Source organism: Sinimarinibacterium thermocellulolyticum (assembly GCF_040327995.1).
GTDB lineage: Bacteria > Pseudomonadota > Gammaproteobacteria > Nevskiales > Nevskiaceae > Solimonas > Solimonas thermocellulolyticum.
The window spans coordinates 1-41,082 of record NZ_JBEPIJ010000020.1 but is presented as its reverse complement, the minus strand read 5'-3'; the positions used below and the strand labels follow the sequence as shown (position 1 = coordinate 41,082).

The following is a 41,082-nucleotide window of genomic DNA, read 5'->3' as shown; positions in this document are numbered from 1 at the left end:
TTCACCACGGTGCTCCAGCACCATGCGCACGGCGCGCTCACGCACCTCAGGGGAAAACTTCGGGGACTTCTTCATGGCTCCATTCTCCACAGTTGGAGCCTCCGCGAAACCCGGGGCGATTCAGTACCTGGAGTCGGCGCTGGTGGCGCTGGCCAAGAAGCATGACCGGGCCATCCTTCTGAACAAAAACAACCCGACGGCTCCGACGATGGCCCCGGCAGCCAAGGCCACGGCGCAAGCCTTCCTGGCCGACATGCTGCTGATCCTGCCGATGCTTGGCATCAACGCTTTCACCCAGCCGAAGCAGGAAGACCCGAGCGATCAGGTGCAGCCCGTTGGATCGGAGAATGATAAGTTCGACACCATCGTCGTTCCCGCGCGCGAGGAAGGATTCAAACAACGCTTCCTGAACGAGAACTGCTGGTTTGCCGTTCGGATCAATGCCAAGCACATCTCGAAGCTGAAGTTCATCGCGGCCTATCAGGTCGCCCCCGTCGCTGCGATCACCCACATTGCCGAGATCGAGGCCATCCTGCCATACAACGACACCGGGAAGTACATGATCAAGTTCAAAGGGCCAGCGACTGCGATTGTCCCGATCCCGCGGCCGGAGAACAGCGAAGTCAATATGCAGTCGTCCCGCTACGCGCTGCGGGAAAAGCTATTGGCGGCAAAGAATCTGGATGAAGTCTGGGCCTAAGCCCTGAAGTGATTCAGGCCGACAGCATTCGCGCTTCTGCTTCACGGCGAGCGACCAACCCAGGCAGCACCTTTCCGCCGCCGTAGACCCAGCGGCGTAGCTCCGTTGCGGCGGCAGCCCAGTCTCGCTGGTTGACCCGCCGCCGCAGCGTCGACGTCTGCAGCCGCCCGGCGCCGAGGTTGAAGGTGAAGTCCACGATGGCGGCGAGCCGCCCCTCCGGCTCGGTCGCCAGCACCGGGCAGTAGCGCAACGTCGCAGCCAGCGCGATCCTCAGATCTTCCGCCAGGTAGCCCTCCGCCTCGGCCTCCGTGATCGGCGGATGGCCCGGATCGCAGAGGTGGCCGTAGCCGATGGTCCAGTAGCCGGCCGGGCAGATGTAAGGATGCGCGCGGCCGGGGTCGTGCTTCGGCACGCGGTGGAAGCCCTCGAAGCGCTTGGCCAGGTCGATGGCTTGTGGAGGAATACGCATCTCTGGCTCTGAACTTGTAAGCAACACTTACCAGTTCGTGGGCCGCACCCGGTCGAAGACGCGGCCCAGGAACCAGAAGTTCAGGACACCGGCCCACAGCGCCTGATCGGCGTCGGTCCAGGCGTGCAGGACCGCGGCGCCCCAGCCGCTGCCGCCGTTGATCGCGCCCACGAAAGCTGCGGTCTTGGCGGCGCAGTACAGCGCCATGAACCAGTAGGTGATCACCGGACGGACGCTGACCGACAGCGCATCGGCCCAGCGCACGCGGGACCGCTGGCCTTGGGCGGCCACCGCCTCCCGCAAGGCCTCGATGGCGCCGCTGTTCCATGCTGCGTCGGCGCTGGCGCCGATCTCGGCCATGCGCTGGGCGCCACGCAGCTTCTCGAACTCCAGCGCCTTGTCCTGCATCGCGAGTTCATGACTGCGCTCGCCCTTGCGGTCCAGCCATTTCAGGACCTCGGGCGCCAAGCGGAAGGCTCCTCCCAGGAGGCCGCCGAGCAAGGTCTCGATCATTGGCCGCCTCCCATGAGCTTCAACTTGATGGCAGCCCCGACCAGCAGCGCGGCCAGGATGCCGGTGGTGATGACCTTGACGGCGGTCTGCCAGGCCGTGCGGCGGGCATCGCGCCAGGCTTCGAGCAGGTCGCGCAGCTCGCGGATGTCCTTGGCGGCACTGCCGTTTTCCAGGCCGAGATGGGACAGGACACGCTCGGCCCCACGTTCGGCGGCGCGGTCGAGCAGTTCGTCGAAGTCCTCGCGGCGCAAGAGGAGCATGTTCTCGACGAGGGCGGGCGGTTGTTGTTCGGATTCGGTCATGGCGGTCTCCCAAAAATGCGACCAATCCGCTAGGAGCGGATTGGCGCGTTAGCCCCGAAGGGGTGAGTTCCAGGGATGGAACGAACAAACCCGCCTGATGCTCGTCGCACCAAGGCGGGTCCAGGGGTGACGGATCGGTGTGAGGGTCAGATGGCGACGCCTGCGCTCCAGCCGGTGGGCTTGAAGACCGTGAGCTTGGCCTCGTCCTCGATGTAGCAAAGCCAGCCCACCTGCGGGGCGTAGTACTCCCAAGCGCCGTCGATCCGCACGGCGATCTGGTCGGCCTTGCCGGCCCAGTCGCCGGTGGCGCCGGCGGGGATGATGTAGCGGTCGCCTTCAGTCGGACTGGCGGGCGGCGCGGTCAGGTCTCGATCCTTCACGGACAGTCCGACGATGGCGCCCAGGCGCTTGAGGTTGGCGTCCATCTCGGTGTGCCAGCCGGATTCGCCCAGCGTCCAGCCGTAGGCAAGGCCAAGGTTCGGGTCGATGAATGCCATGACAGATCTCCTTGCGGTGCGTTCAAACGGGATTTCCGGCGGGTTCACACCCCGCCCCAGTGCTGCCCCCAGCGCAGGCCGTAGCCGGTGCGGTCGGTGGTGCGCGTCTGCGCCTGCCAGCTCGTGAGCCCGTCGCGCTCGGCCTCGATCTCGATGGTGACGGTATCCCCGGCGCTGCCCGCATCTGCCGCAGCGCTGGCCACGTCCCAGGTCCAGGTGGTGCCGGCGATGCCGCTTTGGGTGCGCACCAGCACGCCGTTGCGGTCGCGCAGGCGCACGGTGTAGGTGGTGCCGGGCTCGGGGCCGATGTCGCCCTCGTCCTGGCGCACGAGGTAGGCGGTCTGCTGGATGCGGTCGCGGTGCGCCCAGGTGAGGATCAGGTCGCCGGCGACCACGGCGGGCTCGCGCTGGCCGTTGAGCCGGATGCGCCCGGGGGGATAGGGCCGTGCTTGGCGGCCGGTCAGCACCAGCGGCTGGCCGTTGGCGGCGAGCACCGCGTCGCCCTGGTCGGTGGAAGTGCGCGGGATGGCGGCGACGAACACCGACTCGCCCGGGGCGCGTTCGGTGGTCTCGGCGGCCAGCCATTCGCCCACGCCTATGAGCCGCGTTCCGGCCGGATGGGCTTGCGGTGTGGTGTCGAGCACGCCTCTGGCGAGATCGACCGTGCCCGCGGTGGCATCGAAGGCGAGGATGGCCACCGCCTCGCGGATCTGGCCTGCGGCATCGACCAGATAGGCGTAGTCGCCCACGGCCAGGCGCTGCGGCTGGCTGAGTGCCGTCACCGGCACGGTGAGCGCATCGGCCTCGCTCGCCAGCAGCGCGGCATCGAGCGTCAGCAGCGGCGCATAGTCCTCGCCCGCCACGGGCGCGAGATCGCCGCTGGATGCGCCGGTGGCCAGTTGCCAGTTGAGCTGCCCTTGGTCGCCGGCGGCAGCCAGTGCGCCGACGTAGGTGTCCGTATCGGTCAGGTAGTCCAGCTCGGCACGGCTCAGGCGCCGGGCGAGTTCCCAATACGGCACCTCGACGGCCAGCACCAGGGCCGGCGGCAGCGGCTCAATGGTCGGTTCTTCGGCGTGTGGTGGCGGGGGCGACAGCACGGTGTTGCTCATCCCGAACACGTCTTCCACCGCCTCGATGCGCCATTCGGTGGCGCCCAGCGTGCCGGTGTCGATGCCGGTGACGCGCACGACCATGCGCTCGATGCCCAGCCGCGGCCAGTGCAGCAGGAACACATCGCCCGGCAGCAGCGCACGCTCCAGCGTGTCGGGTGCCACGGTCAGGCTCATCCGGGCCAGCGGCGAGCCTAGTGCGCGCAGGTCGCGCAGGGCCAGCCGCGCGGCCAGCGGCCCGTAGTTCACGCCTGGATAGTCGCGCCGCTGGTTGATGACGCCGCCTTGCAGTTGGATCGCGGCCAGGTTCTGCACCGAGACCGTGGCTTCTTTGCCGGTGGCCCAGTCGGTGTAGACCACGGTGATCTCGTTGGGCAGCTCCCCCCACTGCGCGCGCTCGAAGCGCTCCACGCGCACGATCTCGTCGGGGCCCAGGAGCGGCAGGCTATCGATCCAGTAGTCGTCGCGCAGCAGTTTCAGCTCGAACGTGCCTTGCTCCGGGTCGGTGTAGAGGATGCCGCCGATGTGGTCGAGCACCTGGGCGATGAAGCTCTCGATGGGCTGCTGGCGGGTCCAGAGGAGGTTCAGACCGAAGCCTTCGCTCGACAGGGCCCACGCCGCGTTCCAGAAACTCCAGCCGATGCTGCTCTGCGGATAGCCCATGCCCCAGTGCGGGTCGGTGAGGCACTGCACCAGGATGTGCGCCGGGTTCATACCGACGCTGATCTCGCGCGCCTCAATCTCATCCCAGGTGCGGACTTCAGCGTTCCACGCCATCCACGGCGCATCGAACCACCCCGCCGTGAAGCGCCGCACGCGCACGGCCCAGGGCTTGAGGTAGGGGTTGTTGGCCGCGAACAGGATCTTGCGCGCCACCAAGGACAGCACGCCCCGGAAGGCCGGAATGGCTGACCCCAGGCGGCTCATCAGGTAGTCGTTGCGCTCCTGACCGGCATGGCCCGGGAGCACATCGATGGTGCCGACCACGCCGCCTTCGCGCTCGTCGCCGCCAAACAGCGTGGGTTTGTCGATCGAGAGGCTGGCGAGCCCGTGGCCGCTTGCGAGCGGCGCGCGGTCGGCATCCCCCCACGCGGTACGCTCGCCCATCTGGATTTCCTGCACCGCATCGACCGGCCCCTGGCACAGCACCAGATGCAGGCCCATGCGGTAGCGGTAGCCGACGGTCTGCTTCTTGCTGCGGCCGCCCATCAGCGCGGCTCCTCATGACACTGCCGGGCGACCTCGACCACGCGCTGCGCCATCGCATCGCCCGTGGCGAGCAAGGTCGAAGCGGGAAGCCCCCGGGCGAGGAAGGCGCGGAAGTCCAGACCCTGGCGCGCGAACCAGGTGCGCGTGCCGTGCACGCACAGGCCCGCGGCGCGCACGTGGGCGATGGTGACGAGGACGTCGCTGCTCATTTCTTGCCGCCTTTCTTCTTGATCGGTTCGGCTTCCAGGTCGCCATACCAGACGACGTTGGCGCCGCGGATGAGCATCGCGCCGAACACGACGGGAATGGGCCGGCCTTCTTCTGCGGTGGGGGCATCGATGTCGGACAGCGACGCCGGCTTGGGCTCGGGCGGTTTCGGCGCGAGCGCTACCGAGACCAGCGCCGCCACCACGATGACGACGAGGTACCACATGGCGATCTCTCCAGGGATTCAGAACACGCCGGTCGAGAACGGGTTCTTGCTCGGGATGGCGGGAAAGCCGCCGTAGTTGTCGAGGTTGCCGAAGCGCGACGCGCACGTGGCCGTGCTGTGATCGCAGCCCGCCGTCAGCAGCACCTCGGTGCCGGGCTCGATGGTCGCGGGATAGAGCAACTCGACGCCGCTGCCCGTTTCACTCACGATCATGTGGCGCGCACCTTCCGGGGTTTGCAGCCAGCCACCGGCCAGGCCGCCGCTGACGCTGCCGGGCACGCCGCCGTCGAGATCGACGCTGCGCCCCGTGCTGCCGCTCACGATGGCGCTGGCAGAAATCGGTGAGGCCCCGCAGGCCGCCGAATACAGCACGTGCGAGCAGGTGCGGCTGTAGAGCCGACGCAGACCAATGCGCTTGAGGCTGACCTGCGCGGATTCGCAGCGCACGCGCGCCCCATCGTCGGCGACTTCGACGCCCAGCACCCGGCCCATCCACCGCGTGCCGGCGATCCACCAGGTGTCGCCCCAGGGGTCGCGTCGGGCAATGCGCAGGGTGATGGCCGTGGTGTCGCCGGTCAGCGCATTGGCGAGCAGATGCCGCACCAGATCGCAGGTCTGCGGCAGTTTCAGCTCCAGCGCCGATTTGGCGGCCTCGGCGCCCAGCGCGAGTTCGTTGCGCTCGATGGGCGTGCTCACGTACACCGTACCGCCCAGATCGACGTCGAACTCGTGCGGCGTCAGGTGGAACTGCGCGCTGTTGCTGGCAAAGGCGTAGAGCTCGATTTCCTGCAATGGGGTCTGGCTCATGGTCAGGAAGGTTCGTAAGTGATGCGGTCGTTGCCGCGCGGTTCGGGCAACCGACGCGCAGTTAGGGGTATCTCGACCAGCGTGGGGGTGTGCCAGTAAAGATCGACGGCGTCGTGGTCGAGGCGGCAGCGCGCAAGCCGCACCACGCGGCTGCCGGCGGGCACCGGCGCGTCCAGCCCGGAGCGCAGCACCAGCACGCCGCCGTCATCGAATTGCATGGGGCCGGTGAGCCCATACTGGCGGCTGCCATCGGGGTGCAGGATGAGCGCACCGGCGGGGCGATGCCACCAGGCCGACAGGTCTGTGCCATCTACGCGCAGGAAGCCATCTTCGGGATCGGCTTCGACGGTCACCCACAGGATCGGAGCCAAGCCATCGGGCAGCCAGAAGGCTTCCAGGCGACCTTGGGTGCGCCACAACCGCGCGCGCCAGATCTGGATCTCATCGAGTGAGGCGGCCAGATAGCGCCGCTGGAACGTCGTCGTCGGCCACGGATCATCGCGGCGCACCCAGGCATCGGCAGGCGAAACATCCATCCGGGTGACGATGCCCTGCGCGCTGGCGGCCGGATCGTCGCGCCAGTTGCCGTCGGGCCAGACCGGCAGATCGTCGAGCATGGGGTCATCGAGCAGACCCATGTCCGGCATCGCGGGCAGCGTGAGGCTCGCCACCACATGGCCGCCGGCCACGCCGGGCACCCACTGCGCCAGATCGGCCGCCTCGCTGGCCCGGCCCCACACCAGCGGCATGACTGCCGCGCCTGCCGGCACCGCGCGCGCCAGCGGGGCGGCCAGCCACAGCCGCTCGGTGTCCAGGTGCGCCAGCCGTGCGGTCTGCCAGCCATCGGCTGCGAGGATCAGGACCCAGCGCTCGTCCCCGTCCCAGCCTTGCACCCCGTCGAACCGCAGGCGCAGATCGGCCGTGGTCGGCCCGAAGCGGCGCTCGTCGGCCGCCGTCACGGCCAGCGCCATGGCGCCGCGCGGACAGGCTTCGGTCAGGTGCACCGCGTCCTGCGGCAGCGGCCACAGCGCCAGTTGCCCGAGATGGTCGGCCAGCCAGTCGGCGACCAGCGCATCGCTCGCGCGCCCGTGGCCCACGTGGTAGGTCAGCGCGCGGCGCGGCACCAGGCGCAGCGCCTGCCGCGCCTCGTTGCCGCTGGCCAGCCGCGCGACGGCCGTCTGCCACTGCAGGCGTTCGACCAGCGGCTCGGCCCAGTCGTGGCGGAAGGCGAACACGCCGCGCAGGGCATCGGGCCAGGGCGCATCGCCGAAGGCGTCCATGCCGGTGGCGACGATGGCGGCCGCGGCGGTGTCGCGGCGCAGCACCTCGACCACCAGCGCGGCCAGGGCGTTGCCGCTCTCCGGCGCGGCGAGCGCCTCGGCATGCAGGGCGCTGGCCGCCGCACCCGGCATCGGGGCCGCCATCGTCTCGGCGCGCAGCGCGGCCAGCGCCGCGCCCGGCGACGGCACGGTCGCAGACTCGGTCAGCCCGGTGGCGATGCGCCGCTGCGTCATCCCGCCTCCACCCCGAACTCGGCCGCATTCAATGCGGCTTCACTCCACGCCGAACCGGCATTCGGATCGGCTTCGAACAGCGCCGTGTGCCAGGCCAGCTGCTCTTGCAGGGGGATGTCCGCACTCACGGCGGTCTGCGACCCGCTGACCGCCAGACCCCGCACCTGGCCCGGCCCCGCATCGGTCTTGCGCGCGAGCAAGGTCACCTGCACGCCGTGGATGGCGGGCGTGGCCATCGCCGGCAGCGGCGCGATGTCGAAGCTCTGGCGCAGGCCGGCCGCATCCGCGCGGATGCCGCTGGCCTCATCGCCGTCGCTCACCGCAGCCCAAGCGCTGGATGCGCCTTCGACCGTCCACTCGGTCAGGCTGCCATCGGCCTGGGGCTGGAGCGCATCGACCCGCACATCACCCAGGAAGGTGGTGTTGAGCGTGCCGCTGGTGTCGGCGAGGTACAGGTCGTCCATATCGACGGTGACCGGGCACGACTCACCCGGCACCGCACCCACGAAGGCGGTGAGCAGTTGTCCGCCGTCTTGCAGCGTGTCCTGCCCGCTGAGCTGGATGGCAAGCATCCCGTTGACGCGCACATCGAGCGTGCCGCTGCCGGTTCCCTGCACGACTTTCAGCTCGATGTAATGCCAGCCGCGCGCAGGGGCGGTCGTGACCGAGGTCGAGAGCAGCTGGTCGTAGCCGGATTGCCAACGGTAGAGCTTGAGCCGCCCGTCCTCGCCGATCTTGACCAGATGCGCAACACCGGCCGTCGTATCGCGCACGCCGAGCAGCACCGGCTCCCCACCGGTGTTCTCGAACGGCGCCACCCGCAGGGCCGCGCCGACGATCAGGCTGGGCGTGCCGGCATCGAGGTTCTTCACATACCCGCCGCCGGAGCCTTCCGGCAGGCGCAGGGCGTAGGACGACGGCCGCCGGCCGGGGATGCGCATGGCCTGCGGCGAGAGATACGCCGCCTTGCCGCGTGCCAGCCACGGCTGGCCGAAGTCGTCCAGCTGCTGCGGGTCGTAGTGGTCGAAACCGTCGATGAAGAGCAGGGCCATGGGGTCATCCTTGCAAGGCGGCACGGACCGCGCGGGCGTTGCGGCCGATGATGTTGAGGATCACCCGCTCGCCGGCGGGCGTTTGCAGATGGTCGTACGTCACGCCCGGGGCGATGGCGTTGACGATGCGCACGGCCTGCTGCACCGGTGGCGGCGCGGGCGGTGCGCTCACCGGCGGCACCAGGCCGCCGGCGGCGAAGGCCAGGCGCTGCCCGTCCCAGGCCGGCGGGGTGCGCAGGCCGTTGATCGCATCCAGGAAGGCCACGCCCACGCGCTGCACGGCCGCCGCGCGCACCACGTACTCGCCGGCGGACAGCCGCGCGGGGATGGAATCGCTGGTCGCACTGCCGGGGCCGGTGACGTAGCCGCCCGCGGCGAACTTCTTGATGTTGCCCAGCAGCGCCATCACCGCGGCCACCATCGCCACCATCGCGGCAATCGCCAGCCCCGGGCCCACGATGGGAATCGCGGCCTGCGAGGCCGCCGCCCCGGATCCGGCTTCGGCGGCGTTGGCGCTGACCTTGGCCGCCGCCTCGGCCTGCTTGGTCGCCACCGACTGCGCCGCCGCGGCGGTCTCGGCGGCCTGTTCCTGCTGGAGCAAGCCCAGCTTGACGGCGAGCATGCGCGCCTGCATCGCCACCCACTGCTGGAAGGGCTTGAGCACCATCTCTTGCAGGAAGGCGTCCGCGATGCTGCGGAAGATGTTGGAAAGCGCCTCGCGCAGGGATTGCGCGCCGCTGACGATCCCCTGCACCGCCTGCCCGAACGCCTCGCCGATGCGGTTCCACACCGGGGCGAGTTCATCGGTGACCAGCCGCGTGCGCGTAAGCTCGTTGCGCCAGGCCGCCACGCGCAGCACGGCTTCCGGGCCGATGGGCTGCGCGGCCTGCTCCATCGCGGGCAAGAGCCGCTGCATCTCGGCCGCCGAGTCGCGCTGCAAGGCCACGATCTGCTGCCGCGCCTGGGCTTCGGTGAGCAGCCCGGCCTGCTGCTGGATCTGGATGCCCTCCTGCGCGTTGCGCAGCCGCTCGGTGACCTGCCGCCACTGCGCTTCGATCGCCTCGAGATTGGCCTGCGCGGCCTTGACGTCGATCAGGCGGTCGATGATCGACACGCCGTCGGCATCGCTCTCGGCCAGCAGGCGCGCGCGCAGGTCGCGGTAGCCGCGCTCGATCGCGGCTCTGCGGTCCTGCGCCGTGTCGGTGCCGGTGAGTCTGGCCAGTTCCTCGCGCGCGGCGGCCAGCGCATCGGCCAGCTCGCGCTCGGCCTTGGCCGCGGCGCGGGCATTGCTCTGCTCGACGTCGGCGCGGCGGTTGTTGAGCGTGATCAGCTCGGCCTCGAGCCTGGCGACCTCGGCCTTGCCGCGCAGGCGCTCCTCCTCGCGTTTGCCGCTGGATGCCAGCTGCCGGCTGCGTGCCAGCGCCTGCTGCGTGCGGGCGATCTCGGCGTCGATCTCCTGCTGCTCCAGCGCGGTTTTGCGTGCGTAGTAGTCGCGCAGGGAAACGAGCCGGTCTTCGAGCGCGGCGTCGAGTGCGGTTTGTTGGCGGCGCAAGCCGTCTTTGAGCAGGGTGAACTCGGCATCCATCTGCGCCTTGAGCAACTCGGCCCGGGCGCTCGCCGTGTCGCGGGTCTTGCCCGGAGCCGTGAGCCGTTGCAGCAACGCCGGGTCGGCCTGCACCTTGGGCGCCTGCACCTCGATGGGCTTGGGGTCGAAGAGGCTGTCCCGGAACTCGGCCAGTTCGTCCAGCCGCCGCACGAGGCTGCCCTTGAGTTCGGCGATGATCGCCTTGGCCCCGGCGGTGTTGCCGCGCAGGGCCTCGACTGCAGCGGCCATGCCGGCACCGATCGCCTCACCCAGGGCGACGAAGGCCTTGCCGACCGTGGCCGCGCCCAGCGCCAGGGTCTTGAGCACCAGCACGATGCCGTCCAGGATCGCGCGCAAGGCGCCGCCCTGCTGGGCCGACTCGACCATGCCGCCCGCCATCTCGTTCATGGCCGGCAGGAAGGCCTCGATCACCCGGTTGGCGATGCTGGTGGCGGCGAGCTTGATCTTGGCCAAGGCGTCGTTGAACGCCTCGGCCTGCGCAGCCGTTTGCCCGCCGATCTGCACGCCCAGCGCTTGCATCTCGCCGGTCAATGCCGCGATGCCCTCGCGCCCCTGGTTCAGGAAGGGGATGAGTTCGGCGCCGCTCTTGCCGAACAACTGCACCGCCAGTGCCGACTTCTGCGCGCCGTCGGGCATGGCCTTGAAACGGTCGGCCAGATCGAGCAGCACCGCGTCGGTCGCGCGAAGCCGGCCGTCCTGGTCCTGGAACGCCACGCCGAGCGCCGCAAAACGCCGGGCGGACGCCTCCGAGCCCGTGGCCGCCTCGAGCATCGCGGTGGCGAGCTTCTTGAGCCCGGTCTCGAAGGTCTGCGCCGAGACACTGGACAGTTCCGCCGCCGGCACCAGAGTGGAGAGCGACTCCACCGTGATGCCAACGCGCTGCGAGAGCTTGTTCAGCGCATCGGCCGACTCCAGCGCCGACTTGACCATGGCCCCGAGACCCGCGGCCGACAGGGCCACGCCGAGCCCGGCGAGCACGCCGTTGACGCTCTTGGCTGCATCGGCCAAGCCGCCCAAGCCCCGCTTGACCGAGTCGAAGGCACCGCGCGTCTCGTCGACGGCGCGGATGAGGATTTGGGCGCGGGCGGTCATGGTGCTGAACCGGTGGCTGGATCAAGTCCGCGGGCCGAGAAGCCCCGGGCGTTCGCTGTCATGGCAACTGGCGTAGGGATGTGGTGCAATGCTTCTCATGCCTGTGCTGAGGATTGACGATCTGTCTGATGCCGTGCTCGACGCCCTGCGCCAGCGCGCGGTGCGGCACGGGCGCAGCCTCGACGCCGAGGTGCGCGCCTTGCTGGAAGAAGCTGTCAAGCCTCAAGGGCGGCTGAAACTGGGGTCTTTGCTGGCCGACATCGGCCGCCAGGCGAAGCTCACCGATGAGGAGGTGACGCTGATCAATCAGCGGGATCAATCGCTTCCTTGCCCGGTGAACTTCGAATGATCCTGCTCGACACCAATGTGATCTCCGAGCCGCTGCGTGCGGCGCCCGAGCCTCGCGTGGTCGCTTGGCTCGATGCCCAGCCGCTGGAGACGCTGTTCCTATCCGTCGTCACCGTGGCCGAGCTGCGCTACGGGGTGGCCCGCCTGCCCAACGGTCGCAGGCGCAAGGCGCTCGTCGAACGCCTGGAGACCCAGGTGCTGCCCGCCTTCGCCGGTCGCATACTGGCCTTCGACCTGCCGGCGACCCAGGCTTACGCCGACCTGATGGCCAAGGCGCAGGCCGCCGGGCAGCCCATCGGACAGGCCTTCGGCCTGATCTCAGCGATTGCCCGAACCCATGGCATGACGGTCGCCACGCGCGACACGGCGCCGTTCGCCGCTGCGGGTGTTTCCGTCATCGATCCGTGGTCGGGAGGTTGAAGGCATGACCCGCGTCAGCAACGAGAAGAAGAACCTCAACCGCCTGGCCGGGGAATTCCTCGTCGCCTCGCGCCTGACTCAACGCGGCTACATGGTGACCCTGCAGTGGGGGACCACCATCGGCTACGACATCCTGGTGTTCGACAAGGTCGGCAATGTGGCGTTTCTCGAAGTGAAGTCCTCGGCGCAGTATTCCCGCCGCTGGATCCTGCAGAAGAAGTACGCCGAGCCCAACGCCGAGGCGATCCCGCTCGACCGTCGCTTCATCTGCTGCGTGGACTTGGCCGTGCCGCAGGGCGAGCCGCGGGTGTACGTATTCCCGGCCGCCGTGGTGGCCCGAGGCCTGCACTACTACTTCAGCGGCCAATTCCCGAACAGCGACAGTTACCACCTCTCGCTCGACTTCAGACCTCAAGGCCGCACCAAAGAGGATGGGGTACAGACGGTGGGGAAGTTCATCGACGCCGAGCGTTACATCGACGCCTACTCGACCCTCGGCATCCAACCGGTCGTTGCCTGAGGTCGATCGCTCTCCCACGAGCCAACATCGTGGCTGGTATCGTACGGCAATTTGCCGTATAGTTCGCACCAGGAGGACCATCCCATGGCTGCTCACACCACCACCGCCCGGCTCGAAGCGCGCATCAGCGCCGACCTGCACGCGCAGCTCAAGCGCGCCGCCGAGTTGCAGGGACGCACGATGACCGATTTCGTGGTCTCGGCCGTGCAGGAGGCCGCCCAGCGCGCCATCGAGCAGGCGACCGCCATCCGGCTGTCGGTGGCCGACCAGGAGTGCTTCGCCCAGGCCTTGCTGGCGCCGCCCACCGCGGCCCCGGCGCTCAAGCGCGCCTTCACGCGTCGCCGCAAACTGCTGCGGGCTGAATGAGCCGGGCGCCGTTTCGCGTGGTGCCGCTGGACGCCACGCACGACCGCTCGGCCTTCGATTGCGACAGCCCGGCGCTGAACCGCTACCTGCGCGAGCAGGTTTCGCAAGACGTGCGCCGCCGCGTCGCGGCCTGCTTCGTGGCCGTCACCGATGAGGGCCGCATCGCGGGCTACTACACCTTGGCCTCGGCGAGCCTGTGGTTGGCCGATTTGCCGCCGAGCACCGCGAAGAAGCTGCCGCGCTATCCCACCGTTCCCGCCGTGCGCATGGGACGTCTGGCGGTCGATCGCGGCTTTCAGGGGCAGGGGCTGGGCGGAGCGCTGCTGGCCGACGCGCTGGCACGTGCTATCCGTGCAGAGATCGCCGCCTATGCGCTGACGGTCGATGCCAAGGACGAGACGGCCGCAGCCTTCTACCGGCACCACGGGTTCATCGCTCTGCCCGAGACCCCGCTGACCTTGTTCCTGCCGCTGGCGACGGTGCGCGGTCTGCTCTGACCCTCAGAGCCTGTCTAGCTCATGCCGGATCGCGGCAGCGAGCTTGGGCAGTGCGCCTTGCACGCCTGCCGCGAGATCGAACCGGCGCTTGAGATCCACCCGCCGCACCAGCACGGCGATCGGAATCTCCTGGCCCCGCTGCAGGCGCTTGACGCCGTGGCGCTCGCGCTCGGCGCGCTTGAAGCGGGCCAGTTGCGCGGCGTTTTCCTGGAGGTTTTCGGCCATCAGCAGCACGCGCCCGTTCTTCTCGACGAAGAAGGCGTTGCCCGAGCGCATCAGGCCGTCGATGACCTGACGGAAGCGCTTGGGGCCGATCCGTCCCGGCAGCAGCGGGATCAGCAGATTGCCGCTCACGGTGCCGCCCTGGGTGTGGATGCCCAGCCAGGGGATGCGGCTGCCCACCCACAGCGCGGGCAGGCGGTCGGGCTTGCGGTCAAAGACCTTCACGCTCATCGACGCCACGAAGCTCGCGCGCCGCACCTGGAAGGCGTTTTTCATGGCCGAGCGCGCCGCCTCGCGCACCTCGCGGCCGCCCGAGGTCATCCCTTTGGCGACGGCGGCATGAATCGCCCGCCGACGCTGCGCGCTCCAGGCCGAGAGTTGCCGCGGATCGAGCAGTCCGGAGGTGGTCAGCGTCAGTTTCATGGCCGCACGTCCTCCCACAACTCACGCTGCAGCCGCTCGATCGCAGCCCGGTCGCCCTGCGCCGCCACGGCGTGGACAGCGAGCCGCAGGGCGAGGTGCTGCCGCTCGATCCGTGCGTCGGCCTCCAGCAAGGCCCGCGCCTGCGGCAGCGTGTAGCGCATCACCTCATCGAGCCGGTGCCCGGCGCGGATCAGGCGGGCAACCGCCTGGTCCCAGCCTGCATCTGCTCCAGGATCGGCGCCAGATGCTGCGCCGCGCCCTGGATCGCCGGCACCACCCGCCCCACGAAAAAATCCGCGTTCGCCTCGAACACGGCTGCCGCGAGCGTCACGGCATCCTCCAGCGACAGATCGTTCACCCACGCCCGCTCGCGCCGGGTGGTGATGGCCAGCAGCTCCAGCACGGCCTCGCCATGTCGGGCCAGCAGCGCGAGCCAATCCGGCTCGACCGAGAGATCGGCAGCGAGGGGCCGCACCGCGGCCAGCAGTCGCGGCAACTCGCCCAGCCGGATCGGCGTCAGTTCCAGCGCGGTGCCGGCCACCGTGACCACCTTGGGCACGGGCGGGAAGGTCTCGAAGTCGGGCATGGTCGCGTTCCTTTACAACAGCACCAGGCGGCCGAACTGGCCCAGATCGCCGCCGGCCGGCTTGGTGAGGTCCGCCAGCACCTGGCCGGAGAGTTCGAACTTGAGCAGCTCGTCGGTGATGATGGACAACTCCTTGGCCGGGTTGATGGCCACGCGGTACAGGTCGATCACCACCTCGCGGTTGCCGTCGGCGGTGTTGAGGCCCTCGAAGCGGATCCAGCGCTCGGGCAAGGCTTGCGTGAACATGGCCGTGTGACTGGCCGCCCCGAACGCGTAGTCCACCGTGAAGGGCTCGGTGTACGGGCCGCCGGTGGTGGCATCCAGGATCACCAGCGACCCGTGCTTGGCGTTGACGGTGTACTGGCTGGCCGGCAGCGTCTTGGGCGGGCTGTCCGAGTCCTGGACCTGCACCGCCGAGACGTTTTGCATCGCGAGCGGATAGAGGTGCCCCGGCGTGACCGGGTTGGGCAAGGCTTCGCCGGTGACCGTACCCGGCGTGACCTGGGTGCTGTGCCCGTAGAGCGCCAGCGCCAGGTTGACCGGGATGAGTTCTTCCAGCGTGCAGGCGAACTCGCCCTTCTTGGTCTTGATGAGCTGCAGGTCGGTCAGGCGCTGGCCGGACTGCGCCTCCTGGTGCTCGATGGTGTCCACCGACAGCGACACCTTCAGTTCCGGCACGTTGCCGACGAAGGTCAGCCCCGCCGGATTGCCGGCCGAGTCGCGCGCGCCGATGTAGACGCGGCCTTGTCCGGAGAAGTAGGCCATGGTCAGTCTCCTTGGGGGGTGCCGGAGGCCGGCTCGCGGCGGGCGGGTTTGGCGTCGAGAACCGGGGTGGCCGCCTTGGCCACGCCCTGGGCGATCAGCCAGCGGGCGCTGGCCTCGGGCAGGTCGAGGCGCTCACCCACAGCGAGGCGCTTGCCTGCGTGGGTATGGGGTTTCAGTAGCTCGATGGAGAGATTTGGCATAAGGGGTTCATCCTGTTTGGGTGAGATCGAGGGCATGGGTGCGGTAGCGGATTTCGTAGCGCGCCGGCAGCATCACCGTGCCGGCATCGAGGTCGTCGGCGTCCCACTCGGCGTCGAGCTCGCGCACCGCAAGCGCCAGGCCGCCCAGGTTCGGGTCGGCGAGCATGGCTGCGTGCGCCGCGGTGAGCAGCCGGTCGGCCACGTCGAAGGCATCCGCGCCGCGCGCCACCACGGCAAGCCGGACAGACAGCTGCCGGTCGACGAGATGGTTGGCGTGGGCCGTGATGCTGTCGCCCTCGACGAACAGCAGCAGCGCCGGACTGGCCTCGCGGGTAACCGGCACGGCCGGCATGCGCAGCACCGGGATCGGTGCAATCGCCGATGACAAGCGTGCGACGACCTCCCGCAAGAGGCGCTCGCGGATGGAGTTCATGGGGTATTCCTCAGAGCTGGGAGAGAAAGGCGCGATGCTCGGCGCCGTCGCCGATGGCGCGCACGTCGCGCACCTGATAGCTGCTGCCCGCCACCTCGACCGTGTCCCCGACGGCCAGCGTCATCCAAGACGCCGGGTAGTCGATCTGGTAGTCCCGCGACAGTGCCAGCCCGTCGAGCACCGTCTCGTCCGGGGCGCGGAAGGCGCAATGCACCGTGGTGCCCGCCACCGTGACGGCAGTCAGCAGCCCGGCATTGCGGGCCGCTTCGTACAGCGTTTCAACGTCCATCAGGACGCCAGCACCTTCACCAACACGGCCGGGCGATGGCACATCGGCAGTGGGTTGGACTGGGTGTGGATGTCGGTGCCGCGGTCGAACTTGCGCGGCTCCTGCTTGGCGTACAGCGGCTGGCCCAGCGTGTTGGCCGTCTCGTTGAAGTCGGCCGGCGCGAAGTAGGTGGCGAAGGTGTCCACCGTGCCCAGCGGGAAGGCATGGCCCTCGCCGGCGGCGATGAAGCGGCGCGTGGTGTCGCCGTCGCTGGCCTCGCCCGAATATTCCTCGAAGGTGATGCCAGCGAAGGTAAAGCCCGCGCGCATGTCCGAGCGCAGGGCCAGGCTGTCCTGCCAGCGGTCGTAGGCGGCGACGACCTTCTCATGGCTGGTCAGCGCATCGAAGAACTCCTCGGACACCAGGCAGTGGATGCCGGTCATGCGCTCGCCCATGAGGTTCTTTTCCATGTAGCGCTTGAGCTCGAGACACTTCTTCTTGACGTCGGTACCCGGGTTGCCGAGCTGAAAGTTGATGACCTTGGGCGAGATCTCGAACAAGTCGAACAGGTTGTAGAGCTCGGTGCCGTCGGCATCGAGGATGCTGCCTTTCAAGGCACCCATGCGCAGATGCTCCAGGGTGATGGCGTGCTTGTTGCGCATTGCCTGCAGGTGCTCTGCCATCACCGCCGCCACGGTCTGCACCTCGGTCTCCGAACCGAAGGCGCGGATACCTTGCACTTCCTCGGGCAGCACCACGTCGTCGTGGGGGATGTGCGGAATGCCGAACGAACGCAGCTTGCGCTTGCCGCGCTTGGCCACGGTGCCGGGCGAGCCCACCGGCATCGTCGGCAGCAGGGTGAGCACGCCGTTCTTCTCCTCCACGGCGACCGAGCGGAAGCGCACCGGCTTGGCTGGGAACAGACCCATCTCTTCCAGGCGGCCGTAGTTGTTGGGCAGGATGTTGATGGCGGCGGTCAGCGCCGACATCGAGAAGGCGGGGTTCTCGAAGGGGTTGTTCATCGTCAGACTCCTTTGCGCACGAGGATGCCCAGGCTCTTGAGCTGCGCGATGGCAGCCTGCTTTTCCGAGGCGGTGATGGCGGCGGGCCACACCAGGGCGTGATCGGCGACGATGGCGTGGCGGGCCAGCATCAGGCCGTCCTCGCGGTCGATGAGCGTGGCGTCTACGTCTTGCATCAGCACGCCGGCGGCCACCTGACTGCCATCGGTGGCCGATGGGTCGAGTCTCTTGGCCTTACCGGTGGCGGTGACCAAGCCCACGACCGCACCCAGGGGCAAGTTCTGGCCTGCGCCGACCGTGACCTGGTCGCGGGAATAGAGATTGGGCGCTTCGTACTTCAGAAGATCGCCGAGATTCAGTCCTTCGGTGATGGCGGGCATGTCACTTCTCCTTGCCAGCGCGGGCGCGGGCCGCCTGCACCAGGGGGTTGTCGTGGAGGGATGGAGGATTCGGCTTGGCCGCATCCGGCGCGATGTGGCTGTTGATCTCCTGCCCGCTGGCGCGGACAGCCAGCAGCTGGCTGCGCACCAGGGCGGGTGGCGTGCGTGCGGCGAGGTAAGCGGCGATACGCTCGGGGCGGCCCGCCAGCGCGCACAGTTCGGCGATCTCCTGTGCGTCCTCGATGCTCATCGGCGCATGCGCGCCAGCAGCGCGATCAGGATCAGCACCAAGCCCAGGGTCAGCAAGGGTTCCGGGTTCATTCATGACATGCTCCAGTCGTGGTGGGTGAAGGTGTCCCGGCGTCGTGCTGGCACGTGTCGCTGGGGTTGAAAGTGCCGCTGTCAAATCGGCCAGCAGGTCGTCGAAGGTACCGACGGCATCGGCCAGCCCTGCCGCAACGGCGTCCTGTCCGAAGAACACGCCGGCTTCGGTGGCACGCACCGCGTCCGTGCTCAGGCCGCGATGGCGGGCCACGGTGTCGACGAACAGGCCGTAGATCCGATCCACCTCGCGCTTGAGCAAGGCATGGGCTTCGTCCGAGATCGGCTCGTGCGGGTTGAGGTCGTTCTTGCGTGCGCCGGCGAACACGGTCGTGTACCGGATGCCGTCCTGGGCATCGCGCACTGACTGATCCGCGTGCATGGCGATGACGCCAATCGAGCCAACGCCTGCGGTGCGGGTGACCATGAGGCGGCTGGCGGCCGAGCCGATGGCGTAGGCCGCCGAGTAGGCCATGTCGTTGGCCAGCGCCCAGACTGGCTTGATCTGCGCAGCCGCACGCACGCGGTCGGCCAGGTCGAACACGCCACCGGACTCGCCGCCGGGTGAGTCGATATCGAGCACGATGGCCGCGACCGCTGGGTCGGCGATGACCGCATCCAGCTGCGCGGCGATGTCCTGGTAGCTGGTCAGTCCCGAAGCGGCTTCCAGCCCGCCAGTGCGCCTCACCAACGTGCCGTGGATCGGCAAGACGGCGATGCCCGCTTTGGCGGCAGGCGGGCTGCGCAGAGCGGGTGGCGGTAGCGGCGCTCCTCTATCCGCCAAACCGATGCGCGGCCCCAGCACGGCCAGGATGACCTCAAGTTTCGGGCGATGGATCAGCAGCGGCGCGCCAAACAGACGCGCCGCCAGATGCGGCAACGGGATCATGCGGTTTTTTTCAGGCGGCCGGCGCAGGGCTATCGGCGGCCTGTGCGTTGGGCTCGGCGCTGCCGCCGCCCTTGGTCGTGCGGCGCGGATCGGAGTCGAAGATCAGGCCGAGGTCATCGGCACGCTGGTTGTCGGCGGCGATCTCGCGGTCGACATCCTCGGCGTCGTAGCCAAAGGCCGAGATCGCCTCCGACCGGGACATCAGGCCGGCACGAATCGCCAGCAGCATCGCCTTGAACTCTTTCTCGGGGTCGACCCACTGCCAGCCTTGGGGAATCCATTTGCAGGCCAGGTACTCTCGCCGACGCCGGGCGTAGCCGGGTGCCGTGAGGCTGCCGGCCAGCACGGCCTGATCGAGCCAGGCGTTCCACACCGGGCGACACAGCTGGTGCACCAGCACGCCGTGTTGGATCGCCTCGGTGCGGCGGCGGAATTCCAGCATCCCGGCACGGATGGAGGAGTAGTTCACGCCGGAGAGGTCTCCGGTCAATTGCTCGTAGGTCACGCCGATGGCAGCGGCAACCGCGCGAAACTGCGCGCGCAGGAATTCGCCGTAGCTGCCGCCCACGTCGGCCGGATCGGAGAACTTCACGTCCTCGCCCGGCTCCAGAATCTGCAAGGTTCCAGGCTCCATCCCCGCCAGCGCGATGCCGGCATCGTTGGCCACGCCTTCGCCCATCAGGTTGTCCTCGGGAGCAAGCCGCGTGATGAAGCCGGCGAACATCGCCGCGGTCTTCTTGCGCACGAGCTCGGCGTCGTCGTACTGGTCCAGCTCGTTGAGCTTGACCAGCGCGCGCGCGAGCCACGGCTCGCCGCGGATCTGGCCAGGGCGCAGCACCCGGTAGAGGTGCATGATCTCGGATGCCGGAACTCGCACCGTCTCCTGCCCGCCCTGGCCCGACATGGGAGCAAGCCGCCCATCTTCGGGGTGGGAGCGATACAGGTGGTAGGCCACGCGCCGCCCCAGGCTGTCGAACTCGATGCCGGCGCGCACGACGTTGCCCGAGGGCAGTTCCGTGTTGAGATGCAGCGGCAGATGCTCGGCTTCGAGCAGCTGCAATTGCAGCGGCACGATCAGGCCGTCCTCAGGACGCCGCCAGCGCAGGCGAATCAGGCACTCGCCCCCCTCGAGCATGGCCCGGCAGGCGAGCGCCTGCAGGCCGTAGAAGTCGGTCTGCCCGGTGGTGTCGGCCACCTCCGTCCAGTCGCGCCACAGCGCCTGCACGTCGGCGCGGAAAGCTTCGTCCTGCGCCATCGATTGCGGCTTGATGCCGGTGCCGACCGCGTTGGCGACGAACGCCTCGATACCGGCATTGGCCCAGGCGTTGCGCCGCACCAAGTCGCGGCTCTTGGTGCGCAGTTCGGCGCTCGTGGCCAGCATCGCCGCCACCGCGCCGGGGTTGCCGGGCATCCATGCCAGGGATCGACGGCCACGCCCAGCGGCCTCGTGCACCGGCGGCCCGCCGAACAGACTGCGGATCTTCGCGTACCAGGCCATCAGAACCCCTTGCTCGTGGTGATGCGGATCTGCCGCGGCGCGCCGGGCCACAGTCCCGTGGCAGCCGCCTGCTCGAACAGGTCGCGCTTGACCTGGCGAATCGCGGCCTGCAGTTCCTCAATCGAGCGGTACTCGACGGTCTTGTCGCCGAAGGTCACGCGTTTTTCGCCTTTGGCCAGCGCCGCTTCCAAGGCTTCGAGGTGGGCTTGGGTGTAGGCCATCAGCGGTAGACCACGAGGTTGATTTCGGTGGAGTCGGCAAAGGACCCGGCAGGGGTCGCGCAAGCGATGTCGACGTGCTGCGGGGTTTTTTGGTCGGAAGTGGCGCGCACGATGGCGATGCGCTGCGTGCCGCTGTCACTGCTGCTGCGCACCAGCGCCGTCCAGCCGTAGTTGGCATCCGGCATCGGTGTGGCAAAGCTCACGCGGTAGCGGCCGGCTGCGGTGCGGGTCACCGCGGCGACGTTGTGCGCGGCGCGCACGACGATCTGGTTGCCGGCCCAACCGAAGCACACCCAGGCCCGGGCCAGCCCCGGATGGCCGGCATCGATCTTGGTACGGACCTCGATCCCGATGCGGCTGGCCAAGGCGGCGATGCGCGCGGCCAGGCTCATCAGAGCAGCGCCCCTTCGAACACGGCGACGAAGTCGGCGTCGGTGTCGCCCACATCGCTGGCGGCCACCGCGCCGATGTTGCTGCGCGCCTGCGCGGCTTCGGCCGCGGTCAGCGTCTGCGCCGCATCGAAGCGCACCCGGTGGTTCACCGCCGCCAGCAAGGCATCGAGGCCGCTGGTGCCGTTTTGCAGCAGCTGCTGGATCTCCAGCAGGGTGTCGTAGGCGGCATCGGCCCCGCCCAGGATCTCGGCTTTGAGCGCATCGAGCAGCGTGACGATCTTGCTCGACGAATAGGTGCTGGTGGTGGCGACCTGGCTGTCGTCGATCGCGCCCGATGCCAGCACCGCGGCCTTGAGCTCGTTGATGGCCGCCACCAGGCTGGATTTGTCGGTGGTGGTGAGGTTGGCGAGATTCCCGGCCTTGGCGCGGACGTCGTTGAACTCCTGCGCGACGCGGATGACCAGGCTTTCGAGGCGGGTGGCCAGACTCATGGGTTCTCCTTGCGGCGTCAGATCGGCCAGCGGGAATCAGCGCAGCCAAGGGCTGCGGATCACACGCCGGCCGGTGTTTCGGGTTGCAGCAACAGCGAGGCCACCCCGATGGGTAGCCTCGTTGATGGATTCGGTGGTTGTTTCAAGGGCTGGCAGACTGTCCAGCCCCAGTTGCCGCTCCAACTCGCGCCAGTGGCGCTCCTCGAAGCGGTCCAGCCCGGCGGCACTGGCCGCGGCGCGTGCGTAGACGTAGCAGTCCAAGGCTTCGTTGCGCTCGCGCATCTTCTGCCACTCGCGCACCGGGTAACCGTTGCGGTCTCTCCGGGTGATCAGTTGCTCGGCGCAGAGCTGCTGGATGAACTCGGCGTCGATCTTGGGCAGGTGGACGTATCCGGCCGGATAGACCGGGGTCGAGCCGTCCTCGCCAACATCGGCGCTCTTCCTCAGGTTGTTGTAGAGCTCCAGCTTGGCCAGCCCTACCGCCACCGAATACACCTTGATGCCCCGGCGCAGCTTCTTGCCGGCGAGCGAGACGTCCACCGCGGCGGGCGTGCCGATGAGCGCCGCTCCGCGCGACACCCCCTTGACCGCCATCACGCGTGCGTCGCGGCAGGCGCGCACGAAGGCATAGGCCTCCTGGGTCGCAAAGCCGGTATCCAGCGCGAAGCGGGCCAGCGGCATCGCCGCGCCCGAGGCGTGGGTCCAGGTCTCGGCGACCAGCTCGGCCAGGCGCTGCCACACCGCATCGCGGGCCGTGTCACCCATCAGCACCCGGTGCTCGACGAGCCAGGCCTCCTTGCCGCGCCCGAAGGCCCAGATCGAGGCCTCGATGCGGTCCTTCTGCACGTCGGCGCCGCCCACCAGCAGCAGGCCGCCCGTCGGCACCGTGCCGATGCGGTAATCCTCGCGCTGTTCCAGCAGGCGCTGCCAGTCGGGTGCCTCGCCTTCCTCGACCCAGGTCTCACCCAGCTCGGTGTTCTTGAAGGTCTTGATCGCGGCGCTCGACCCGGTTTCCTTGCTCACGGCGGCTTCCCATGCGGCGGCAATCTCGCGCCATGAGCGCCAGCCCACCGGGCTGTACAGCGACGACAGGTGAAAGCCCGCCGTCTTGCCCTGCGCCGTTGCGCGCCACTGGCCGTGCTCGAGCATCCAGGTCTTGTGGTGCTCGGCAATGGGCGCCTCGCAGGATTCGCAGACGTAGGCCGCCGTCTCCGGACGGCCCTTCTCCCAGCGCAGCCGATCGAAACGCAACCATTGCCGGTGGCCGCAGTGCGGACAGGGCACGAAGTAGCGGCGCTGGTCGCTGGCCTCGTACTCGCGTTCGATGGCCGAGGCCCCCGCAATCGTCGGGGTCGAGACGATGAAGATCTTGCGCCGGGCAAAGGTGCGGGTGCGGGCTTCCGCCAGCGAAATCGCATCGCCTTCACCCTCGACATCGAGCGGATAGCCGTCCACCTCGTCGAGGAACAGGTAGCGCACCGGCATCGAGCGCAGGCCCACCGCGCTGTTGGCGCCGGTCATCACCAGCACGCCGCCGCGAAACTCCTTGGCGAGGATCGTGTTGCCCGAATCCCGGCTCCTCGCCGGGGCGATGAGTTCGGAGAGCACCGGCGACTCCTCGATCAGCGGGTCGATGCGCTGCTTGGAGGCGCGCTTGGCCATCTCCACCGTGGGCCATACCGCCATCATCGGCCCGGGTGCGTGGTGGATCACGTAGCCGATCCAGTTGCTGCCCATTTCGGTGGCGCCCAGCTGCGCGCCCTTCATGAACACCACCCGCTCGATGGGCGAGGTGGGCGACAGGCAATCCATGATCTCGCGCAAGTAAGGCGTGCGGCTCGTGCGCCAGCGCCCCGGCTCGCTCGAGGCCTTGCTGGACAGCACCCGGTGGCGGTCGGCCCACTCGGAGACCGTCAGCGGCGGATCGGGGGTGAGTCCTTCGCGCCAGGCGCGCTCGATCGCGTCGGCGCCGTCGTATGGCTTGTCCATGCACAGCACATATACGCTCGCATCCCTTCGCCCAGGTCAATCCGTGCGTTACCATTCTTCCGGGCGACGGGCGGAGAGGTGTATATGCAATCCTCGTCGTGTTCATAGCACGAAGATGTGCAGGTGAGATTCCTGTCGTCGCCCACATCTTCAGTCAATCCGAGGGCGAACCTCGCCCAATTCCTGCAGGTGCTCGCGCACGGCCGCATCGAGCGCCACGTGCAGCGCGTGGGGCTCGACGCCAAGCCACGCCGCCATCTGTGCCGAGATGCGCGCCGGCCAGTTCAGCCACGCGTCGCGCTCGCTGCGCGCGAGCTTGAACACATGCGCTACCGCCTGCGCGCGGTCGACGAGCTCGCCCTTGCGCTGCGCCAGCTCGACCTTGTGGAGCTGGGCCTTGAGCACCTCGTTGACGGTGCGTGCCTGCAGCAGCGACGTGCCGCCGCTGGGCAACGGCGGGGGGACGGGGTCGGGGATCTCGCGCTCGGGCCGGGTCTGCGGCTTCTTGGTATCGAACTTCTGCGGTTCAGGCGCTCGCCGGGGCTGCACGGTGTTGCGCGCCCACTGCGCGTCGGCCGTCTCGGGGTCGATCGTGCCGTCGGCAAGCGTCGTGATGCGCCCGGTGTCGATGGCCTTCTTCACGGCCACGTGCGACACGCCCCGGTGGCGCGCGTAGGCGCGAATGGAAAGACCCATCGTCACCTTCTTCAATCATTTGTTCGTCATTCCTGAAGATCGAGCTTGGCTTTCCTCGGGAACAGCGCGTTCATCACGGCACGCCAACCACCATCGAAAGGACCCCCGATGAACGCCAACACTCTCGATACCCTGGCCACGAAGCTGGCCGAAGCGGCGCTGACCATCCTGGTGCGCAGCTGCCGCACCGAGGTGGCGGCCGCCAGCCGCGACGACCTGGAGGCCGCCTGCGCGGCGATGCGCGCCAAGGCCAGGCCGGTCATCGACCAGTTGCTCGACGACGCCCGCGCCGCCCCCTGGATCGGCGAGATGGCGTTCCATGCCGCGGCCTTGGAGCTCGCGCACGCCGGCATCGCGGTGCTGCGCAAGGCCTGACTCACCGCGTCAAGCCAAGCAGAAAGCGCTTGGCTTCACTGCCGAACAGCGCGTTCATTCCATCGCGCCAACCAACCTTGAAAGGAACCCACCATGCGCCCCATCGACGCCCTCCTGACCCAGATCGCCCAGCAGCATCTCGGCATCGAGACCTTGCAAACCCGCCACTCGGACAGCCTGGATTTCCACGACCTGGCGGTGTGGAACATCCGCGCCGCGCTGGAAGCGGCCTTCAACGCGGGACTCGAACAAGGTCGCCGTGCCAAGTCGCCGGAGGAGGCCAACCGCTGATTGCGAAAGGCCCATGCCAAGCCGAAACGCTTGGCTTGGGCCCCGAACAGCGCGTTCATCCCGTCACCCGATCCACCCCTGCGAAGGAGCAAGCCCATGACCACCATCGCCCTGACCCCGACCCAGCACGCCATCCTGGCCTACGCCATCGCGCACAGCGGCGGCAAGATCGACTGGTTCCCCGAGCACATCAAAGGCGGCGCCCGCCAGAAGGTGCTGGAAGGCCTTGCCAACCGTGCCCTGATCGCCCCCGCGGGGGCCGACTGGTTGGTCGCCGCCGAGGGCTACGACGCCTTGGGGCTCCCGCGCCCCGGCGTAAATAAGATTCGCGTCGGTCGATTCGAAGCTTGTCTCGATCGGATCATCGCCAACGCGGAGCAGGCAACCGCCGCGAGCGATCCCGAGTTGGAGGCCGCCATCACCGCGGCGGAGGCCACGTGGACGCAGGCCAAGGACGATGCGCCGCGTCGCACCCGCGCCGACAGCAAGCAGGCGCAGGTGATCGCGATGCTGCGGCGTCCTGAGGGCGCCACGATCCACCAGATCATGGAGGCGACCGGCTGGCAGGCGCACACCGTGCGCGGCACCCTGGCCGGGGCGCTGAAGAAGAAGCTGGGCTTGACGATCGTCTCCGACAAACCCCAGGGCGGCGAGCGCGTCTACCGGCTCGCGTGAGTTGCAACGAGGCAGCGCCTCCCGTATGGCGAGATGCCGCAGCCGACGGCTTCGTGATTCACTGCGTGAGCGTCGAGGCGTCTGTGGCCGCCCGGTGGCAAGGCTCCTTTTTGGACCATTACGGACTACAATGATCCATCGCAAAGGAGGTTCGTATGGCCGTCAATGTCAAACTGCCTGAAGCCTTGGTCGAGACCGCCAAGCGTTACGGCGCCATCGAACATCGCTCGGTGCCCAAGCAGATCGAATACTGGTCGCAGATCGGCAAGATCGCCGCAGAGAACCCCGACCTGCCCTTTTCCGTCATTCGCGACATTCTGATCGCCGACCAGGAAGAGGCTGCTGGCGAGTACCGGTTCGGCTGATGCGCCTGCTCGTCACCCCGACCTTCGAGCGCGCCGTCAAGAAACTGCACAAGCAGCAGAAGGCGACACTCGACGAGGCGGTGCGTACCATCGCCAGTCAGCCCGAAGCGGGCGAAGCCAAAGTCGGCGACCTGGCCGGCGTGCGGGTTTACAAGTTCCGCATGGGCAGTCTGCTGTGCCTGCTGGCCTACCGAGTCCTCGACGAGAACACGCTCAAGCTGCTGATGGTCGGTCCGCACGAGAATTTCTATCGCGACCTCAAACGCATCGAACCCTGACCCGCCAGATCATTGAACGGGACTGCATCGACTTGCCGGCAGGCGTCCTGGCCGGTGAAGTCCTGCCAGCGGCGCACGATCACATCCACGTACTTCGGGTCGAGCTCGATCAGCCGCGCGATGCGGCCGGACTTTTCCGCGGCGATCAGCGTCGTGCCCGAGCCGCCGAAGGGGTCGAGCACGACATTCCCCGGGCGGCTGGAGTTGCGGATCGCCCGCTCGACCAACTCCACCGGCTTCATGGTCGGGTGCAGGTCGTTCTTCTGCGGCTTCTTGATCTGCCACACATCGCCCTGGTCGCGGTCGCCGCACCAGTGGCGCTGCGCGCCTTCAGGCCAGCCGTAGAGGATCGGCTCGTACTGGCGCTGGTAGTCGGAGCGGCCCAGCGTGAAGGTGTGCTTGGCCCAGATGATGAAGGTGGACCAGTGGCCGCCGGCAGCCCGGAAGGCCGATTGCAGCACGTCCAGCTCGCTGGAGGACATGGCCACGTAGATCGCGCCGCGGCAGTGGGCGATGGTGGGCCTCAAGGCCGCCAGCAGGAAGTCGTGAAAGCCATCTCCCAGGTTGTCGTTGAGGATCGCGCGGTCCTTGCCGCGCAGCTTGTCTTTCGCTGAGTTCGCGTAGTTGACGTTGTATGGCGGATCGGTGAACACCATGTCCGCCACCGCGCCTTGCATCAGCCGCTCAAAGCTCTCGGCCACGGTCGAGTCGCCGCACAGCAGCCGGTGCGGGCCCATGATCCAGACATCGCCGGGGCGTGAGATGGGCGTCTCGCCGACCTCGGGCACCGCGTCCTCGTCGGTCTGGCCTTCGAGCTCCGGCTCGTCGCCCGCGAGCAGTTCGGCCAGCGCGTCGGCGTCGAAGCCGGTTAGGTCCAGATCGAAGCCCTCGGCCTGCAGGTCTTGCAGCTCGATGCGCAGCAGTTGCTCGTCCCAGCCGGCGTTCTCCGCGATGCGGTTGTCGGCGATCACCAGCGCCCGGCGCTGGGTGGGCGTCAGATGGTCGAGCACGACCACCGGCACCCGCTCCAGCCCGAGCTTGCGGGCGGCCGCGAGCCGCCCGTGCCCGGCGACGATCACCCCGTCGCTGCCTACCAGGATCGGGTTGGTGAAGCCGAACTCCGCGTTGCTGGCGGCGATCTGCGCCACCTGCTCCTCGGAGTGGGTGCGGGCGTTGCGGACGTAGGGCAGCAACTTGGCGGTCGGCCACTGCTCGATCCGCTCGGCCAGCCACGACGCGCTCATTTTCTGTACAATGTTTCTGTCCAATTCTGGAGTCCCGGCCATGACCATCGAAACCACTTACAGCCAGGCGCGTGAGCAGCTCAAGGCGCTGATGGACCGCGCCGTGGACGATCGCGAGGTCATCGTCGTGCGTCGTCGCTCAGGGGGCGCCGTGGCGATGATCGCGGCCGACGAACTCGAGGGCCTGCTGGAGACAGCGCATCTGCTGCGTTCCTCGAAGAACGCCGAACGCTTATTGACGGCCCTCACTCGAGCGCGCACGACCCATTTGAAACCCACGACGCCAGCCAAGCTCAAAAAGGACCTCGGCCTTGAAGCGTGAGGCTGCGCGGCTTGCCGTCTGCCATCCGGAGTTTCTCGAAGACCTGCGCCATTGGGTCGAGACCGACCGGCGCACCGCCAAGCGGTTGCTCGATCTGGTCGAGGCGGTGCTGCGTGATCCGTTCGATGGCATCGGCAAACCCGAGCCGCTGAAATATCTCGGCCCCGATGTCTGGTCGCGGCGCATTACCCAGGAGCATCGCTGCGTCTATCTGGTCAAGGCCGATCGCATCGAGTTTCTGCAGGGGCGCTACCACTACTGACGGCGCGCTCGGCCGCCACCTCCTCGAAGGATTGGCCGGTGGCGGCCAGCGTCACCGGCACCTCCGGATGGTTCTGCCGGAAGCGCTCGATGGCCACGTCCACGTACTCCGGCGCGATCTCCACGCTGCGGCAGATCCGGCCGGTGCGCTCGGCGGCCAGCATGGTCGTGCCGCTGCCGCCGAAGGGTTCGAACACGAGGTCGCCCGCATCGGTGTAAGCCTCGATGACGAACTGCGGCAGCGCCACCGGGAACACCGCCGGGTGGTCGATCCCCTGGCCGATCCTGCCCTTGTGGCGCATCAGGCGAATCACCGAGTCGGGGATGCGGGTGTCCTGGGTGGGCTGGCCGGCATGGGTCCAGCCGCCCACTTCGCCGTCTTTGCCGCGCATCGCCGTCGATGATCCATCGGCGCGCAGGTGGGTCTCTTGCCCGGCGAACTTGCACGGCACGATCTTGTTCGGTTTGCGGCTTTCTCGGTTGAAGTGAAAGACGAACTCGAAGGCAGGCGCCAGCCGCCCCTGCCAGTCGCCGGGCATCCCCGGACCTTGATCCCAGACGTACCAGGCGAAGCGCCGCCAGCCTTGCTGGCGCATCCAGGCCATCCACCCGTCCCAGTACGGGATCACTTCGTTGTCGCGGTGGATCAGGCCCAGGTTCACCAGCACCTGGCCGTCGTCTGCCATCGGCAGATGGGCAAAGACGCCGCGCATCAGGCCGTCCCAATCGGCAATGCCGCCGGTGGTGTAGTCGCGCTGGTTGCCGTAGGGCGGCGAGGTGAAGCACAAGGCAGCCGTTTCGCCCTGCATCAGCGCGGCCACCACGCTCCGGTCGGTGGCATCGCCGCAGATGAGGCGGTGCTGGCCGAGCACCCAGAGGTCGCCGGTGCGGGCAACCGGCATGGACGGGGCATCGGGCACGTCGTCGGCGGTGTCCGTCTCCTCGGTCGTGGGTTCCTGCGCGGCATCGACTGCCGCCTCGGCGAGCATCGCTTCGATCTCGGATCCGTCGAACCCGGTGAGCGCCAGGTCGTAGCCGGCCTCGGCGAGTTCGGCCAGTTCCAGCGCGAGCAGCTCCTCATCCCAGCCGGCATCCAGCGCCAGGCGGTTGTCCGCCAGAACGAGGGCGCGCTTTTGCGCCGGCGTGAGGTGCGCGAGTTCGATCACCGGCACCTGCTCGAGCCCGAGCCGGCGCGCCGCGGCCAAGCGCCCATGCCCGGCGATGATGCCGTTTGCGCCATCGACCAGGATCGGGTTGGTGAAGCCGAACTCGGCGATGGAAGCGGCGATCTTGGCGATCTGCGCATCGCTATGCGTGCGCGGGTTGCGCGCGTAGGGGATCAACGCCTCGACCTTGCGGTACTCGACGGTAAGCGTGTTCAAGGGAGAAATCCAAAAGCAAACCCGCCGGGCGTTGCCGCCGGGCGGGTCATGTGAGTTCGGGTTCGGGTGGAGCGGTCACCGTTCTGCGGGGTGGTAACCGGGGCCGGTAACCTGGCCGGGTGGTAACCTGCTTGGCGCCCTGACGCTAGGGCGATGCCGCGCTCGCGCCCCCCGCATGGGATTTTGGACAGGAAGGACCCGTCGCTGCTCGGGCGGCTTCGTCAGGCGTCACCGCTGTCCAGAAGTTAGCCGAAATCCTACCCCCGAAACGGCGGATCTGTTGCAGCGGCCAAAGCCGCGTTTGCCCGCGGGCGTGCGCGGATGCACGATCTCACCCGCCAAATCATCCCAAAACACGCGGACGGGAAGCGTTTGGCGAGGACGTGCGGTCGCGCTTGGCTACCAGGCGCAGCGCGTCGTACTGGCGCATCATGCGCGCGTCGATGAAGCCCAGGCGATGCAGGTCACGCGCCGTCTCATGAACGGCTTCGAGGATCCGGTCGTTGCGCTTCTTCATGGCCATTCGAGGCGCCTACTTGGCCGATGTCAGCCGCCGAACTGGGCGCCGATGTCCCGTGCGCCGTGCAGGACGCGCACGATGCTCACTTCATCGTCGGACGCACAGAAGAAGATCACGTAGTTGCCGTGGGCGCAGGATCGAATGCCCTCGCCGAGCTCGGGGCGGAGCCGGTACGCCTGGGGCGCCCCGGCGATCTTCCTGCACTGCATGCGAAGTTCTGCCATGAAGCTGACGGCTCGGCCCGGGTTGTCCTGGGCGATGTAGTCGCCGATTTCCTCGATGTCGCTTGCGGCCAGCGGGGTGATGACGAGCCGGGTCATGTCGTCCGGCGCTTGCCCTGATCCCGATACTTTGCTTCCAGACGATCAAACACCTCTTCGGCCGGCTGCCCCGGGCCACTGGATCGACCGGCTGTGATGGCCGCGCGCAGCTCTTCCAGCTGCAGGGCGTGGCGCTGGGCTTGCTCTTCCAGCAATCGCAGGCCTGCGCGAACCACCTCGCTGGCGTTGTTGTAGCGACCGGAGGCGACCTGCTCCTTGATGAAGGCCTCGAAATGGGGGCTGAGGGCGACGCTCGTCGGCATGGGAATGGTTCCTAACGCTCAGCATCAGCGGCGGCACGCAGCGCCGTCCGCCGCATGCTGTTGTTATGCATCAATCCGGTGCGGTCCACTGCGGATTCCACACAACCTCCCACAGATGGCCGTCCGGGTCCTGAAAGTAGCCGGCGTAGCCACCCCAGAAAGTGTCCGCGGCTGGCTTCACAACGACAGCGCCCGCGCAACGTGCCTGGTTCATCACAACGTCTACTTCGGACTTTGAGTTCACGTTGTGCCCCAACGTGAACTCCGTTGGACTCGCCGTGCCTACGGAAAGACCGGAATCATGCGCGATGCTCTTGCGCGGCCACAACGCCAGCCGTAAGCCCGCTTGGAGGTCGATGAACACCACGGCTCCATACTCAAACTCCTTGCCGATGATGCCTTCCGTTGCGAGCCCGAGGCCGTCCCGGTAGAAGCGCAGCGACCTCTCAAGGTCATCAACACCGATGGTGATTACAGTGATCCTTGGCTTCACGCGGTGATTCCTCTCGAGCCATAACTGTTATTAATTGTTAATAACTGTTATTGGACCCATGCAGCCCCATCTTGTCAAGCGAACGGCCGGGCGGGCGGTTCGCTCACCCCGCTGCGCATCGAAGGGCCGGCGTCTTGCCGCTTGCCGTTGAGTGCCTCAGCCACGATCGAGAGCGCCCGCTGCCAGCGCCGCCAGGCCGTGGTGCGGTCGCAGCCGAAGCGCGCGCAGATGTCGCGCCAGCGGTGGCGCTCGGCGCGCATCCACACGAGGTGCCGCTCCTCCTCCTGCAGCCACTGCACCCAGCGCATGGCCTCGAGCATCCGCTCGATGGCCTCTGGCGCGGGCGGGAAGCGCCGGATCACCGGCTCGGCACCGAGCGTCTCCCACGGCAGGCGCCGGATCGCGGGCCAGGTGTTGAAGTAGCCCTGCACGCGCACGGGTGGCAGGCGGTGCGCGGTGATGGCCGCCTCGCGGAAGCGCTCGGCCACCTGCTCGACGGTCCACTCAGCCATGGCGCACCTCCCGGGTTGCATTGGGTGATCCGTACAGCCGCTCGCCGATGCGGCGTATCAGTTCGCGCTCCGTCCAGTCCAGCCGGGCATCGTCCAGACCAACGACGAGCACGCGCTGCTCGCGCCAGCCCTGGCGCTTGACGGCTTCCACGTCCATCGGCTCGGGCTGCAGCCGAGCGAGCGGGCAGCGGTAGCGAGGGGTCGGGATGTGCATCTCAACCCTCCTGCGCCGCGTCGTGGCGCTCGATGGCCCAGTGCAGCAAGGCCAGCGCATCGGCCTCGTTGTCGTCGGCGGGGGTATGACCGCGGGCGCGGGCGGCAGCCAGCATCGCGTCCTTGCGCGCGTTGCCACGGCCCGTGGCGTGCTTCTTGATCGTGCCCACCGGCACGCCCGCATAGGGGATGCCGTGGTGCTCGCACCAGGCCGTGAGCGTGGCGAGGAAGCCGCCGTAGGCGTGGGCGGCGTCGACACCGGCGTGTCGCCGCACCTCCTCGAAGTACAAAAACTGAATTTCAGAAACCGATTGCTGAATTTCAGCAATCCAGCGCTTAAAGCGCAGGAAGCGCATGCCGCCGCCTTCGAAGCGCTGCGGCCGAAAGCAGACGGCGCCGCTGGTGATGTGGCCGGAGCCGTCGCGCAGCGCCCAGCCGGTGGTCGTGCCCAGGTCCAGGGCCAGGATCGTGGTGTGCATGGTGTCAGTCCTCGTTCGGTGGGGACTGACGCATCCGACGCACGATATCGATTGCTCCCGTGACGCGCGCGCACGCGCACGCGCGTAGAGACTTACGATGGGCAGCGTCAGATGCGTCAGTCCTGTCGGTGGTCATGGGGGGTCAGTCGTCGGCATAGGGGGTGTAGGCGGGCTGCATCGGGTGCTTGAGGCCCACGCCACGAAAGCCCCGGATGCCGGAGGCGTTGCGCCATTTCTCGACGCCGCGGGTGATCAAAAGGTCGGAGAAACGACGCTGTGAGCCGACGAACTCGCCCGCGGCCTCCGCCCACTGCTTCCAGTCGTTGAAGAGTTCAGCGGTCAGCGACTTGGCATTGGCCTCGCGCACGCAACGCTCCTCCAGCCAGCGCCCCAGCGCGTCCTCGGCCTCGAAGTACTCCTCGGTGGCCGCGACCACCTGCAGCGGCGGATCGAGCCGGCCCAGGCGCTGCCAGGCCAGACACCCCTCGATCGCCCAGGCCAGGATCCCGTCGCGCTCGGCCAGCAATTTCTGCTGCAGATGTTTGTCGCGCCGCTCGGGCGGCACGGTGATCGTGAAAGGGATCAGGTGCAGCCGCCGCTTCATCGCCTCGTCGATGTTGCGGATGGCGGGTTTGTGGTTGCCGACGACGACCGGCTTGAACTGCGGGAAGAACTCGAAGAAGTCCTGACGCATGAAGCGTGCGGAGATCTTGTCGCCGCCGGTAATGGCCTTGACCTTGGACTCGTTCCAGCGCCGGCCCTGCTCCGTCTCGATGGCCGTGACGAAGCGTGCGCCGCGCAAGCCCGCGAGATCGGTCGGATGTCGGTCGCCACGCGTCTCGACGAAGGTGTCCATCGGCGCATTGGCCGCATAGTCGCCCAGGATGGTGGCGATGGTGTTTACGAACACCGATTTACCGTTCGCGCCGGTGCCGTACAGGAAGAACAGGGCGTGCTCCTGCGTCGAGCCAGTCAGGCAATAGCCCACCATCCGCTGCAGGTAAGCCTGCAGATCCACATCACCGCCCGTGACTTCGTCGATGAACTGCCGCCAGATCGGGCAGTCGCCGCCGGGCGTGGCCGTGGTGATCTTGGTCATCCGGTCGGCGCGGTCGTGCGGGCGCATCCGGCCGGTCTTGAGATCGACCACGCCGCCCGGGGTGTTGAGCAGCCAGGGGTCGGCGTCCCATTCATCGGTGGTGGCCGCGTGCCTGCGGTCGGCACGCGCCAGGCGCTCCACACCGCCCACCGTTCCCGCGCTGGCCAATCTGGCAGCGACTTTGGGATTGTCGGCGCGCACTGCCGTCTGGCGGCAAACACCGCGGATCAGGTCCGTCGCCGCCAGCGTGTCCTCGTTGCGCCAGCGCCGCCCATCCCACACCAGCCAGCGGCCCCAGGCGGCCACGTAGCGCCAGTCGCGGTGGTAGCGCCGGGTGAAGGCCAGCGCCAGGGCATCCTCGGTGCCCCAGACCGATTCATCCGCACCGATCACCGGCTCGCCGGGGTCCTCGATGTCATGCACCTGCACACGCGGGCCGTGGGCGAGGAAAGCGGCCACGTCGAAGCCTTCGGCCGCGGCGTCGGCCGCATCCCATCCGTCCGCGGCTTCCTCGGGCGGATAGAGGATGTGGCAGGACTTGGCGCCGGCGGCGAGTGCGGCCTGCGCGGCGGCCATCGCATAGTCCCAGCCCGGCTTGTCGCGGTCGGGCCAGATCAGTACAGCCTTGTCTTTGAGCGGCGACCAGTCGGTCTTGTCCACCGGGGCGTTGGCGCCGTGCATCGCGGTGGTGGCGCACACGCCGGCGTCGATCAGCGCTTGCGCGCACTTCTCGCCCTCGACCAGCACCACCTGCGCAGCGCGGGTCATCCCCGGCTGGTTGTACAGCGGGCGCGGCTCGGGCGGCGTCATCTTGCGCCGCTTGGCGTCCCAGGGCCGGAACTCCTTCTTGCGCCCGGGTGGGTCGTAGCGGTAGACGACGGCGATGAGCCGCCCCTGCGCGTCGAGGTAGTCCCACTTGGCGGTGGCGGGGCCCAGATCGTCGGTCGGGATTTCCTTCTTGCGGCACTTGCGTACCGCTGCGGTGGGGACGCGGCCGACGAGGTCTTCGGCCAGATCGAGGATGCGGGCAAAGTCGCGCTCGGCGTCGAGGCCGTGATGGGCGGCGATGAGGTCGAAGACGTCGCCGCCCTCGCCGGTGGCCCGGTCGGTCCACAAGCCCGCCTTCTCGCCTGCGAGCACCACTTCCAGGCTGTCGCCGGGGCTACCCAGCACGTCGCCGATGAGGAACTTGCCGCGGCGCGTCCGACCGGCGGGGAACAGGGTGGACAGCACCGATTCCAACCGCGAGAGCAGCGCGGCGCGCAGGGCTTCGCGGCGATCGGACGCCGGGATCTCGGGCGCGGGCGCGGTGTCATTGAAGTCCAACATCCGCCGCCTCCTTCAGTGCTGCGTCGGCCGGGCGCAGGGCCTGGCGCTCCTCCATCCACGCGATCAGTTCGGAAAGCTTGAAGCGCAGCAGCTTGCCGACCCGGTAGTGCGGCAGGCCGAGACGTCGGCGCTCCTTGGCATGGGTGAGCCAGTACAGCGGCAGGTTCAGCGCAAGCGCCGTCTCGCGTGCATCGATCAGGCGCTCTCCGAGCACCTGCGTCAGCGGTGTGTCGTTCATGTCGCAGCCCTCCAGCACCGGTCCTGCCAAGGGCACATCCGGCATTCGACGTGGGTGGGGTCGGCGAAGCCGCGCGGCAGCAACTCGCCCGCCTCGAGCGCGGTGATCACCTTCACCGCCCGATCCGACATGCGCTGCGCCAACGCCGCATCGAACGGCACCCGCTCGGCGTAGAGCTCCATCGTGTCCGCGTTGACCGCGGTGAACAGCGCCTGGTGTTCGTGCAGGCCCAGATAAGCCTGGTAGACGGCCACCTGCGCTGCGTAGATGGGCTTGGCCACGACCAGGCAGTGCTTTTCGAGCTCGCGCCAGGACTTCGCGCTCAAGCACTTGTTCTCCCACAGCGCGGGGTAGCCAACGCCCGGGCCGAGATCGGGTCCGGCGACGAGGATTCCGTCGACATGGCCCTGCAGGCGTCCGTCCAGGGCCGAGAAACCGAAGGGCTCGCCGGCGTCGTCGCGCGTGCGCAGGTCGAAGCCTGCGGCGCGCAGCCAGGCGGCCATGCAGTCCTCAGAGACGCGCCCACGCTCGAACACGCGCAGCAGACGGCCGTCGGTCTCGCGGCCCGGATCGACCGGCGCGTCGGCGAGCTCGTACTGCAGCTGCCGCTCGCACGCGGCCCCCAGGCGTGAGGCGCCGAGGTAAGTGCGGCGCGGCTGCATGGCCTCATCGATCCGCGCCGTGAGCTGACCCGAGAAGCTCCTGGAGGCGTTGAAGTCCATCATCGCCGCGCCTCCTTCCGTGGCGCTTTGGAGGCCGACTCCGGCTCCTCCCACGGCAGGTCGTCTTCCAGATCCGCGAAGGGGTCGGACACGGAGTCTTTGAGTCCCCGCACCGGTGGGTACTTGCTCGCCTCGTGGTGCGCGACCATCGCCTCGGTGTAGCCGGTGACGATGGCGTCGATGACCTGCAGCGCCTCGGCCTCGGAATACGCGCCGAGGGGCTTGTCGAAGCCGATGGCCTCGGCGGCCGCGCCGAAGTCCTTGAGGCAAGCCCACATCGCGGCCCGTTCGACGTCAGACGGATCGATCATGGCAACCTCCGTCTTGTCGATGTAACCCTCCTGCACGCGCCGCCACTGGCCGTAGAGGGCGTGAAACGCCTGCTGGCAGCGCCGTGAGCAGAACACCCAGTCCATCGGATAACGCCGGGCGTCGCCCACCGGATGCCGAAGGTCCGCGTGGCCGTAGCCGCGCGCCTGTCGTTTGCAAATCCAGCATTTCATTCACGCCGCGGCCTCCTCTCACTGCGCCCAGGCCGGCTTGCCCGGCACGGCGGGACGTTGCAGGGCGACCGGGGCGGGCATCGCATGGGGCGGAACCACCGCCGCCGGCGCACCGGAGGAGCCGTCGCCCGGGGTCTTGGGCGGCAGGCCCATGAGCCGGGCGTAGTCCGGGTGGTCGGGCTCGACGGCGCTCTTGATGACGTTCTTCAGTTCCCCGCGGCCGTCCTTCTCGATGTCGATGCGGGCCGCAAACTCGATGCCGTCGAGCTCATGGAAGCCCTGGATGCGCCGCGCGGCGGCCGCCTGCGGGCCGTTGTCCTGGGGGTGGACGTGGCGGGCGCTGTTGAGGATCGCACGAAGCTGCGCCCCATCTGGCCCCAGGCCGGGCCCTTCGGGGAATGCAGGCCGATGTTGCTCCAGAGCTTGCGCCGGGCGTACTCGCCCTCCAGCACCACGAACTCGGCGGCCAGATACACCGAGCCGGACTCAAAGCTCCGCGTGGCCCAGCCGCCCGTCCAGCCCTGCGCCGGGTCATCGAAGCCCCCGGGCTTGAGGGTCATGCGTACCTTGGCGAGCGTGCCCTTGGGGATGAGGTCGAAGCTTTGCTGCTGCTGCGCGTCGTTGAAATCGTTCCAAGCGGTCATGGATCACTCCTTGAAGGCGGTGGGGGATGGCGGGATTCGGGTGGCGGCGGCGCACTTGGCGATGAGCGCGGCCAGGTTCGGCGGCTCCAGCAGTTCGAGCTGGCCGCTTCGGTCCTTGGAGGGAACGCCGTAGGGGTTGACGGTGTGGCAGACGAAGGCGCGGTAGATTGATCCGTCCTCGGCCTTGATCTCGGCCAAGGTGATGACTTCGTCGACGATGCCGGGGAGTTCCGCGGCGGTCTTGGCGCCCTCGATCTGCGGCACGAAGACCCGGCGGTTGAAGTCGTCCTGCCGCTCGTCGAGGATGGCCACGAACACCACGTGCTTGCCGCGCGCGTGTTGCAGGTGGGTCAGCGCGCCGATGAGCTCGGCGCCGAGCAGCCTATAGGCGCCGCGGGTGTCGGGCTTGCCGGTGCGCTCGCTGTACGCTTGCGGCTGGGTCTTGGCCCAGACGAGCGCGAGCCGCGCGAGCACCGTGATGCTGTCGACGAAGTAGGTGTCGTACTTGGCCAGTTGGCTGGGATCGCCGTACCGGTCGCAAACCGCGCGGTAGTGCGCCTCGGAGTACGGAGCGTCCGCAGGCAGCGCCGGGTTCGGGCCGGCGAGGAACACCACCAGGTCCCGGAACTCCGGCCAGGTGGTCGGGCGCACGCAGTCGCCGCGCCAGTCCTTGACGGCCAGATCCCCCGGCTTCCAGGTCGACGAACAGGGTCGAGGCTTCGGACAGCGTCTTGAGTTGGCTGGTCTTGCCGATGCCGCTCTTGCCCAGCAGCACGAGCTTCACACCCTGCTTCTCGGCGAGGCGCTGATCGGCGGTGATGATGGGAAGCGCCATCACGCCACCTCCTTCAGCTGCTTGGCGACAGGGGTCGGAATTGAATTCCGAGCCTTTTCCTTCGGTTCGGTGCGCATGGATCACTCCTCCGGGACGAGGGTCAGCCGGAACGTCGGCTTACCGGGCTTGACGCTGCGCGCCGGCTCGAACTGCGCGCGCAGCGCCGCGGGCCAGGCGTTGAAGCGGGACTCGGACACCGAGTACTCGACGTCGAGGTAGTCCTCGACGCGCTCGCCGGCGGCGGCGATGCGCCGGGCCATCTCCGATAGTCGCGCCTGGTCCCAGGCCACGCGCTTGGGGAGATCGACGGTCACGCGCAGCGGCCCCTCGTTCAGATGCACGACGCCGAAGTCCTTGCCGGCTTGTAGGCGTGCGGCGCGGGCCTGCTCGCCGTAGGCGGCCTCCAGCGCAGCGTCGAACTTGGCGCGGGCTTGCTTGAGCCAGGCGAGCGCTTCGTCCAGGTGGCGGCTGATCTCGGCCTTCTGCTCGGGCGGCAAGGCCGCGAGCTGGCCGATGGACATCGCCGCGATGTCGGCGGGGTAGAGAGTCAAATCGCTCATCGCACCCTCCTTTTCAGCGCACCGCGCGCTCGGAGGTCGAGTCGTGCAGGGCGCTGCGCTCGAACTCGATGACCGACTCCAGCGGATAGCTCACGCGCTTGGACAGCTTCAGGTAGCGCGGGCCACGTCCTTCGCTGCGCCAGCGCTGCAGCGTCTTGGGCTCAGCCCCCAGCGCTGCGCGAGCTCGTTCTCGTTGAGGACCCGGCGGTCGCCGGGATTCAGGCCGTTGATCGCCTCGAGTGGCGACCGGGAAATGGTGCTTGCCGATGTCGGCATGGAAGCCTCCTATGACGCTGTTGAGGAACAGGTGTCATTGCAGGCTTCGGGTGGCGAACTTAGGAGGGACGCAATGGCGAACCCGCGAGGAACTTCGGGTTCGCCAATCCGCGTGCAGCCATGCCAAAACGGCGAGCACGCGGCTCGCCGTTCTTGGGGACAGGGGGGATGATCGGCAGCCGATTACCGTGCTGCTGGCGTAAAACCCAGCATCTTGCGCTGCTCGGCCCAATCGCGGGGCAGCAGCTCATGCCGCCCGCGCAGTGTTTGCAGATTCAGATGCCGCGGCTGGCGCCCGTCCAGGATGGCCTCGACGATGTCGGGGGCCAGCAGGGTCAAGCGCAGCACCTCGGCCACCCAGCCGGGCTCCAGCTTCAGAGCAAGGGCCAGGTCGGTCGCCGTGGCATAGCGCCCCTCCTCGAGCAGCCGCTTCCAGTAGAAGGCCTTGCCCAGCGTCTTGATCATCGGCGCATCCAGCCCGCCCACCGATTGCGCGTTGGTCCCGGGCGTGGGCGGGATCAGGAGCTTGCGGTTGTGCCGCCGCTTGATCGTCAGCGGCACCACGGTCACCCGCTGGCTGCCGCTGACGTAGCTGCGGGGATCGGCGCCGACTTCGACGCGGATCACGCGGCGGCGGGAGTTCGGCACGGGATCGGAAGGCACCTGGGTCATGCCAAGACCTCCTCGGCACTCGCGCGGCACTCCTCGACCAAGGGATGCGCGCCGATCTCGGGCCCCAGTCCCAGCCAGCCGTCCTCGCGCCAGAGGATGTCGAGCCCGTGCTCATGCAGTTGCACCCGCTCGATCAGCAGCCGCGCGATGCGTTGCTGCTCGGCCGGGAACAACTGCGCCCACACCTCCCCGATGCGGCGCATCGCCACCACCACCTGCGCTTCGTCGAGGGCGGCACCCGCCGGGTGGCGCTGGCACGCCCGCCAGGTGCCGATCAGCACTTCCGGTGCCGACAGTGCTGCGTGGATCTGCGCGAGGACCGCGTTTTCGATCTCGGCGGCGGGCAGATGACCGACGTCCACAGCGCCCGGCGCCAGGCTCGCGCCTGCGTTGCGGCGCTTGTGCAGATAGGGGACGTAGTAGCGATAGAGGCGTCCGCTCTTCTTCTTGACGAAGGTGTGCAGCATGCGCTGCCCGTCGGGCGCGAACAGCAGCCCTGCCAGCAGCGCCGGATGCTTGGCCCGGTGCTCGCGCGGGGCCTGTTTGCGGCGCTCGATGAACGCGTGCGCGGCGTCCCATAGATCTTGGGGCACGATGGCGTCGTGCTGGCCGGGATACCAGGTGCCGTGGTTGCGGATCTCACCCAGGTAGATCCGGTTGCGCAACAAGGCGAAGATGTATTGCTGGTCGATCGGCCGACCCGTGCGCTGGCGTCCGCCCTGGGTCACCCAGGCCTTGGTCCTGTGGCCTTCGATGGCCAGTTCCCGCACCAGCCGCGCCGCCGAGCCATGCTCGGCATAGCGCCGGAAGATGTCGCGCACCAGGGCGGCTTCGCGTTCGTTGACGACGAGCTTGCGCTCGATGACGTCATAGCCCAGCGGCGGCATGCCGCCCATCCACATGCCCTTCGCCTTGGAGGCGGCGATCTTGTCGCGGATGCGCTCGCCGGTGACCTCGCGCTCGAACTGCGCGAAGGACAGCAGGATGTTGAGCGTGAGCCGCCCCATCGAGGTGGTGGTGTTGAACTGCTGCGTGACCGCCACGAAAGAGACACCGTTGCGGTCGAACACCTCCACCAGTTTGGCGAAGTCGGCCAGGCTGCGCGTGAGCCGGTCGATCTTGTAGACGACCACGATGTCGATCCTGCCGGCCTCGATGTCGGCCAGCAGGCGCTTGAGCGCCGGGCGGTCGAGGTTGCCGCCGGAGTAGCCGCCGTCGTCATACCCGTCTTCGACGGCGATCCAGCCCTCGTGGCGTTGGCTGGCGATGTAGGCCAGCCCGGCGTCGCGTTGGGCCTCCAGGCTGTTGTATTCCTGGTCCAGTCCTTCGTCGCTGGACTTGCGCGTGTAGACCGCGCAGCGTCGTTTCGGCATCACGGGATGGGGGGCCTGGATGGACGAGGTGGGCACGGGCCGTGGCGATCTCATGCCATCTCCTTCTGGCCATCCTTGGCCTTCAAGCCGAAGAACGCGGGCCCCGACCACGGCGTGCCGGTGATGTGGCGGGCAATCGCCGTCAGGCTCTTGAACCGCTGCCCTTGGTACTCGAAATCGTTGGATCCGCGCACCAGCACCCGGTGCTCGACGTCGTCGAAGATGCGCGTGAGCACCGTGCCCGGCAGCAGCCGGCTCGCCTCGCGGCGCAGCCCGCGCGGCAGCAGGCCTGTTTCACCGATCTGCTCGAGCTTGCGACGCGTCGCGGGCTTCAAGCCGCCGAAGGCGCGCTCCTGGATCCTGTAGGCGAGCCGGCTCTCCAGCCAGGTGCGATGGTGGTGCTTCGGGCGCTCATCGAAATACTCGTCCCACAACGCCCAGAGGTCTTCCATGGACAAATCGGGTTGTCGCCTCCCCCAGTTTAGTGCCACGGATTACTAGAGGTCTCGGGGTGGTGGTGAAGTCGGTATTCGACGGGCGTGAGATCGCGTAGTGACTCGTGCGGGATCTCGTGGTTGTAGTCGTGCA

General features: G+C 68.2%; 57 protein-coding genes and 3 pseudogenes. 13 read left to right on the top strand and 47 right to left on the bottom strand.

The genetic code is table 11. The features are described from left to right. The first annotated feature begins 73 nt into the window (after positions 1 to 73). Positions 74 to 700, top strand: coding sequence for a DUF8743 domain-containing protein (locus ABSH63_RS13870; protein ID WP_491630892.1), 627 nt, complete (start codon positions 74 to 76; stop codon positions 698 to 700). 13 nt (positions 701 to 713) lie between these two features. On the opposite strand, the gene ABSH63_RS13865 is transcribed toward ABSH63_RS13870, so the two are convergent. The 11 genes from ABSH63_RS13865 to ABSH63_RS13815 all read right to left on the bottom strand — a co-directional run bounded on the left by ABSH63_RS13865 (position 714) and on the right by ABSH63_RS13815 (position 11,303). After that, the gene (locus ABSH63_RS13865) at positions 714 to 1,169 is read right to left on the bottom strand and encodes a lysozyme (protein WP_352890461.1); all 456 of its coding nucleotides are present in this window, start codon (positions 1,167 to 1,169) and stop codon (positions 714 to 716) included. Positions 1,170 to 1,196: 27 nt separating this feature from the next. Next, a complete protein-coding gene (locus ABSH63_RS13860; protein WP_352890460.1) occupies positions 1,197 to 1,682 on the bottom strand; it encodes a hypothetical protein in 486 nt (161 codons plus the stop codon). Next, positions 1,679 to 1,984, bottom strand: a complete 306-nt coding sequence (locus tag ABSH63_RS13855) for a DUF6127 family protein (protein WP_352890459.1) — start codon at positions 1,982 to 1,984, stop codon at positions 1,679 to 1,681. The genes ABSH63_RS13860 and ABSH63_RS13855 overlap by 4 nt, the downstream gene beginning before the upstream one ends. A gap of 146 nt (positions 1,985 to 2,130) precedes the next feature. Continuing rightward, positions 2,131 to 2,481: a DUF2793 domain-containing protein gene (locus tag ABSH63_RS13850; RefSeq protein WP_352890458.1), complete on the bottom strand. Its 351-nt coding sequence runs from the start codon at positions 2,479 to 2,481 to the stop codon at positions 2,131 to 2,133. Between the two features lie 44 nt (positions 2,482 to 2,525). Beyond that, positions 2,526 to 4,799: a phage tail protein gene (locus ABSH63_RS13845; protein ID WP_352890457.1), complete on the bottom strand. Its 2,274-nt coding sequence runs from the start codon at positions 4,797 to 4,799 to the stop codon at positions 2,526 to 2,528. Continuing rightward, entirely contained in the window at positions 4,799 to 5,008 is a 210-nt protein-coding gene (locus tag ABSH63_RS13840; protein WP_352890456.1) for a hypothetical protein, read from the bottom strand. Before ABSH63_RS13840 ends, ABSH63_RS13845 begins: the two co-directional genes overlap by 1 nt. Further along, positions 5,005 to 5,232 carry a hypothetical protein gene (locus ABSH63_RS13835; RefSeq protein WP_352890455.1) on the bottom strand — a complete coding sequence of 76 codons (228 nt, stop codon included), beginning with the start codon at positions 5,230 to 5,232 and terminating at the stop codon, positions 5,005 to 5,007. The genes ABSH63_RS13840 and ABSH63_RS13835 overlap by 4 nt, the downstream gene beginning before the upstream one ends. 18 nt (positions 5,233 to 5,250) lie before the next feature. Next, positions 5,251 to 6,039 (bottom strand): DUF2163 domain-containing protein, encoded by a 789-nt coding sequence (locus tag ABSH63_RS13830; protein ID WP_352890454.1) that lies wholly within the window; start codon positions 6,037 to 6,039, stop codon positions 5,251 to 5,253. A 2-nt stretch (positions 6,040 to 6,041) separates the two neighbouring features. Beyond that, positions 6,042 to 7,553, bottom strand: coding sequence for a hypothetical protein (locus ABSH63_RS13825; protein ID WP_352890453.1), 1,512 nt, complete (start codon positions 7,551 to 7,553; stop codon positions 6,042 to 6,044). Beyond that, positions 7,550 to 8,605, bottom strand: a complete 1,056-nt coding sequence (locus ABSH63_RS13820) for a hypothetical protein (protein WP_352890452.1) — start codon at positions 8,603 to 8,605, stop codon at positions 7,550 to 7,552. The genes ABSH63_RS13825 and ABSH63_RS13820 overlap by 4 nt, the downstream gene beginning before the upstream one ends. A gap of 4 nt (positions 8,606 to 8,609) precedes the next feature. Continuing rightward, positions 8,610 to 11,303 carry a phage tail protein gene (locus ABSH63_RS13815; RefSeq protein ID WP_352890451.1) on the bottom strand — a complete coding sequence of 898 codons (2,694 nt, stop codon included), beginning with the start codon at positions 11,301 to 11,303 and terminating at the stop codon, positions 8,610 to 8,612. Positions 11,304 to 11,391: 88 nt separating this feature from the next. On the opposite strand from ABSH63_RS13815, the gene ABSH63_RS13810 reads away from it, so the two are divergent. The 5 genes from ABSH63_RS13810 (at position 11,392) to ABSH63_RS13790 (ending at position 13,454) form a co-directional block, all read left to right on the top strand. After that, positions 11,392 to 11,652 carry a FitA-like ribbon-helix-helix domain-containing protein gene (locus tag ABSH63_RS13810; protein WP_352890450.1) on the top strand — a complete coding sequence of 87 codons (261 nt, stop codon included), beginning with the start codon at positions 11,392 to 11,394 and terminating at the stop codon, positions 11,650 to 11,652. Further along, positions 11,649 to 12,071, top strand: a complete 423-nt coding sequence (locus tag ABSH63_RS13805; RefSeq protein ID WP_240097680.1) for a type II toxin-antitoxin system VapC family toxin — start codon at positions 11,649 to 11,651, stop codon at positions 12,069 to 12,071. Before ABSH63_RS13810 ends, ABSH63_RS13805 begins: the two co-directional genes overlap by 4 nt. A gap of 4 nt (positions 12,072 to 12,075) precedes the next feature. Continuing rightward, entirely contained in the window at positions 12,076 to 12,591 is a 516-nt protein-coding gene (locus ABSH63_RS13800; protein ID WP_240097678.1) for a protein NO VEIN domain-containing protein, read from the top strand. Positions 12,592 to 12,675: 84 nt separating this feature from the next. Beyond that, positions 12,676 to 12,957, top strand: coding sequence for a type II toxin-antitoxin system TacA family antitoxin (locus tag ABSH63_RS13795; protein WP_143899780.1), 282 nt, complete (start codon positions 12,676 to 12,678; stop codon positions 12,955 to 12,957). Then, the gene (locus ABSH63_RS13790) at positions 12,954 to 13,454 is read left to right on the top strand and encodes a GNAT family N-acetyltransferase (protein ID WP_352890449.1); all 501 of its coding nucleotides are present in this window, start codon (positions 12,954 to 12,956) and stop codon (positions 13,452 to 13,454) included. The genes ABSH63_RS13795 and ABSH63_RS13790 overlap by 4 nt, the downstream gene beginning before the upstream one ends. 3 nt (positions 13,455 to 13,457) lie before the next feature. Here the strand turns inward: ABSH63_RS13790 and ABSH63_RS13785 are convergent, their stop codons facing one another. The 16 genes from ABSH63_RS13785 to ABSH63_RS13710 all read right to left on the bottom strand — a co-directional run bounded on the left by ABSH63_RS13785 (position 13,458) and on the right by ABSH63_RS13710 (position 24,250). Further along, positions 13,458 to 14,099: a DUF6441 family protein gene (locus ABSH63_RS13785; RefSeq protein WP_352890448.1), complete on the bottom strand. Its 642-nt coding sequence runs from the start codon at positions 14,097 to 14,099 to the stop codon at positions 13,458 to 13,460. Continuing rightward, positions 14,096 to 14,260, bottom strand: a complete 165-nt coding sequence (locus ABSH63_RS13780; RefSeq protein WP_172601803.1) for a hypothetical protein — start codon at positions 14,258 to 14,260, stop codon at positions 14,096 to 14,098. The genes ABSH63_RS13785 and ABSH63_RS13780 overlap by 4 nt, the downstream gene beginning before the upstream one ends. 29 nt (positions 14,261 to 14,289) lie before the next feature. Beyond that, entirely contained in the window at positions 14,290 to 14,685 is a 396-nt protein-coding gene (locus ABSH63_RS13775; RefSeq protein ID WP_352890447.1) for a DUF6631 family protein, read from the bottom strand. A 12-nt stretch (positions 14,686 to 14,697) separates the two neighbouring features. After that, positions 14,698 to 15,450, bottom strand: coding sequence for a phage tail tube protein (locus ABSH63_RS13770; protein WP_352890446.1), 753 nt, complete (start codon positions 15,448 to 15,450; stop codon positions 14,698 to 14,700). Between the two features lie 2 nt (positions 15,451 to 15,452). Beyond that, positions 15,453 to 15,650: a DUF7210 family protein gene (locus tag ABSH63_RS13765; RefSeq protein ID WP_147654015.1), complete on the bottom strand. Its 198-nt coding sequence runs from the start codon at positions 15,648 to 15,650 to the stop codon at positions 15,453 to 15,455. Between the two features lie 7 nt (positions 15,651 to 15,657). Next, positions 15,658 to 16,083, bottom strand: coding sequence for a hypothetical protein (locus ABSH63_RS13760; protein ID WP_352890445.1), 426 nt, complete (start codon positions 16,081 to 16,083; stop codon positions 15,658 to 15,660). 10 nt (positions 16,084 to 16,093) lie between these two features. Continuing rightward, positions 16,094 to 16,372, bottom strand: coding sequence for a head-tail joining protein (locus ABSH63_RS13755; RefSeq protein WP_352890444.1), 279 nt, complete (start codon positions 16,370 to 16,372; stop codon positions 16,094 to 16,096). Then, positions 16,372 to 17,373, bottom strand: a complete 1,002-nt coding sequence (locus tag ABSH63_RS13750; RefSeq protein WP_009518238.1) for a major capsid protein — start codon at positions 17,371 to 17,373, stop codon at positions 16,372 to 16,374. Before ABSH63_RS13750 ends, ABSH63_RS13755 begins: the two co-directional genes overlap by 1 nt. Before the next feature lie 2 nt (positions 17,374 to 17,375). Next, positions 17,376 to 17,753, bottom strand: a complete 378-nt coding sequence (locus ABSH63_RS13745; RefSeq protein ID WP_147654017.1) for a head decoration protein — start codon at positions 17,751 to 17,753, stop codon at positions 17,376 to 17,378. A gap of 1 nt (position 17,754) precedes the next feature. Further along, on the bottom strand, positions 17,755 to 18,963 hold the full coding sequence (locus tag ABSH63_RS13740; RefSeq protein ID WP_352890443.1) for a S49 family peptidase: 1,209 nt from the start codon (positions 18,961 to 18,963) through the stop codon (positions 17,755 to 17,757). Positions 18,964 to 18,973: 10 nt separating this feature from the next. Further along, complete coding sequence (locus tag ABSH63_RS13735) at positions 18,974 to 20,461, bottom strand: phage portal protein (protein WP_352890442.1); 1,488 nt, start codon at positions 20,459 to 20,461, stop codon at positions 18,974 to 18,976. Continuing rightward, entirely contained in the window at positions 20,461 to 20,682 is a 222-nt protein-coding gene (locus tag ABSH63_RS13730) for a phage head-tail joining protein (protein WP_352890441.1), read from the bottom strand. Before ABSH63_RS13730 ends, ABSH63_RS13735 begins: the two co-directional genes overlap by 1 nt. After that, the gene (locus ABSH63_RS13725) at positions 20,682 to 21,074 is read right to left on the bottom strand and encodes a hypothetical protein (RefSeq protein ID WP_352890440.1); all 393 of its coding nucleotides are present in this window, start codon (positions 21,072 to 21,074) and stop codon (positions 20,682 to 20,684) included. Before ABSH63_RS13725 ends, ABSH63_RS13730 begins: the two co-directional genes overlap by 1 nt. Further along, the gene (locus ABSH63_RS13720; protein WP_352890439.1) at positions 21,074 to 21,565 is read right to left on the bottom strand and encodes a hypothetical protein; all 492 of its coding nucleotides are present in this window, start codon (positions 21,563 to 21,565) and stop codon (positions 21,074 to 21,076) included. Before ABSH63_RS13720 ends, ABSH63_RS13725 begins: the two co-directional genes overlap by 1 nt. A gap of 36 nt (positions 21,566 to 21,601) precedes the next feature. Then, complete coding sequence (locus tag ABSH63_RS13715) at positions 21,602 to 23,554, bottom strand: phage terminase large subunit family protein (protein ID WP_352890438.1); 1,953 nt, start codon at positions 23,552 to 23,554, stop codon at positions 21,602 to 21,604. 150 nt (positions 23,555 to 23,704) lie between these two features. Beyond that, positions 23,705 to 24,250, bottom strand: coding sequence for an elements of external origin (locus ABSH63_RS13710; RefSeq protein WP_352890463.1), 546 nt, complete (start codon positions 24,248 to 24,250; stop codon positions 23,705 to 23,707). Between the two features lie 108 nt (positions 24,251 to 24,358). Here ABSH63_RS13710 and ABSH63_RS13705 point away from each other — a divergent pair, with 108 nt between their 5' ends. The 5 genes from ABSH63_RS13705 to ABSH63_RS13685 all read left to right on the top strand — a co-directional run bounded on the left by ABSH63_RS13705 (position 24,359) and on the right by ABSH63_RS13685 (position 26,234). Next, positions 24,359 to 24,625, top strand: coding sequence for a hypothetical protein (locus ABSH63_RS13705; protein ID WP_352890437.1), 267 nt, complete (start codon positions 24,359 to 24,361; stop codon positions 24,623 to 24,625). Positions 24,626 to 24,718: 93 nt separating this feature from the next. Continuing rightward, a complete protein-coding gene (locus ABSH63_RS13700; RefSeq protein ID WP_352890436.1) occupies positions 24,719 to 24,916 on the top strand; it encodes a DUF6900 domain-containing protein in 198 nt (65 codons plus the stop codon). Between the two features lie 96 nt (positions 24,917 to 25,012). Next, the gene (locus tag ABSH63_RS13695) at positions 25,013 to 25,591 is read left to right on the top strand and encodes a DUF3489 domain-containing protein (RefSeq protein ID WP_352890435.1); all 579 of its coding nucleotides are present in this window, start codon (positions 25,013 to 25,015) and stop codon (positions 25,589 to 25,591) included. A gap of 155 nt (positions 25,592 to 25,746) precedes the next feature. Then, complete coding sequence (locus tag ABSH63_RS13690) at positions 25,747 to 25,956, top strand: TA system antitoxin ParD family protein (protein ID WP_352890434.1); 210 nt, start codon at positions 25,747 to 25,749, stop codon at positions 25,954 to 25,956. Then, on the top strand, positions 25,956 to 26,234 hold the full coding sequence (locus ABSH63_RS13685; RefSeq protein WP_352890433.1) for a type II toxin-antitoxin system RelE/ParE family toxin: 279 nt from the start codon (positions 25,956 to 25,958) through the stop codon (positions 26,232 to 26,234). The genes ABSH63_RS13690 and ABSH63_RS13685 overlap by 1 nt, the downstream gene beginning before the upstream one ends. On the opposite strand, the gene ABSH63_RS13680 is transcribed toward ABSH63_RS13685, so the two are convergent. Beyond that, positions 26,204 to 27,478: a site-specific DNA-methyltransferase gene (locus ABSH63_RS13680; protein WP_352890462.1), complete on the bottom strand. Its 1,275-nt coding sequence runs from the start codon at positions 27,476 to 27,478 to the stop codon at positions 26,204 to 26,206. The genes ABSH63_RS13685 and ABSH63_RS13680 overlap by 31 nt on opposite strands. A gap of 40 nt (positions 27,479 to 27,518) precedes the next feature. Here ABSH63_RS13680 and ABSH63_RS13675 point away from each other — a divergent pair, with 40 nt between their 5' ends. Beyond that, positions 27,519 to 27,800, top strand: a complete 282-nt coding sequence (locus ABSH63_RS13675) for a type II toxin-antitoxin system Phd/YefM family antitoxin (protein WP_352890432.1) — start codon at positions 27,519 to 27,521, stop codon at positions 27,798 to 27,800. Then, complete coding sequence (locus ABSH63_RS13670; RefSeq protein WP_131111600.1) at positions 27,790 to 28,062, top strand: Txe/YoeB family addiction module toxin; 273 nt, start codon at positions 27,790 to 27,792, stop codon at positions 28,060 to 28,062. Before ABSH63_RS13675 ends, ABSH63_RS13670 begins: the two co-directional genes overlap by 11 nt. Here the strand turns inward: ABSH63_RS13670 and ABSH63_RS13665 are convergent. From ABSH63_RS13665 to ABSH63_RS13580, 19 genes and pseudogenes are all read right to left on the bottom strand, one after another. Further along, a complete protein-coding gene (locus ABSH63_RS13665; RefSeq protein ID WP_352890431.1) occupies positions 28,016 to 29,443 on the bottom strand; it encodes a site-specific DNA-methyltransferase in 1,428 nt (475 codons plus the stop codon). The genes ABSH63_RS13670 and ABSH63_RS13665 overlap by 47 nt on opposite strands. 343 nt (positions 29,444 to 29,786) lie before the next feature. Next, complete coding sequence (locus tag ABSH63_RS13660; protein ID WP_352890430.1) at positions 29,787 to 29,966, bottom strand: hypothetical protein; 180 nt, start codon at positions 29,964 to 29,966, stop codon at positions 29,787 to 29,789. A gap of 23 nt (positions 29,967 to 29,989) precedes the next feature. Beyond that, positions 29,990 to 30,283 carry a type II toxin-antitoxin system RelE/ParE family toxin gene (locus ABSH63_RS13655; protein WP_352890429.1) on the bottom strand — a complete coding sequence of 98 codons (294 nt, stop codon included), beginning with the start codon at positions 30,281 to 30,283 and terminating at the stop codon, positions 29,990 to 29,992. Continuing rightward, positions 30,280 to 30,546, bottom strand: coding sequence for a type II toxin-antitoxin system ParD family antitoxin (locus ABSH63_RS13650; protein WP_352890428.1), 267 nt, complete (start codon positions 30,544 to 30,546; stop codon positions 30,280 to 30,282). Before ABSH63_RS13650 ends, ABSH63_RS13655 begins: the two co-directional genes overlap by 4 nt. Before the next feature lie 70 nt (positions 30,547 to 30,616). Next, a complete protein-coding gene (locus tag ABSH63_RS13645) occupies positions 30,617 to 31,039 on the bottom strand; it encodes a VOC family protein (RefSeq protein ID WP_352890427.1) in 423 nt (140 codons plus the stop codon). 74 nt (positions 31,040 to 31,113) lie between these two features. After that, on the bottom strand, positions 31,114 to 31,551 hold the full coding sequence (locus ABSH63_RS13640; protein WP_352890426.1) for a DUF6362 family protein: 438 nt from the start codon (positions 31,549 to 31,551) through the stop codon (positions 31,114 to 31,116). After that, a complete protein-coding gene (locus tag ABSH63_RS13635; protein WP_352890425.1) occupies positions 31,544 to 31,765 on the bottom strand; it encodes a hypothetical protein in 222 nt (73 codons plus the stop codon). The genes ABSH63_RS13640 and ABSH63_RS13635 overlap by 8 nt, the downstream gene beginning before the upstream one ends. A gap of 1 nt (position 31,766) precedes the next feature. Beyond that, positions 31,767 to 32,243 carry a crossover junction endodeoxyribonuclease RuvC gene (locus ABSH63_RS13630; protein ID WP_352890424.1) on the bottom strand — a complete coding sequence of 159 codons (477 nt, stop codon included), beginning with the start codon at positions 32,241 to 32,243 and terminating at the stop codon, positions 31,767 to 31,769. Positions 32,244 to 32,385: 142 nt separating this feature from the next. After that, a complete protein-coding gene (locus ABSH63_RS13625; RefSeq protein ID WP_352890423.1) occupies positions 32,386 to 34,671 on the bottom strand; it encodes a phage/plasmid primase, P4 family in 2,286 nt (761 codons plus the stop codon). Continuing rightward, on the bottom strand, positions 34,655 to 34,909 hold the full coding sequence (locus ABSH63_RS13620; RefSeq protein WP_352890422.1) for a DNA-binding protein: 255 nt from the start codon (positions 34,907 to 34,909) through the stop codon (positions 34,655 to 34,657). The genes ABSH63_RS13625 and ABSH63_RS13620 overlap by 17 nt, the downstream gene beginning before the upstream one ends. Next, a complete protein-coding gene (locus tag ABSH63_RS13615) occupies positions 34,906 to 35,634 on the bottom strand; it encodes a hypothetical protein (RefSeq protein WP_352890421.1) in 729 nt (242 codons plus the stop codon). The genes ABSH63_RS13620 and ABSH63_RS13615 overlap by 4 nt, the downstream gene beginning before the upstream one ends. Then, the gene (locus tag ABSH63_RS13610; protein WP_352890420.1) at positions 35,631 to 36,134 is read right to left on the bottom strand and encodes a DUF6511 domain-containing protein; all 504 of its coding nucleotides are present in this window, start codon (positions 36,132 to 36,134) and stop codon (positions 35,631 to 35,633) included. The genes ABSH63_RS13615 and ABSH63_RS13610 overlap by 4 nt, the downstream gene beginning before the upstream one ends. An 18-nt stretch (positions 36,135 to 36,152) precedes the next feature. Then, positions 36,153 to 36,778 (bottom strand): annotated as a pseudogene (locus ABSH63_RS13605) (hypothetical protein). A 3-nt stretch (positions 36,779 to 36,781) separates the two neighbouring features. Continuing rightward, a pseudogene (locus ABSH63_RS13600) lies at positions 36,782 to 37,613 on the bottom strand (ATP-binding protein). Positions 37,614 to 37,693: 80 nt separating this feature from the next. After that, positions 37,694 to 38,173 carry a hypothetical protein gene (locus ABSH63_RS13595; RefSeq protein ID WP_352890419.1) on the bottom strand — a complete coding sequence of 160 codons (480 nt, stop codon included), beginning with the start codon at positions 38,171 to 38,173 and terminating at the stop codon, positions 37,694 to 37,696. A gap of 13 nt (positions 38,174 to 38,186) precedes the next feature. Next, positions 38,187 to 38,449: pseudogene (locus ABSH63_RS15780) on the bottom strand (helix-turn-helix transcriptional regulator). 183 nt (positions 38,450 to 38,632) lie between these two features. Continuing rightward, positions 38,633 to 39,121, bottom strand: a complete 489-nt coding sequence (locus tag ABSH63_RS13590) for a hypothetical protein (protein WP_352890418.1) — start codon at positions 39,119 to 39,121, stop codon at positions 38,633 to 38,635. After that, positions 39,118 to 40,494 (bottom strand): recombinase family protein, encoded by a 1,377-nt coding sequence (locus ABSH63_RS13585; protein ID WP_434223276.1) that lies wholly within the window; start codon positions 40,492 to 40,494, stop codon positions 39,118 to 39,120. The genes ABSH63_RS13590 and ABSH63_RS13585 overlap by 4 nt, the downstream gene beginning before the upstream one ends. Before the next feature lie 50 nt (positions 40,495 to 40,544). Then, a complete protein-coding gene (locus ABSH63_RS13580; RefSeq protein ID WP_352890416.1) occupies positions 40,545 to 40,946 on the bottom strand; it encodes a DUF2924 domain-containing protein in 402 nt (133 codons plus the stop codon). Between the last annotated feature and the right edge of the window lie 136 nt (positions 40,947 to 41,082).

Excerpts from the sequence above, each read along its gene's own strand:
- ABSH63_RS13625 (WP_352890423.1), bottom strand. The coding sequence starts at position 34,671 with ATGTTGGACTTCAATGACACCGCGCCCGCGCCCGAGATCCCGGCGTCC.
- ABSH63_RS13730 (WP_352890441.1), bottom strand. The coding sequence starts at position 20,682 with ATGGCCTACACCCAAGCCCACCTCGAAGCCTTGGAAGCGGCGCTGGCC.
- ABSH63_RS13635 (WP_352890425.1), bottom strand. The coding sequence starts at position 31,765 with ATGCACATCCCGACCCCTCGCTACCGCTGCCCGCTCGCTCGGCTGCAG.
- ABSH63_RS13765 (WP_147654015.1), bottom strand. The coding sequence starts at position 15,650 with ATGCCAAATCTCTCCATCGAGCTACTGAAACCCCATACCCACGCAGGC.
- ABSH63_RS13650 (WP_352890428.1), bottom strand. The coding sequence starts at position 30,546 with ATGCCGACGAGCGTCGCCCTCAGCCCCCATTTCGAGGCCTTCATCAAG.
- ABSH63_RS13585 (WP_434223276.1), bottom strand. The coding sequence starts at position 40,494 with ATGCCGAAACGACGCTGCGCGGTCTACACGCGCAAGTCCAGCGACGAA.
- ABSH63_RS13835 (WP_352890455.1), bottom strand. The coding sequence starts at position 5,232 with ATGTGGTACCTCGTCGTCATCGTGGTGGCGGCGCTGGTCTCGGTAGCG.
- ABSH63_RS13810 (WP_352890450.1), top strand. The coding sequence starts at position 11,392 with ATGCTTCTCATGCCTGTGCTGAGGATTGACGATCTGTCTGATGCCGTG.
- ABSH63_RS13760 (WP_352890445.1), bottom strand. The coding sequence starts at position 16,083 with ATGAACTCCATCCGCGAGCGCCTCTTGCGGGAGGTCGTCGCACGCTTG.
- ABSH63_RS13725 (WP_352890440.1), bottom strand. The coding sequence starts at position 21,074 with ATGAGCCTGGCCGCGCGCATCGCCGCCTTGGCCAGCCGCATCGGGATC.
- ABSH63_RS13825 (WP_352890453.1), bottom strand. The coding sequence starts at position 7,553 with ATGACGCAGCGGCGCATCGCCACCGGGCTGACCGAGTCTGCGACCGTG.
- ABSH63_RS13660 (WP_352890430.1), bottom strand. The coding sequence starts at position 29,966 with ATGGCCATGAAGAAGCGCAACGACCGGATCCTCGAAGCCGTTCATGAG.
- ABSH63_RS13720 (WP_352890439.1), bottom strand. The coding sequence starts at position 21,565 with ATGAGTCTGGCCACCCGCCTCGAAAGCCTGGTCATCCGCGTCGCGCAG.
- ABSH63_RS13845 (WP_352890457.1), bottom strand. The coding sequence starts at position 4,799 with ATGGGCGGCCGCAGCAAGAAGCAGACCGTCGGCTACCGCTACCGCATG.
- ABSH63_RS13640 (WP_352890426.1), bottom strand. The coding sequence starts at position 31,551 with ATGGCTGAGTGGACCGTCGAGCAGGTGGCCGAGCGCTTCCGCGAGGCG.
- ABSH63_RS13860 (WP_352890460.1), bottom strand. The coding sequence starts at position 1,682 with ATGATCGAGACCTTGCTCGGCGGCCTCCTGGGAGGAGCCTTCCGCTTG.
- ABSH63_RS13685 (WP_352890433.1), top strand. The coding sequence starts at position 25,956 with ATGCGCCTGCTCGTCACCCCGACCTTCGAGCGCGCCGTCAAGAAACTG.
- ABSH63_RS13735 (WP_352890442.1), bottom strand. The coding sequence starts at position 20,461 with ATGGCCTGGTACGCGAAGATCCGCAGTCTGTTCGGCGGGCCGCCGGTG.
- ABSH63_RS13840 (WP_352890456.1), bottom strand. The coding sequence starts at position 5,008 with ATGAGCAGCGACGTCCTCGTCACCATCGCCCACGTGCGCGCCGCGGGC.
- ABSH63_RS13800 (WP_240097678.1), top strand. The coding sequence starts at position 12,076 with ATGACCCGCGTCAGCAACGAGAAGAAGAACCTCAACCGCCTGGCCGGG.
- ABSH63_RS13610 (WP_352890420.1), bottom strand. The coding sequence starts at position 36,134 with ATGAAATGCTGGATTTGCAAACGACAGGCGCGCGGCTACGGCCACGCG.
- ABSH63_RS13705 (WP_352890437.1), top strand. The coding sequence starts at position 24,359 with ATGAACGCCAACACTCTCGATACCCTGGCCACGAAGCTGGCCGAAGCG.
- ABSH63_RS13790 (WP_352890449.1), top strand. The coding sequence starts at position 12,954 with ATGAGCCGGGCGCCGTTTCGCGTGGTGCCGCTGGACGCCACGCACGAC.
- ABSH63_RS13710 (WP_352890463.1), bottom strand. The coding sequence starts at position 24,250 with ATGGGTCTTTCCATTCGCGCCTACGCGCGCCACCGGGGCGTGTCGCAC.
- ABSH63_RS13805 (WP_240097680.1), top strand. The coding sequence starts at position 11,649 with ATGATCCTGCTCGACACCAATGTGATCTCCGAGCCGCTGCGTGCGGCG.
- ABSH63_RS13770 (WP_352890446.1), bottom strand. The coding sequence starts at position 15,450 with ATGGCCTACTTCTCCGGACAAGGCCGCGTCTACATCGGCGCGCGCGAC.
- ABSH63_RS13680 (WP_352890462.1), bottom strand. The coding sequence starts at position 27,478 with ATGAGCGCGTCGTGGCTGGCCGAGCGGATCGAGCAGTGGCCGACCGCC.
- ABSH63_RS13815 (WP_352890451.1), bottom strand. The coding sequence starts at position 11,303 with ATGACCGCCCGCGCCCAAATCCTCATCCGCGCCGTCGACGAGACGCGC.
- ABSH63_RS13775 (WP_352890447.1), bottom strand. The coding sequence starts at position 14,685 with ATGCCCGACTTCGAGACCTTCCCGCCCGTGCCCAAGGTGGTCACGGTG.
- ABSH63_RS13590 (WP_352890418.1), bottom strand. The coding sequence starts at position 39,121 with ATGACCCAGGTGCCTTCCGATCCCGTGCCGAACTCCCGCCGCCGCGTG.
- ABSH63_RS13580 (WP_352890416.1), bottom strand. The coding sequence starts at position 40,946 with ATGGAAGACCTCTGGGCGTTGTGGGACGAGTATTTCGATGAGCGCCCG.
- ABSH63_RS13755 (WP_352890444.1), bottom strand. The coding sequence starts at position 16,372 with ATGGACGTTGAAACGCTGTACGAAGCGGCCCGCAATGCCGGGCTGCTG.
- ABSH63_RS13850 (WP_352890458.1), bottom strand. The coding sequence starts at position 2,481 with ATGGCATTCATCGACCCGAACCTTGGCCTTGCCTACGGCTGGACGCTG.
- ABSH63_RS13655 (WP_352890429.1), bottom strand. The coding sequence starts at position 30,283 with ATGACCCGGCTCGTCATCACCCCGCTGGCCGCAAGCGACATCGAGGAA.
- ABSH63_RS13820 (WP_352890452.1), bottom strand. The coding sequence starts at position 8,605 with ATGGCCCTGCTCTTCATCGACGGTTTCGACCACTACGACCCGCAGCAG.
- ABSH63_RS13695 (WP_352890435.1), top strand. The coding sequence starts at position 25,013 with ATGACCACCATCGCCCTGACCCCGACCCAGCACGCCATCCTGGCCTAC.
- ABSH63_RS13675 (WP_352890432.1), top strand. The coding sequence starts at position 27,519 with ATGACCATCGAAACCACTTACAGCCAGGCGCGTGAGCAGCTCAAGGCG.
- ABSH63_RS13745 (WP_147654017.1), bottom strand. The coding sequence starts at position 17,753 with ATGCCCGCCATCACCGAAGGACTGAATCTCGGCGATCTTCTGAAGTAC.
- ABSH63_RS13595 (WP_352890419.1), bottom strand. The coding sequence starts at position 38,173 with ATGAGCGATTTGACTCTCTACCCCGCCGACATCGCGGCGATGTCCATC.
- ABSH63_RS13740 (WP_352890443.1), bottom strand. The coding sequence starts at position 18,963 with ATGATCCCGTTGCCGCATCTGGCGGCGCGTCTGTTTGGCGCGCCGCTG.
- ABSH63_RS13780 (WP_172601803.1), bottom strand. The coding sequence starts at position 14,260 with ATGCGCTACACGCTGCCGCAGGCGCGGGCCTTGCTGGAGGCCGACGCA.
- ABSH63_RS13855 (WP_352890459.1), bottom strand. The coding sequence starts at position 1,984 with ATGACCGAATCCGAACAACAACCGCCCGCCCTCGTCGAGAACATGCTC.
- ABSH63_RS13785 (WP_352890448.1), bottom strand. The coding sequence starts at position 14,099 with ATGAAACTGACGCTGACCACCTCCGGACTGCTCGATCCGCGGCAACTC.
- ABSH63_RS13700 (WP_352890436.1), top strand. The coding sequence starts at position 24,719 with ATGCGCCCCATCGACGCCCTCCTGACCCAGATCGCCCAGCAGCATCTC.
- ABSH63_RS13690 (WP_352890434.1), top strand. The coding sequence starts at position 25,747 with ATGGCCGTCAATGTCAAACTGCCTGAAGCCTTGGTCGAGACCGCCAAG.
- ABSH63_RS13795 (WP_143899780.1), top strand. The coding sequence starts at position 12,676 with ATGGCTGCTCACACCACCACCGCCCGGCTCGAAGCGCGCATCAGCGCC.
- ABSH63_RS13750 (WP_009518238.1), bottom strand. The coding sequence starts at position 17,373 with ATGAACAACCCCTTCGAGAACCCCGCCTTCTCGATGTCGGCGCTGACC.
- ABSH63_RS13715 (WP_352890438.1), bottom strand. The coding sequence starts at position 23,554 with ATGGACAAGCCATACGACGGCGCCGACGCGATCGAGCGCGCCTGGCGC.
- ABSH63_RS13870 (WP_491630892.1), top strand. The coding sequence starts at position 74 with ATGGCTCCATTCTCCACAGTTGGAGCCTCCGCGAAACCCGGGGCGATT.
- ABSH63_RS13830 (WP_352890454.1), bottom strand. The coding sequence starts at position 6,039 with ATGAGCCAGACCCCATTGCAGGAAATCGAGCTCTACGCCTTTGCCAGC.
- ABSH63_RS13865 (WP_352890461.1), bottom strand. The coding sequence starts at position 1,169 with ATGCGTATTCCTCCACAAGCCATCGACCTGGCCAAGCGCTTCGAGGGC.
- ABSH63_RS13620 (WP_352890422.1), bottom strand. The coding sequence starts at position 34,909 with ATGAACGACACACCGCTGACGCAGGTGCTCGGAGAGCGCCTGATCGAT.
- ABSH63_RS13630 (WP_352890424.1), bottom strand. The coding sequence starts at position 32,243 with ATGCACACCACGATCCTGGCCCTGGACCTGGGCACGACCACCGGCTGG.
- ABSH63_RS13615 (WP_352890421.1), bottom strand. The coding sequence starts at position 35,634 with ATGATGGACTTCAACGCCTCCAGGAGCTTCTCGGGTCAGCTCACGGCG.